The organism is Serratia sp. A07 (genome assembly GCF_058725505.1).
The window spans coordinates 1-42,725 of sequence record NZ_JBZXDO010000033.1 but is presented as its reverse complement, the minus strand read 5'-3'; the positions used below and the strand labels follow the sequence as shown (position 1 = coordinate 42,725).

At 56.3% G+C, this 42,725-nt stretch carries 44 protein-coding genes; 40 read left to right on the top strand and 4 right to left on the bottom strand.

Going from position 1 to position 42,725, the window contains the following annotated elements:
* Window positions 1-799, top strand: a 799-nt coding sequence (locus AC4PR2_RS23075; protein ID WP_492175534.1) for a DUF4942 domain-containing protein, incomplete at its 5' end; no start/stop codon positions are given.
* 334 nt (window positions 800-1,133) lie between these two features.
* On the opposite strand, the gene AC4PR2_RS23070 is transcribed toward AC4PR2_RS23075, so the two are convergent.
* Window positions 1,134-1,553, bottom strand: a complete 420-nt coding sequence (locus tag AC4PR2_RS23070; RefSeq protein WP_492175533.1) for a cell envelope integrity TolA C-terminal domain-containing protein — start codon at window positions 1,551-1,553, stop codon at window positions 1,134-1,136.
* Between the two features lie 3 nt (window positions 1,554-1,556).
* Window positions 1,557-2,024: a transglycosylase SLT domain-containing protein gene (locus tag AC4PR2_RS23065; protein WP_492175532.1), complete on the bottom strand. Its 468-nt coding sequence runs from the start codon at window positions 2,022-2,024 to the stop codon at window positions 1,557-1,559.
* A gap of 419 nt (window positions 2,025-2,443) precedes the next feature.
* Here AC4PR2_RS23065 and traM point away from each other — a divergent pair, with 419 nt between their 5' ends.
* Window positions 2,444-2,842, top strand: a complete 399-nt coding sequence (gene traM / locus AC4PR2_RS23060) for a conjugal transfer relaxosome DNA-binding protein TraM (protein WP_197763282.1) — start codon at window positions 2,444-2,446, stop codon at window positions 2,840-2,842.
* A gap of 66 nt (window positions 2,843-2,908) precedes the next feature.
* Here the strand turns inward: traM and AC4PR2_RS23055 are convergent, their stop codons facing one another.
* Entirely contained in the window at window positions 2,909-3,271 is a 363-nt protein-coding gene (locus tag AC4PR2_RS23055; RefSeq protein WP_197763283.1) for a helix-turn-helix domain-containing protein, read from the bottom strand.
* 171 nt (window positions 3,272-3,442) lie between these two features.
* On the opposite strand from AC4PR2_RS23055, the gene AC4PR2_RS23050 reads away from it, so the two are divergent.
* Together AC4PR2_RS23050 and AC4PR2_RS23045 are read left to right on the top strand one after the other, a co-directional pair.
* Window positions 3,443-4,039: a helix-turn-helix domain-containing protein gene (locus tag AC4PR2_RS23050; protein ID WP_042785942.1), complete on the top strand. Its 597-nt coding sequence runs from the start codon at window positions 3,443-3,445 to the stop codon at window positions 4,037-4,039.
* Window positions 4,017-4,874, top strand: a complete 858-nt coding sequence (locus AC4PR2_RS23045; protein ID WP_126502345.1) for a queuosine precursor transporter — start codon at window positions 4,017-4,019, stop codon at window positions 4,872-4,874. The genes AC4PR2_RS23050 and AC4PR2_RS23045 overlap by 23 nt, the downstream gene beginning before the upstream one ends.
* An 11-nt stretch (window positions 4,875-4,885) precedes the next feature.
* Here the strand turns inward: AC4PR2_RS23045 and queC are convergent, their stop codons facing one another.
* Window positions 4,886-5,587, bottom strand: a complete 702-nt coding sequence (queC, locus tag AC4PR2_RS23040) for a 7-cyano-7-deazaguanine synthase QueC (RefSeq protein ID WP_277497148.1) — start codon at window positions 5,585-5,587, stop codon at window positions 4,886-4,888.
* A gap of 383 nt (window positions 5,588-5,970) precedes the next feature.
* Here queC and traA point away from each other — a divergent pair, with 383 nt between their 5' ends.
* The 36 genes from traA to AC4PR2_RS22860 all read left to right on the top strand — a co-directional run bounded on the left by traA (window position 5,971) and on the right by AC4PR2_RS22860 (window position 42,237).
* Window positions 5,971-6,333, top strand: coding sequence for a type IV conjugative transfer system pilin TraA (gene traA / locus AC4PR2_RS23035; protein WP_042785940.1), 363 nt, complete (start codon window positions 5,971-5,973; stop codon window positions 6,331-6,333).
* Between the two features lie 11 nt (window positions 6,334-6,344).
* Window positions 6,345-6,650, top strand: a complete 306-nt coding sequence (gene traL / locus AC4PR2_RS23030) for a type IV conjugative transfer system protein TraL (RefSeq protein ID WP_042785939.1) — start codon at window positions 6,345-6,347, stop codon at window positions 6,648-6,650.
* 10 nt (window positions 6,651-6,660) lie between these two features.
* A complete protein-coding gene (gene traE / locus AC4PR2_RS23025) occupies window positions 6,661-7,224 on the top strand; it encodes a type IV conjugative transfer system protein TraE (RefSeq protein WP_147882578.1) in 564 nt (187 codons plus the stop codon).
* On the top strand, window positions 7,214-7,942 hold the full coding sequence (gene traK / locus AC4PR2_RS23020; protein ID WP_171455197.1) for a type-F conjugative transfer system secretin TraK: 729 nt from the start codon (window positions 7,214-7,216) through the stop codon (window positions 7,940-7,942). The genes traE and traK overlap by 11 nt, the downstream gene beginning before the upstream one ends.
* Entirely contained in the window at window positions 7,942-9,336 is a 1,395-nt protein-coding gene (gene traB / locus AC4PR2_RS23015; protein WP_368462699.1) for an F-type conjugal transfer pilus assembly protein TraB, read from the top strand. The genes traK and traB overlap by 1 nt, the downstream gene beginning before the upstream one ends.
* The gene (locus tag AC4PR2_RS23010; protein ID WP_492175531.1) at window positions 9,336-9,932 is read left to right on the top strand and encodes a hypothetical protein; all 597 of its coding nucleotides are present in this window, start codon (window positions 9,336-9,338) and stop codon (window positions 9,930-9,932) included. Before traB ends, AC4PR2_RS23010 begins: the two co-directional genes overlap by 1 nt.
* On the top strand, window positions 9,929-10,147 hold the full coding sequence (locus AC4PR2_RS23005; RefSeq protein WP_070914249.1) for a hypothetical protein: 219 nt from the start codon (window positions 9,929-9,931) through the stop codon (window positions 10,145-10,147). The genes AC4PR2_RS23010 and AC4PR2_RS23005 overlap by 4 nt, the downstream gene beginning before the upstream one ends.
* Window positions 10,144-10,530 carry a hypothetical protein gene (locus tag AC4PR2_RS23000; protein ID WP_171455194.1) on the top strand — a complete coding sequence of 129 codons (387 nt, stop codon included), beginning with the start codon at window positions 10,144-10,146 and terminating at the stop codon, window positions 10,528-10,530. Before AC4PR2_RS23005 ends, AC4PR2_RS23000 begins: the two co-directional genes overlap by 4 nt.
* A 9-nt stretch (window positions 10,531-10,539) precedes the next feature.
* On the top strand, window positions 10,540-11,094 hold the full coding sequence (traV, locus tag AC4PR2_RS22995) for a type IV conjugative transfer system lipoprotein TraV (protein ID WP_492175530.1): 555 nt from the start codon (window positions 10,540-10,542) through the stop codon (window positions 11,092-11,094).
* A 13-nt stretch (window positions 11,095-11,107) separates the two neighbouring features.
* Window positions 11,108-13,738 (top strand): type IV secretion system protein TraC, encoded by a 2,631-nt coding sequence (gene traC / locus AC4PR2_RS22990; protein ID WP_492175529.1) that lies wholly within the window; start codon window positions 11,108-11,110, stop codon window positions 13,736-13,738.
* Window positions 13,735-14,154: a type-F conjugative transfer system protein TrbI gene (trbI, locus tag AC4PR2_RS22985; protein ID WP_492175528.1), complete on the top strand. Its 420-nt coding sequence runs from the start codon at window positions 13,735-13,737 to the stop codon at window positions 14,152-14,154. The genes traC and trbI overlap by 4 nt, the downstream gene beginning before the upstream one ends.
* Entirely contained in the window at window positions 14,151-15,143 is a 993-nt protein-coding gene (locus tag AC4PR2_RS22980) for a DsbA family protein (RefSeq protein ID WP_492175527.1), read from the top strand. Before trbI ends, AC4PR2_RS22980 begins: the two co-directional genes overlap by 4 nt.
* Window positions 15,136-15,561, top strand: a complete 426-nt coding sequence (locus AC4PR2_RS22975) for an HNH endonuclease (RefSeq protein WP_125835646.1) — start codon at window positions 15,136-15,138, stop codon at window positions 15,559-15,561. Before AC4PR2_RS22980 ends, AC4PR2_RS22975 begins: the two co-directional genes overlap by 8 nt.
* Window positions 15,554-16,207, top strand: a complete 654-nt coding sequence (gene traW, locus AC4PR2_RS22970) for a type-F conjugative transfer system protein TraW (protein WP_492175526.1) — start codon at window positions 15,554-15,556, stop codon at window positions 16,205-16,207. Before AC4PR2_RS22975 ends, traW begins: the two co-directional genes overlap by 8 nt.
* Before the next feature lie 11 nt (window positions 16,208-16,218).
* Entirely contained in the window at window positions 16,219-16,596 is a 378-nt protein-coding gene (locus tag AC4PR2_RS22965; protein WP_492175525.1) for a hypothetical protein, read from the top strand.
* Window positions 16,593-17,591: a conjugal transfer pilus assembly protein TraU gene (gene traU, locus AC4PR2_RS22960; protein WP_492175524.1), complete on the top strand. Its 999-nt coding sequence runs from the start codon at window positions 16,593-16,595 to the stop codon at window positions 17,589-17,591. Before AC4PR2_RS22965 ends, traU begins: the two co-directional genes overlap by 4 nt.
* Window positions 17,592-17,601: 10 nt before the next feature.
* The gene (trbC, locus tag AC4PR2_RS22955; protein ID WP_492175523.1) at window positions 17,602-18,276 is read left to right on the top strand and encodes a type-F conjugative transfer system pilin assembly protein TrbC; all 675 of its coding nucleotides are present in this window, start codon (window positions 17,602-17,604) and stop codon (window positions 18,274-18,276) included.
* Window positions 18,273-20,177 carry a type-F conjugative transfer system mating-pair stabilization protein TraN gene (gene traN / locus AC4PR2_RS22950; RefSeq protein ID WP_492175522.1) on the top strand — a complete coding sequence of 635 codons (1,905 nt, stop codon included), beginning with the start codon at window positions 18,273-18,275 and terminating at the stop codon, window positions 20,175-20,177. Before trbC ends, traN begins: the two co-directional genes overlap by 4 nt.
* 65 nt (window positions 20,178-20,242) lie before the next feature.
* Window positions 20,243-20,968, top strand: a complete 726-nt coding sequence (gene traF / locus AC4PR2_RS22945) for a type-F conjugative transfer system pilin assembly protein TraF (RefSeq protein ID WP_492175535.1) — start codon at window positions 20,243-20,245, stop codon at window positions 20,966-20,968.
* 10 nt (window positions 20,969-20,978) lie between these two features.
* On the top strand, window positions 20,979-21,293 hold the full coding sequence (locus AC4PR2_RS22940) for a type-F conjugative transfer system pilin chaperone TraQ (RefSeq protein ID WP_171455187.1): 315 nt from the start codon (window positions 20,979-20,981) through the stop codon (window positions 21,291-21,293).
* The gene (gene trbB / locus AC4PR2_RS22935; protein WP_309155844.1) at window positions 21,280-21,819 is read left to right on the top strand and encodes a type-F conjugative transfer system pilin assembly thiol-disulfide isomerase TrbB; all 540 of its coding nucleotides are present in this window, start codon (window positions 21,280-21,282) and stop codon (window positions 21,817-21,819) included. The genes AC4PR2_RS22940 and trbB overlap by 14 nt, the downstream gene beginning before the upstream one ends.
* Complete coding sequence (locus tag AC4PR2_RS22930; protein WP_492175521.1) at window positions 21,812-22,225, top strand: hypothetical protein; 414 nt, start codon at window positions 21,812-21,814, stop codon at window positions 22,223-22,225. Before trbB ends, AC4PR2_RS22930 begins: the two co-directional genes overlap by 8 nt.
* Window positions 22,222-23,589, top strand: a complete 1,368-nt coding sequence (gene traH, locus AC4PR2_RS22925; protein ID WP_079450614.1) for a conjugal transfer pilus assembly protein TraH — start codon at window positions 22,222-22,224, stop codon at window positions 23,587-23,589. The genes AC4PR2_RS22930 and traH overlap by 4 nt, the downstream gene beginning before the upstream one ends.
* A gap of 1 nt (window position 23,590) precedes the next feature.
* The gene (gene traG, locus AC4PR2_RS22920; protein WP_492175520.1) at window positions 23,591-26,422 is read left to right on the top strand and encodes a conjugal transfer mating-pair stabilization protein TraG; all 2,832 of its coding nucleotides are present in this window, start codon (window positions 23,591-23,593) and stop codon (window positions 26,420-26,422) included.
* Complete coding sequence (locus tag AC4PR2_RS22915; RefSeq protein WP_492175519.1) at window positions 26,419-26,952, top strand: hypothetical protein; 534 nt, start codon at window positions 26,419-26,421, stop codon at window positions 26,950-26,952. Before traG ends, AC4PR2_RS22915 begins: the two co-directional genes overlap by 4 nt.
* A gap of 2 nt (window positions 26,953-26,954) precedes the next feature.
* Complete coding sequence (locus AC4PR2_RS22910) at window positions 26,955-27,164, top strand: hypothetical protein (protein WP_033641525.1); 210 nt, start codon at window positions 26,955-26,957, stop codon at window positions 27,162-27,164.
* Complete coding sequence (traD, locus tag AC4PR2_RS22905; protein WP_198637306.1) at window positions 27,154-29,352, top strand: type IV conjugative transfer system coupling protein TraD; 2,199 nt, start codon at window positions 27,154-27,156, stop codon at window positions 29,350-29,352. Before AC4PR2_RS22910 ends, traD begins: the two co-directional genes overlap by 11 nt.
* Entirely contained in the window at window positions 29,352-34,643 is a 5,292-nt protein-coding gene (gene traI / locus AC4PR2_RS22900) for a conjugative transfer relaxase/helicase TraI (protein WP_492175518.1), read from the top strand. The genes traD and traI overlap by 1 nt, the downstream gene beginning before the upstream one ends.
* Window positions 34,644-34,721: 78 nt before the next feature.
* The gene (locus AC4PR2_RS22895; protein ID WP_492175517.1) at window positions 34,722-34,940 is read left to right on the top strand and encodes a hypothetical protein; all 219 of its coding nucleotides are present in this window, start codon (window positions 34,722-34,724) and stop codon (window positions 34,938-34,940) included.
* Window positions 34,933-35,487, top strand: coding sequence for a phospholipase D family nuclease (locus AC4PR2_RS22890; RefSeq protein WP_492175516.1), 555 nt, complete (start codon window positions 34,933-34,935; stop codon window positions 35,485-35,487). Before AC4PR2_RS22895 ends, AC4PR2_RS22890 begins: the two co-directional genes overlap by 8 nt.
* Window positions 35,488-35,500: 13 nt before the next feature.
* Window positions 35,501-36,283 (top strand): type-F conjugative transfer system pilin acetylase TraX, encoded by a 783-nt coding sequence (gene traX, locus AC4PR2_RS22885; RefSeq protein ID WP_492175515.1) that lies wholly within the window; start codon window positions 35,501-35,503, stop codon window positions 36,281-36,283.
* 332 nt (window positions 36,284-36,615) lie between these two features.
* Window positions 36,616-37,704 carry a Replication protein gene (locus AC4PR2_RS22880; RefSeq protein WP_492175514.1) on the top strand — a complete coding sequence of 363 codons (1,089 nt, stop codon included), beginning with the start codon at window positions 36,616-36,618 and terminating at the stop codon, window positions 37,702-37,704.
* A gap of 317 nt (window positions 37,705-38,021) precedes the next feature.
* Window positions 38,022-38,291, top strand: a complete 270-nt coding sequence (locus tag AC4PR2_RS22875) for a hypothetical protein (protein ID WP_492175513.1) — start codon at window positions 38,022-38,024, stop codon at window positions 38,289-38,291.
* A gap of 427 nt (window positions 38,292-38,718) precedes the next feature.
* The gene (locus tag AC4PR2_RS22870) at window positions 38,719-39,858 is read left to right on the top strand and encodes a tail fiber domain-containing protein (protein ID WP_492175512.1); all 1,140 of its coding nucleotides are present in this window, start codon (window positions 38,719-38,721) and stop codon (window positions 39,856-39,858) included.
* Between the two features lie 82 nt (window positions 39,859-39,940).
* Window positions 39,941-41,974, top strand: a complete 2,034-nt coding sequence (locus tag AC4PR2_RS22865; RefSeq protein ID WP_492175511.1) for a pyocin-S2/colicin E7-DNase domain-containing protein — start codon at window positions 39,941-39,943, stop codon at window positions 41,972-41,974.
* The gene (locus tag AC4PR2_RS22860) at window positions 41,974-42,237 is read left to right on the top strand and encodes a bacteriocin immunity protein (RefSeq protein ID WP_277497212.1); all 264 of its coding nucleotides are present in this window, start codon (window positions 41,974-41,976) and stop codon (window positions 42,235-42,237) included. Before AC4PR2_RS22865 ends, AC4PR2_RS22860 begins: the two co-directional genes overlap by 1 nt.
* Window positions 42,238-42,725: the final 488 nt, after the last annotated feature.

The following is a 42,725-nucleotide window of genomic DNA, read 5'->3' as shown; positions in this document are numbered from 1 at the left end:
CGATGTCATTCCTTCGGCTGCGATTGATGTCATTATAGCTCAGCGAAATTTGGGGTTAACTGAACTGAAAGCGGCGGCGGAAAAACTCCACGCAGCACTCTCTATTTTGCGCGAGGCTGGCGGCCATAGCTATCAATTCGATGAATATGCAATTATTGAAAAACTTAAACGCAGCACAAATCTGAGCGATTTTAATCGCACAGCAGAAATCAACGTCGACCGCAGCATCTGGACGCGCCTGATGAATGAAACGGGGATGTTTACGCTGATGAGCCAAAAGCAGCGCGATAATTGGAATGAATCTCTGTATAGCGAGAAATGCCCCGCCGTGACGCTGGACAATGTACTGGCAACATTCGAGGCGTTAAATGCGACGAAAGCGCAAACGTTTGAGCAGGGTTTAATCGATGTGTTCCAACGGCTTTCGTGGGATTACAGGACGAATAACCCTTGCAGGCTTGGCAACAAAATCATAATCGACAGATTGGTTTCACGCTCCTACCGAGAAAGTTTTCGCGTTGAGGATCGAACAATTCAGGCGGTGGACGATCTGGCAAAAATATTTTTCATTCTGGATGGCAAAAGAGTGCCTGATATACGCGTCGGGGAGGGTGATCGATTTACAAACTTCTTTAACAGAGGGGAGGGGATCGGGCTGACATGTGAGTTAACCTATTTCACGATCAGAGCCTATGCCAAAGGAACGGGGCATATTGAGTTTAACCGGTTAGACCTGGTAGAGCGGATAAACGATATAATAGCGAAACGATTCCCGAATACTCTGCCGACCAGAGTATGAAATACAAGGCGGGGTTTCCCCGCCATTCCAAATGATTGCGGGCTGTTCCACTTTTTCCCCATTGAGGGGAAACGCGGAATTTCCCCCGCCCGCCCGTCAAAAACATAAATGTTTTTGACCCGTCCGCCCCCAGGGGCTCCCTTATTACCCTGACGTGTTCCACGTCAGATTGTGATTGATATACCATGCAGCAAACCTTATACACATCCCCACAGGCAATGTTATTTCACCTTGGCCCGGTGAAATAACCGCTCCCGTTCGTAACCGGTCAGGATAAACCGGTTACTCACTGGCTTTATTGCGTGTGGATATGTGCATAAGGAAAGTGTCATTTTTAAGGTTGGCCTTCCATGTTCCAGCGTGCTGAACCCATTACGTCAAAGACATGCTGATTAGCGAATGGCGGAAATTTTGCTCTCTTTGCTGCGGCCACTAACGCAGCACAATACTCAGCATCTCCGTCTTTTACTATTATGTTTTGCAGATCACCGTCAATGGTAAAGTCAATATGCATATTACAATGCTTGCCGTTCCATGAATGCTCGTTGATAAGAGCAGCGTCAATAGCTTTTTTAATACCAGCAGCCTGCTTACCAAAGATATCCTTGTCTGTGACTTTACCAGATTGATTATACGAGCATGAGTCTAATGCAGAGTTTTTGATACAATCAGTAGTTCTCAAAGGCTCACAGCCTGTTAGTATCAATGCTAATGTCATTAAACAAATTGACTCTGAAAGTTCTTTAAACTTCATAAATTAGTGCTTTGAAATGGATTGGTTGTTCTTACTGGCTTTTATCATCCGGTAAGTCTTTTCGATTTTGCTCGCATACGTGTAACGTCGTTGCGCCTGCTTTGGAGAGTCTTTGAACCCTGCATTATAAGCACCCACTGCCTGCCAGGTCGCTCCCCACTTCTTAAAGGCAATCGCAAGATAATAAGCACCAGTGTAGATGTTCATGCACGGGTCTTGCTTCAGGTGCCGTTCTGAAACACCTATCAATGAGAGTGAGTTAAAGTGCTGTGAGTCAATTTGCATTAACCCCACGCCGTAGCCTGTTGTAGGGTTTGGGCCGATAGCCACGGGATTAAAACGTGACTCGTTCCATGAGATGGCACGTAGAAGATCGGGATCGATGCGATAATCCCGACCTGCCATGTCAAAACAGTCAGCGATAGCGGCTGTTGAACTGAAGAGCATTAATGCTGCGATGAGGTTCTTCATGTTTTCCTTAAAATCCCTAGCCCTGGTGAAAATCTAGCCTTTTCGGGATCTCGAGTCAACAAATTCGCGCTCTTTTGGATAACATCATCACACCCCACGCAAAATTGTATTTTGCAGAATTATTATTTTAAAACAGTTGATTACGCGTTTTAAGTTATTGTTGTATTTTTACATGGCAAGAGATTAGAGTTGTAAAGGACTCTAACTAGAGTCGTTATTCGAGTTTATACACAACTCTATATAGAGTTATCACTAAATTTCATATAGATAAACAGACTCGACCCTAGAGGCGAGTTGTATGTTTTTGCTTTTATAGCTATCATTAGACTCGCAATTAGAGTCTGATTTGATTCGTGCATGCCAACTCAAAATACATACAGATTATCTGTCAGCTAATAATGTCATGGAGTAAAAATTATATGGCAAGAATTCAAGCATATGTCAGCAAGGAGGCGGTTGAAAAGATTCATGCAATTGTTGAACAGCGCCGTCAAGAAGGGGCTGCTGAAACTGAAGTAAGTACATCTAGTGTTATTTCTATGCTTCTTGAACTCGGTCTCAGAGTCTATGAGGCACAGATGGAAAGAAAAGATGACCCTTTTAATCAGACGGAGTTTAACAAAACTCTTTTGGAAAACGTATTGAAAACTCAACTTGCAATGGCAAAGGTTCTTGGTGCAAGTACTCTAGCTCCACATGTTGCAGATAAACCAAAACTTAATAACTATCAGCAGATCATTTCAGAAATAAACGAATCTGTTAATGATAAGTTAGAGAGATTTTTTATTGGTGTTGATTCAGATAGTACTAACGAATGAACTATCATCAATAACTTAATTACCTCATACCTCCTTTGGGAGTGAGGTAATTATGCTTGCTGATTTCTATTTGTTTAGACAGTCAATTATTTCAATTGCTAGTCGTTTGGCATCTTCAACTTTTTTAGCTAATTTCTTCTCTTCTATTACTGAACTGTAGAATTTATTTTTGGAGGGATTTGTTCTGTTTCTATGCATTTCAAGAAGATCTGTCGCTAAATCATCATCTATCGTATAGAAGTAATACTCTGGGTAATCCAATAAGTTGGCTATTTTTACTACTAAGCTGAAAGGTGGTTCTGTTCTGCCGACTTCGTAACTTGACAGTCTTGAGCTTGAATTGGCCCCTTGTATACCTACAAGTTCAGCTAACTGCTCCTGTGTATAACCACTTGATATTCTGGCATCTTTTAGTCTTTTTGGTATCATGGTCCCCTCCTTTATTATGATTTTACATAGTGTTAGGAGGTGAAAAATCCACATAATCAAGAACTGTTGATAATGTGTAGTTCATGCTGTGCTATGTTTATTTCATCATCTGATGTCTTTCATGTATCATCTTTTGACTAACCATCACTATTATTTGATCATGAGTATGCCATGAATAATACCGAGATAATAAAAAAGAATATAAATTACCTTCTTTCTTCGAGAAAGGAAACACAAGTTTCTTTGAGTGATGGTGCCGGTGTTAATCGAACTACTATATATAAGATCCTTGAAGGTAGGGTAGAGCGCGTTCAAGAAAATACTCTTCGAAAAGTAGCCGGATTCTTTGGTGTTTCATTTAAAGAAATTCAATCTGTTGATTTACAAGAAAAGGAGTTATCTAATAAGTTAGTAACCATCGATGGTAACATGAACCCGTTGGCGGTTCCGATTATTAAAGATACAACTATACTCTCAGCAGTAAATGCAAAAATTGGACGGTTAGTTATGTCGTCACCTATAACTTATTTCTTCGGTGAAGGTCCTAATGTAGTTGGAATACTTCTAACAAAAGAGATAAAAGGATACTATAATAAAGGTGATGTGATCATCGTTCGCCGTGAGGCTATCATTCATGAGGCAAATGTTCTTGTGGTTACTTCAAGCAAAAGTTTAAAGGTGATTGATGGTAGTTCGGCTCATTTAGTTGCTGAGGATGTTGTTGGTACAATAATCGAGGAAAGGTATGGAAGCGAATATAAAATATAAGCTAATTGGATTTGATATCCTCAATGGAAAAGCTAACGTTATGGTGTTGAACACTGGGCGGGTTATGTCAATGCCATACGAAAGACTACTATCTTCAGAGGTGATTGATGATTTTAACGCTAGAGAAGTGTCGGCGGTTTGTCGAAAAATATATAGCTCTGGTGAAAGTGTTAAAACTGAATATGAGTTTAAAGATAGAAATGAAAAGCAGTGGTTAACTTATGTTGCTTTTTGTTTGGTTATTAGTGTTTGTTATATATTTAGTAATATAGCTGCAGTCAAACCAGTTCACATACAATACTTTGATCTTATCATTACGCCTGGTACTTTTGTTTACCCGTTTACATTCTTAGTAGTAGATCTTCTGAATGAATTTTATGGATTTAGGCTGGCAAGAAAAGCCATCTATATGTGTGTTGTTGCTAATGCGGCAATATTAGGGTTGCTTTATGTTTCTCTGAAGTTACCTGTTATACCTGAATGGATATTCAATGGTCCATATAATAGCCTTATTAATCAAATACAATCAACATTTCTTGCATCAACTATAGCATTTCTTACCTCCGAGCTGGCTAATTCATATGTGCTTTGTAAAATCAAAGAACTGACTAATTCTCGCTACTTATATATAAGGATTCTGTCCAGTATATTCGTGGCCTCTGTTATAGATAGTGTTGTCTTTTGTTTCATAGCTTTCAGTGGTTTGATGACAAACGAACAAATAATAGGAATTATCGCCGTTCAAGTAATAATTAAGTTAGCGTATGCAATTGTTAATGTTTTTCCTGCGTATGGAGCAAGGTATCTATTTAATAAATACCTCACTCAAGAATAATATTTAATTAGTCATAAGGCCTGTTTTTTTTGCAGGCTTTTTTTTATTTCTTCTTTGTTTTGTACGTATTCATTAAACCCTCTCAATCGTAGAAAACATGCGTCGCATTTCCCACACCCAAAACTTTTAACTCCATTGTAACAAGTTAAAGTTTCATCTCTGATGAGTTCCAAACATCCCATATTGTCTGCTAATGCCCATGTTTCAGCTTTGTTTAATGACATTAGTGGCGTTACAAACTTGATATCTCTTCCTATTCCTAAACTTACTGCGTGGTTTAACGCTTTCACAAAAACATCACGGCAGTCCGGGTATCCTGAAAAATCAGTCTCACAAACACCTGTTATTACGTCTTTCGCATTTACTTGAAATGCATAGATGGCGGCAAGGGTAAGGAATACGATGTTTCTGCCAGGAACAAACGTTGATGGTATTCCATCCGAATCAGCATTTTTGTGCTCGGGCACTTCAATCTCATTTCTAGTCAAACTACTTATTGCTAACTCATTGATTACATTAACATCTAGAATTTTATGTGAGCTTACGTTTAGCTTCTTTGCAAGTTGCTCCGCTATTTTAATTTCTTCACTGTGGCGCTGGCCGTAGTCGAAGGTTAAACAGTGCACGGAGTCATACTCAGCGAGAGCCTTCACTAAGCATGTAGTCGAATCTTGACCTCCACTGAATACAACTACTGCTGTTTTTCCTGACATATAAACTCCTTATTATTCAATTCGATGAAATTAAAAAGCATCATATGGTGCGTTTTGTGTTGCTTTGTTGTTGGATGTATTCTACAGTTTCATTGTTTTAGTTCAATCAGTCAAACCATTGGTAGCTGTAGAAGGTCATCTCGTAGAGCAAATACATCACACTCACACCGCGAGATTAAGTTTTAATTTAATGATTTTTATTGTTTTTTTTGTGATTTGACTTCAAGTGGTTACATCAAAAACAGCTTATTTTTTATCAAAATATCTTTAATTTTCATAATGTAAGGGGGTGCTTCTAACTGTTCAAATAATCTCATTTCATACTAAGCCAAGGATGTTTCTCTATTGCATCCAAATATTTACCTCATTCAAGGATAATTTAAATGAATGCTTCATTAAGCGCTCAGGGCTCTTCTGTTGCCCAACGTCAGGGATTTTCACTTCGTAAGCTGTTTTCTCGGCAACGCGTCGTGAATTTCCTCAAGGTGATCCTGCCGTTTGCCGTACTGGCTTCGTTCTTCCCGGAAGTGGCTCTCGCCGCCGGCGGTAAGGACATGCTGCAATCCGGCGATGCCGATGTTAAGGCAACGGCAGGCTCCGGCTCCACCATGGTCAAATGGATCGTCCTGGTCGAAGTGCTGGTTGGTGCCGTGATGTATATGGCCACCAAGAACCTTAAATACCTCTCCGGCTTCATCGTGGTCTCTGTTCTGATCGCGGTGGGGATGAAAGTCGCCGGGTATTAATCGGGGGCGGTATGTCGGGAAACGATCTGAATAAATACCGTTTCCCGAAAACACTGAGAACACAAGACCGCTGGTTTGGGTTTTGTCTTGATGAATTAATCCCCGTGGCTATTACTGGCGGCTGGTTTATCTGGCAGCAGAAATATATCACGGGGATTATTTTGGCGGCGCTGGTGTTCTGGGCCATTCACAAAGCCAAAAAGGGGAAGGGCAGTAGCTGGCTGCGTGACCTTGCATATTGGTATTTACCGACCTCGCTCGGCAAAGGCGTCTACAAGGTGGTCCCTGAATCGTGTTTTCGGAAATGGATAAAATAGGCAGGCGATAATGGAACACTCAGCACGTCTCAACTCAAACCGTATTATTGCCATTGGCTTTATTGTCATGGCGCTGTTGATTGCTGCGCTGACGGTGGCCGTCATTATCATGGCTATCAACAACTATCGCCTGCAGAACGAAAAACAGGTGGTGGCAGTCCCCATGTTGTTCAAGGCGCCGTTCGGCGTCTCACAAAACAGCGCTGATGCATCGTATCTCGAGCAAATGGCGCTCTCCTTTGTCGCGTTACGTCTCAATGTGACCCCTGAGACGGTCAACGCCTCACATTCCACCCTGCTCATGATGGTCAAGCCGGCGGCGCAAAACGCTCTCAAAATCGTCCTGGCCGAAGAAGCCAACCGTATCCGAGCCAGCAACGTCAATGCGGCTTTCTTCCAGACCAGCGTGAAAGTCTACCCCGCCCAGGGGCGTGTTGATATTCGCGGTGAGCTGCGTACCTGGATCGGTGACAGCGCCCCGGAAAAAGCCCTCAAGCATTACTCCCTTTATATCGATCGCAGCGAGGGTGTGACCTGGCTGGCCAAGTTCGTCGAGGTAAACGATGAAAACTAAACGTCGCTATGCGCTGATGGCTGTCGCTCTGACGGCCTGCTTCGGTGCCCAGGCCGGCACGGTGGATGCGCCGGTCACTATCCCGCTGCAGAACGGCAGTCAGGCACATGTTTCACTCAGCAACAGCGAACCCAACCTGTTCAACGTCCCCGGCGATCGCGTGACGTTCGTCAGCGGCGTGGATGAAAGCCTGGTGAATTATGAGCCGGCGGCCAACGGGGGGCTGGTGCTGAGTACGCTCAATAAAAAACCGTTCAGTTTTGTTATCGAAACCGAGCGGGGTATGAACTATTCCATTCGCGCCGTACCGCGTGCCGGTGTCGGCCGCACGTTCTCACTGGTGGGGGAGAGCCAGGGCGTTTCTGTTGCCGCCAAAGGCTGGGAAGAGGGGCAGCCCTACGAGTCCATGCTGGTCTCGCTCAACAAGTCATTGATGGAGGGCCGGTTGCCGTCCGGCTATGGGCAGATGCCGGTCACGCGGGAAGCGCTGTCCGCGCCTTACGGTTTGCGTGCGCAGGCGCAGCAGGTCTGGACAGGGCATCACCTGAAGGTGGTTCGCTTTGAGGTCAGCAATCCGGGCAGCGCCAGCCAGTGGGTCAACGAACACGACTTCTGGCAACGGGGTGTGCGGGCGGTGATGTTCGCTACGCCTACCCGGCAGATTATCGGCGGCGGTCGCATGAGCGTGTGGATCACCTTGTCCGAGGGAGGCCGCTGATGGCGAACATCAATGTGCTGGTCAAGCGCAAGCAATATCTCTGGCTGGGCGCGGTCGCGCTGGCGGTCGCCGCGGCCATCGGCGGCGGTTACTACTTCTCGCAGGATGCGGAGCTGGAGACACAGCAACTTGCCGAACCGGCTCCCGACCTGACCGGGGTGGTCGACAATACCTTTGACGATCGCGTGCAGCAGCATGCCATCACCCAGACGCAGGCCGCGCAGGCCGAGATCAACAAGCAGTTTACCGCCCTGCGTCAGGAAATCGACCTGCTGAACAAATCGCGTCTGGAAGATCAGAAACGCATGCAGGTGCTGGAAGACGAAAACAACAAGCTTAAACAGTTTGGCGGACCAGGGGCGCAAACAACACCAGGGAACCCGGCCCCCGGTTCCGCCGCCTCCTTACCGCCGCTGGTTAACGGCGTGACGCCCGAGGGCGAGCCGATGCCGACACAGTTCCCGCCGGCAGCGGGCGGCGCGGTTCCGCCGCCGACGGCGTTCTATCCGGGCAAGGGCGTCACACCGCCACCGAGCGTTGACTACAAGCCTATCCCGGTGCCCGGCCGTCTCTATCGCAAGTCACTGGTGCCGCCGGAGACCGGCCCCCGGAAAAAGAAGTACCCCTACATTCCGACCGGCAGCTTCGCCAAATCCATCCTGATTGAGGGAGCGGATGCCAACGCCTCGGTGACCGGGAACACGGCCACGGTGCCGATGCAGGTACGGGTGACCGGCCGGATCGAGATGCCGAACAGCAAGACCTATGACGCCACCGGCTGTTTTATCAGCATGGAGGCCTATGGCGACGTCTCCAGCGAACGCGCCATCGTGCGCACCCGCAAAATCAGCTGCATTCGCGGTGACGACATTATCGATCAGGACATCGACGGCCACGTTTCCTTTATGGGCAAGAACGGTGTCAAGGGCGAGGTGGTGATGCGCAACGGCAAGATCCTCGGCTTTGCCTGGGGCGCCGGGTTCCTTGACGGGTTGGGCGAGGGTGCCGGCCGGGCGGCGCAGCCGACCGTTGGTCTTGGGGCAACGGCCAGCATGGGCGCCGGCGATATTGCCAAATCGGCCATCGGCGGGGGGGCCAGCAAAGCCGCCTCGACGCTCAGCGACTACTACATCAAGCGGGCTGAGCAGTATCACCCGGTGATTCCGATCGGCGCCGGTAACGAAGTTACGGTGGTGTTCCAGGAAGGCTTCCAGATGAAAACCATCGAGGAAGTGGCGGCGGAAAAAGAGAGCCGTCAGCAGGGGCAGACCGAAGGGAGCGACCAGCCCAAATCCGGGCAGAGCCTGAACGGGTTCAACACCGATCAGATGCTGAACCACCTCGGCAAGCTTGATCCGGCTCAGTTCGGAATCGGTAAAGGGAGTGGCCAGTGATGGACATTAAAGAGCAGAAGTCCACGTTGAAGGCGTTATTGCATCTGTCAGAAGTTTATTCGCGGTTTGGAAACATTCCACATTTCAGCGTCGTGGGCTGGTTGGTGATGGGGGCTGTCATCGCGGTGGTGGAGTGGTTTTGGTTTTCATTGGGCGGTGGGTTGCTCTCTGGGATGCTGATATTTGCTCTGATTTTAATTGTGCATTGGGAGCTTACCCGGCTCACCCGCTCCTCTGTCTTGCAGGAAATATCGCGGTTGTTGGCGCGTTATCCAGCCCGGCTGCAATACGAATACCAGTCGTTACTCCGGGATATTGGCGCAGGGACGCCAGTACTTCCAGCGGCGATAAGCGGCTTTCACGACAGAGTCCTTATCCAAATATGGGGTTGTAAGTTGAGAGACTGGGCTTATGAGGAATATGCCCTTCTGGGACATGGATGCACGCAGAACTCACATGACGCTGTGGGGCAGTCAAATGAGGCTCATGCCGATGCCGCAAACCCGCTTCTTGAGAATACCCACCACAAGGTGGTGGCGTTCCGCAAACCCGGCTCCGTTCAACAGGAAGATGAAGATAAGGAGACAGACCAATGAATAACAACGACAAACCCACTATCTGGTATTTCGATGACTTTCCCTTCATGGGTGTCGCTTCTGCAGAAATCGGGAACCGTGTCGTCTGCGGCCGAACCGGTGCGGGGAAAACGACGCTGATGCAGTCCATCGTGGATAAATACAGCGCGGATGCCGTGCGGCAGGGCATTTCTATTGCACCGACACCGCCTTCTGAGGATGAGGCCAAATCATGACCGAACGAAAAATGACGGGGCTATATGTCTTTTTATTGCTGGCCTGGTGGGGCGGCTGGCTTGCGCTCGATATGTGGCGCATTGAGCACCTGCTGACAGATGCCGACAAGTGGGCCGGCTTTCGGCGTGACATTCTCTGGTGTGCGGGGTCGGCGGCGCTCTCTTTATTTTTCTTAATGACGGGTACCAACAAAAAATCATCTGCTTACGCACTGTCGGTATGCCTGGCACTGATAGTGCCCATCTCAGTCGCAATCGTTGCCGGGAGCTCTTTCATTCACTGGGGATTTGATGTCCCGATGTTCTTGATGATGCATACGTGCGCCGGATGGGTAATGACCCTCGTTGTACCGTTAATGACTTTTTTCTCGGCCAGGTTTTAAGGAGACTTTATGAAAACGCACATCATGAAATCACTGCTTTTACTCCCCGCCCTGGGTGGCGTGCTGCTGCTGGCCGGTTGTGCCGGCGTCAGCAGCGAGTTCGGCTGTAACGCCACCACCTCTGACAGCTGCATGACCATGGAGCAGGCCAACGAGAAAGCCAAGTCGCTGGAAGAGGGCAGCGAAGCAAAGCCGGCTGCGGCCGCATTGCCTCGCCTGGCTGACGGCGACTTTGCGGCTGTGGGGCGAGATACCGGCCCCGTTCCTGTATCAGTCGGCAGCACTTCCCGTTTGTTGCCTCGTCAGAGGGCCGCATCCCCGGCGCCGGTGGTTCCGGCGTATCCGGCGATTGCGGCGCCGTCCGCCATCGTGACGACCGTCAGTACCTGCACGTTGCCGCGCTGTGCCGGTGTCGGCAGCACCCGACCGGCACGTCAGGCTGAACAGACCGCACAGTTGTGGATTGCACCCTGGATTGACAGTCAGGACGTCTATCACCAACCGGGCAAGGTGCTGTTCGTGGTTAAACCCGCCGTCTGGGGGCAGCCCCAGTCCGTGTACTGACAGGGAGCCGTAAATGAATTTGCTCGACAAGGTCACCCATACCGCCAACAGCCTGCTGTCGGCGCTGAAGATGCCGGATGAAGCTTCTGCCGCCAACAAGGTGTTGGGTGACATGAACTTTCCCCAGCTGAGCAGCGTGCTGCCCTATCGCGACTACGACGAAGAGAGCGGGCTGTTCATCAATGCCGGCTCCATCGGCTTTGTGCTGGAAGCGCTGCCGCTGGCCGGCGCCAACGAGCAGGTGGTTCTGACGCTCGAAAGTCTGCTGCGCACCAAGTTGCCGCGTGGGATCGCGCTGTCTGTTCACCTGATGGCCAGCAAGCGCGTCGGCGATTTGGTGGAGTCCGGCCTGCGTGACTTCTCCTGGTCGGGCAAGGACGCGGATAAATTCAACGCCATCACACGTGCCTACTACCTGATGGCGGCGGCAGACCGGTTTTCTCTGCCACCGGGCGTCGATATGCCGCTGACGCTGCGCAACTACCGAGTGTTCATCTCCTACTGCGTCAAGAGCAAGCGCCACAACAAGGCGCTCATCACCGAGCTGGAGAACCTGGTCAAGGTGCTGCGTGCGTCGCTGATGGGGGCAAAAATCCCGACCCAGTCGCTGAACGCCGCGGACTTTATCAACGTCGTGGGTGAAATCATCAACCACGATCCGAACCAGCTGTACAACAAGCCGCGCAAACTCGACCCGCTGAAAGACCTGAACTTCCAGTGCATCGACAACGGATTTGGCATGGACGTGTATCCTGACTGCGTCAAAATCAACCTGCGTGATGCCGGCAGCAAGAAAGGCAGCGTGGCGCGGGTGATGAATTTCCAGCTCGAGCAGAACCCGGAGATGGCCTTCCTGTGGAACACCGCCGACAACTACGGCAACCTGCTGTATCCCGAACTGTCGATCGCCACGCCGTTCATTATTACGCTGACGCTGGTCGTTGAAGAGCAGACCAAAACCTCTTTCGAGGCGAACCGCAAGTACATCGATCTGGAGAAAAAATCCCGCACTTCCTACGCCAAGTTCTTCCCCGGCACGCTGGAGGAGATGAAGGAGTGGGGCGATCTGCGCCAGAGTCTGGCGTCCAACCAGACGGCGATCGTTTCCTTCTTCTATAACGTGACGGTGTTTTGCGAAGACAACGACAGCGTGGCGCTGCGCTGTGAACAGGACGTCATCAACAGCTACCGCAAGAACGGTTTCGACCTGATATCGCCGCGCTTCAAGCAGCACTGGAATTTCCTGGCCTGCCTGCCGTTTATGGCCGAACACGGCGTCTTCCAGGATTTGGCGATGCACGGTGCGGTGCATCGCGCCAAGACCCTGAACGTGGTCAACCTGATGCCGATCGTCGCCGACAACCGTCTGGCGCCGTCCGGCCTGCTGGCGCCCACCTACCGCAACCAGCTGGCGTTTATCGACATCTACTCCGAGGTGATGCGCAACACCAACTACAACATGGCGGTGGCCGGGACGTCAGGCGCGGGTAAAACCGGCCTGATCCAGCCGATGCTGCGCAGCGTGCTGGATACCGGTGGTGCCGCCTGGGTGTTCGACATGGGCGATGGTTACAAGAGCCTGTGCGAAAACATGGGCGGGGTTTACATCGACGCACAGACGCTGAAGTTCAACCCGTTCGCCAACGTGAAGGACATCAACCTGTCGGCGACGCAGATCGCCAACCTGATTTCGGTGATGGCCAGCCCCGACGGCAACCTGGACGAAGTTCATGAGAGCTTGCTGGAGATGGCGGTGAAGGCAGCCTGGCTGAGCAAGCAAAAGAATGCCCGTATCGATGATGTGCGTGACTTTCTGCGCGACGCGATGGATGAGGAGGTCTATCGCGATTCGCCGACCATCCGCAACCGCCTGCATGAAATGACCATCCTGCTGGATAAATACTGCTCCGACGGCACCTATGGTGAGTTCTTCAACTCCGACGAACCGTCGCTGCGCGATGACGTCAACATGGTGGTGCTGGAGATGGGCGGCCTGAAAAACCGCCCTGATCTGCTGGTTGCGGTGATGTTCTCGCTGATGATCTACATCGAGGGGCGGATGTACCAGACATCGCGTCAGAGCAAGAAGCTGTGCGTTATCGACGAGGGCTGGAAGCTGCTCAACTTCAAGAACGCCAAAGCGGGCGAGTTTATCGAAGAGGGTTACCGTACCGCGCGCCGTCACCGCGGGGCGTACATCACCATTACCCAGAATATCAAGGACTTTGACTCGGACACCGCCAGCTCGGCCGCGAAAGCCGCCTGGGGCAACTCCTCCTACAAGATCATCCTGATGCAGGACGCCTCCGAGTTCAAAACCTATCTGCAGAAAAACCCGGACAATTTCACTCAGCTGCAGCAGGACATGATCGGGAAGTTCGAGTCGGCCAAAGACCAGTGGTTCAGCTCCTTCATGCTGATGGTCTCCGGCAAGGTCAGCTGGCACCGCCTGTTTGTCGATCCGCTGAGCCGCGCAATGTACTCCTCCCAGGGCCAGGACTTCGAGTTCATGCAGGCCCGGCGCGAACAGGGGGTATCGGTGCATGACGCCGTGTATGAGCTGGCGCACCGCAACTTTGGCGAGGAGATGGCGCGCATCGAGCGCTGGGTGGAAGAAAACTACACAGGGAGGGCGGCCGCATGACACTGCCTGCCATTATCACGCCGCCAAACAGCCCGGCACAGAAACGCGCCATTGCGCTGTGGGGTACGGTCTGCGTACTGATTGCCGTTCTGCTCAGCGTGGGGGCCACGCTGTGGCTGCTGCAGCGTCAGCCGGCGATCGTCACCTTCGACATGAAACAGACTATGGAGGCGTTCTACGAGAGCGCCGCCAAGCAATCCCTGCCGCCGGAGCGCAGCAAGCTGCTGGCCGAACGGTTTACCGGCGCGCTGCAAACCAGCATCACGCAATACCAGCAGCGCAACAACGTGATCATCCTGGTCTCGCCGGCGGTAGTGGGCGGTGCCAGGGACGTGACGCGCGAGCTGCAGCGGGATATTGCTGCCCGAATGCAGCGAGGCAATACCGTCAGTGTTGATAAGGATAATCAGCCATGAATCGAAATACCCGAGATATTATGAAAAAGCGTCGAAATCGCATAAATACGGTGTTTTTTCTGGCTGCTATTGCTCTCTTCCCTGTGACTGCCGCCATTGTTGCCCTTCAATTCTTACCGGCGAAGAACAAGCAGCCAGCGGCCGCGACGTCGACGCCCCCCCAAGTTCACTGGGAGACACCTCGACTGCGTGGCATCGATTATCCGCCGACGTTACCGTCCGTTAACGCCTTACCCGAGCCGAGTCCAGCGTTTACTCCGGCGCAGCAGGAGGCCATCGGCCCGCTTGCCCGCGACTATCTGCTGGCGCACCCGGACATCCTGCTGCAGATGAGCGAGAAGCTGGAGGCGCAGCAACAGACCGCGGCCAATCGCACGGTGCAAACCGCGTTGACCACGCAGCCGGAACTGCAGGCGACGTTATTGCGCGATCCGGCGACGCCGGTTGTGCATCCTGACGGCGGCGTGACTGTGGTGCAGTTCTTCGATTATCAGTGCATCTGGTGCGCGCGTATGGCGCCGGTGGTGGCTGACTTTGTGCGTGACAATCCCGATGTACGCTTTGTTTTCAAGGAGTTCCCCATTTTTGGCAGCCGCTGGCCGATGTCGGTGCAGGCAGCACGTACCGGCCTGACGCTGTGGCAACTCAAGGGCGGTGAGGCCTATCTGGCCTACCACAATGCGGTCTTTGCCTCCGGTGAGAACGAAGGGCGGTTGTCGCAACCCACGCTTAATGCGGCACTCCTGGCGGCCGGCGCCGCGCCGATGACCGTACTGCCCGAGACGGAGAAAACGCTGCTGGCCACGCGTGAACTGGCCCAGCAGCTGAACATCAGCGGCACCCCCGCCTTTATCGTTATGCCGACCCGTGATGCGCGGGCGGATCAGGTGACGCCGCTGTACGGCGCCGTCGATGTGAAGGCGCTGCAGGCCGCTGTTGCGCAGGCAAAACAAGTGGATATTCCCTCACAGGCGGTGCCGCATGGCTAAATTGACCAAAGCACAACGCGCGGTATTGCGTGAGAAGTTTGGCGGCCGATGCGCCTACTGCGGTTGTGAACTGCCGGAGAAAGGCTGGCATGCCGATCACCTCGAGCCGGTGATGCGAGAATCCGAGCAGGACATGGCTGCCGCCGAAAAGGGTCTGTTCAAACTGAAAGCGACCGGCAAGGTTTTGCATGAAAGCCGCGATGCAATCGAGAACCTCAACCCGGCGTGCGCCCCGTGCAACCTGTTCAAAACGACTTTCAGCCTCGAGACGTTCCGCGAGCAGATAGCGGCGCAAGCTGAACGCGCGCGGGCTTACAGCGTCAATTTCCGCACTGCCGAGCGCTTCGGGTTGATTGAAGTCAAACCCGCGCCCGTCGTGTTTTGGTTCGAACGGTATCAGGAGGCAGAGCGTGGCTAAGCCTTTACGTAAAAGCCTGCTGATAGCGGTGCTCGGACTTTCTCAGCTTACGAGCATGGCGGTGGCCAAAGACTTCGGCACCTGGGGCGACCTGTACCCGGTGGCCGAGCCGGACATGCTGCAGACCATTCACGAACGGCTGACCGAATTGCAGCGCAGCGGCCGTTGGGATGAGGAAATGACGGCGTTCAAAGAGCGCACCGTGAAGCACAGCCAGCGGCCTGAGCCGGTCGCCGGCATCGGAAAAACCGAGCGCTATGCCGAACGCTTCTTCGACCCGAGCGTGCAGCTCTCTTCTGACCTGAAAGACGACAAGGGGCGAGTCTTTGCCCGCAAGGGCGACGTTATCAACCCGCTGACCACCGTGCCGTTCGCGCAGACGCTGTATTTCATCGACGGTGACGATCCGCAGCAGGTTGCCTGGATGAAGGCGCAGCAGCCGGAGACCCTGATGGTGAAGGTTATTCTGGTCAACGGCGACATTCCCAAGACATCTGCCGCGCTCGACAGCCGTATCTACTTCGACCAGGGCGGGGCGCTGTCGCGCCGGTTCGGGCTGACGACGGTGCCGGCGCGCATCACGGCGGCGCCGAGCGGCCTGCGGCTGCGTATCGAATCCATTCCTGCCGCCGGCAGCGCGAACTGAAGGGGACCAGTATGTTTGTGACACGTAAACGTTTTATTGCGACCGAGAATCAGCTGCAGAGCTGTCGCCAATTGCTGGCCGCGCGCCACGGCGAGTTGATGGCCATCCGCCAGGCGGCGTCGGCAAAGGGTGGGATCTACAAATGCATTCTCGAGTGCCGTGAGGTAGCCCACGAGCTGCGTGAACAGCTGCCTGCCGATCGGGAAGGTCGCACCCCTTATTTGTTCGACAAGCTGGCGCTTATCGACAGTCTGCTGAGCACCCTGGCGGCGTTATTACCGCCGCAGGATGAGGCACGTCCCACCGCCCGGTTGGTTGCCGCCGGTGATGTGCAAGAGATTTACCGGGGAACGCAGTGGGCGGCGCATTGCCAGGAGCGTCGCGCATGACCCGGTGCTGGCTCTCGGCATTGCTGGTCGTGGCAGGCCTGTTTTCGGCACCGTCACAGGCGGCGGATGCGGCCTGTCAGGGGCGCTTTGTTAACCCGATCACCGATATCTGCTGGCGCTGCATCTTCCCGCTCTCGATTGGGAGCATTCCGGTCGGGAAAGGGGATTTGCCGGATACCAGCAATCCGGGCAGCCCTATCCAGTTCTGCCCCATGCCGCCGCCGATTTTTCAGCGTATCGGGATGGCGATGGGGTACTGGGAGCCGATGGCCATGACTGACGTGACCCGTTCGCCGGGCTGCATGGTCAACCTGGGCGGTTTCAGCATCAACCTCGGCAAGATTGGCACCGGCACCGGCGGCAGCAGTGGCAAGGGGGACGTGACCACCGCGTTCTATCACGTCCACTGGTACAAGTATCCGCTGACCTACTGGCTGAACATCATCACCTCCGCGGGCTGCCTGCAGGGTGGGGACATGGATATCGCCTACCTGTCGGAAATCGATCCGACCTGGGTCGACAGCAGCCTGACCACCATTCTCAACCCGGAGGCGGTGGTCTTTGCCAATCCGCTGGCGCAGGGCGCCTGCGCGGCCGACGCCATTGCCAGCGGCTTCCATCTGCCGCTCGACGCATTGTTCTGGTGCGCCGGCAGTCAGGGGTCGATGTATCCGTTCAACGGTTGGGTGGCCAAGGAAATCAGTCCGCTGCAGTCGTCGGTGCTGGTCTCGGAAAAGATGGCGTTCAAGCTGCACCGCCAGGGGCAAATCATGGAGTCCATCGGCAAAGACCGGGCGGTCTGCTTCGAGTACCCATCGCCGATCATGCCGAAGGAGCGCTGGCGTTATCAGATGGTGAACATGTACCCGGACAGCGCCCGCTGTCACCCGATGGGGCGCAGCGTGATGCGCTGGGAGGTGGGCCACAACTCGCCGGCCAGCAAGAAGAACTTCGGCTACGTCATGTGGCGCAAGCGCAACTGCGTCTTTTTATAAGGAGAAGGTCATGACGACATACAGCAAGGCGACAGGGCTGCTGACAGTGCTCCTGACCGGGGCAACCGTACCGATGATCGCTGTCGGGCAAACGGCGGCAGATCCTGTTGCTACCGCACAGCAGCAGGCGACCGTCCAGGTGGACAGCAACCGGGCATGGCTGCGCGAGCAGGAAAAGCGCTCGGCTGACTTGCACCAAAACACCCCGGTGCCGGAGTTCCTGCGTAATCAACCGCCGCGTTCGCTGGCCCAGGACGACCAGTCCTTTATTGACCAGCTGGCAGCGAAACAGCGTCAGGACGCCGCCGAGCAACCGGCCGAAGGGGCGCTGTACTTCGTGTCCTTCGCTATTCCCGAGGAGGGAATGCGCCGCATGCTGCAAGAGGCGCGTCGCTTCGGCATTCCAGCTACGTTGCGCGGCATGGTGAATGGCGACATGCGCGAAACGGTGCAGCGGGTGCAAAAACTGGTGGAAGCGGGCGGCATCGACGGCGTGCAAATCGACCCGCAGCCCTACAGCCAGTTCGGCATCACCGCCGTGCCAGCGTTGGTCGTGCGCTGCGCGGCCGGCTTCGATGTGGTGCGCGGCAACCTGCTGATGGCGCAGGCGCTGAAGAAGGTCGCCAAGGACGGCGACTGCGCCGCCACGGCTCAGGCGCTGCTGGACAAGGAGAGCGGAAAATGACCCACCTGGTGAAATCTCTGCCCGGTCTGCTGGCGACACATGCCCTGGTGCTGGGGACGTTTATCTTCGCCACCGGCGATTGCCGGGCGGAAGGTGATGACGTGTTCCAGACCGGCAGCGAGTTTGCCAAACAGGTCGCCGGTCAGGGCACAGGGACGCTGCAGAACACCAACCCGGCCAACGTGCTGCCGAACTACACCGATAACCCGAAAGAAAAAGGCTATTACGGTGGCGTCACAGCCGGGGATGCCAACAATCTCAAGACCGACGGCGGCACGGCCTGGGGCCAGACCGAGGTCGGGCAGGCGGTGACCGATTCGGTGCTCAAGAACCCCAAGGAGCCGATTTCACACGATGCGCCCTTTATCCAGGCCGGCAAGGAGATTGAAGGCAAGGCCGAGAGCATCGTCGGCAAGACCGGCCCGGACTGCAAGGCCGAGCAGGTAACCCGCAGTGAGTTCACCCGGCACGTGTGCGAGCGTGATACGGCGGTGATGCGTACCTGCGAGCGCGCCACCGACATCGGTGGCCACTATGAGACCCGCTATGAAGACCGTAACGCACACATCGATAAATCGATGATCCGTTGGTGGAAAGAAGGCAACCGCATTCACGGCACCTTTACCGCACCGTTTACCGGCAAGCTCACTACGGGGTCGATATACCTCGAGCTGCAGGACGATCTGCACAGCTATGGCGTGCCGCTGGCCTTTTCACTGCTGGGGAATGAGGTGCGCTATGGCCGTCAGGACTGGGGCAGCCGGCCGCTGAACGTCGGTAACGTCACGCTCACGCAGGGGCAGCAGGTCGATATATTCCTCACCATGGACCCTGGTGGCCACCTGGATACCTTTCTGGATGCGATGGTCAGGCAGCTGAGCGGCGGCGGGGGCGGCTCGCCGATGGTGTTCTACGTGAAGTTCGACGGCAGTTCGTCGGTGCAGGTCTGGGTGCCGACCACGTCGACGCCGGCCGACTGTCCACTGGCGCAGGAGGCCGGGGCGGTGAAGGTCAATACCGTTTGCAGTGAGCCGGGCGGCGAGAGAACCGTTACGGTCAACGGCCAGACCTACCCGGTGTGGGCCAGCTGCTGGCGCTTTACCGACACCTATCGGCTGCAGGAGGCCGGCCAGGGCAGCTGCGAAGCCTATGCCAACAATCCGGCCTGCACTATCGCCACGCACGGCTGTGCCTTCTCCGATGAGTATGGCCAGTGCCTGCACGAGAACGTGACCTACTCCTGCGAAACCCGCACCACCGGGAATGTGATGTTGTGCGGCGGCCAAATGTACTGCCTGGACGGGGAGTGCGACAAGGCGCAAAAGGGCACCCAGGGTAACGATTTTGCGCACGCCGTTTCCGAACTGGCCGCGGTGGCGGCCGCCGGCAAGGACGTGGCGGCGCTGAACGGTATCGATGTGCGCGCCTTCACCGGCAAGGGGCAGTCCTGCCGCAAGGCGTTTGCCGGCTTTAGCGACTGCTGCAAGGACTCCGGGTGGGGTAACAGCGTCGGGCTGGCGCACTGCGACAGCGAAGAGAAGGCGCTGGGCAAGGCGAAAGAGAACAAATTGACCGTCAGCGTCGGCGAATACTGCAGCAAGAAAGTGCTGGGTGTCTGCCTGCAGAAGAAGCGCAGCTACTGCCAGTTCGACAGCAAGCTGGCGCAGATTGTTCAGCAGCAGGGGCGCGCGTGGCAGCTGGGTATCGGCTTTGGCGACGCAAAATCACCGGACTGCCGGGGTATTACCGTAGATGAGTTGCAGCGCATCAACTTCGACCAGCTGGACTTCGCCAATTTCTATGAAGACCTGATGAAGAACCAGAAGGTGCCAGAAGACGCGGCCCTGCTGGAAAAGGTGAAGAAGCAAATTGCAGATCGCATGACGGAGGCAGCCAAGTGAAAACGCGCGGGACTTCAAATTTCAATTTGGCGGCACGCGGGTTGGCCAACCGCAGGGCGGCAGCGTTGTTGGGTCTGAGCCTGCTGGGCGCGGCGTTGAGCGCGCAGGCCGGCGGCTGGCAGTGGTATGAGCGGGAGGCCAAACCCGCTGACGAGGATATGCCACCGCAGGCTGCAGCCCCGGCCGCTCCGGCCGGCGCACTGCAAAAACTGCAGCTGCTGCAGCAGTCGCTCAAGGAGCGGCTGGCAGACGCCATCCTGTACCCCAGCACCGAGAACTTCGTGAAGTTCTTCCAGATGCAAAACTACTTCACCCAGCAGGCGGGGCTGTTTGAGCGCTCTGCGCAGCGCGCGTTTTTAGCGCACCCTGAGCTGGATTACAACCTGAAGCACAGCCACTACAACGGCACGGTGAAAAGCCAGCTGGCCGCCGATTTTGCCGCGCAGCGCGAGGCCATCGGCAAAATGGCGCAGCAGTACGGGCTGATGCTGTTCTATCGCGGCGCCGAGCCGATCGACGGTCAGCTGGTGAGCGTGGTGAAGGGCTTTCGGGACAGCTACGGGCTGTCGGTGGTGCCGGTGACTATCGACGGGGTGGTCAACCCTGCGATGCCGGAGAGCCGGCGCGATGCGGGACAGTCACAACGGCTGGGCATCCGCCACTTCCCGGCACTGGTGCTGGTTGACCCGCGCAGCGGCGCGGTCAAGCCGCTGGCCTATGGCTTTATCAGCCAGGACGATTTGGCCAAACAGTTCCTGAACGTCTTTACCGACTTCAAACCCAATTATTAAGGAGCGTTGAATGCGTAAATTTAAATTCCCTGACATCGACGCGACCGGCGGTTGGGTCGCGGCCTTCGGGATCTGGTTCCATATCGTCGCCGGCCTGGTGCACCGGGCGCCGGACATGGCGGTGACGCTGGCCGAGTTTATCGCGCTCACCCTGACGGTGTGCGGCGGCTACAAAATTCTCGATGAGCTGGCGCGCGTCCCCAAACGCCAGCGCGAGGAGGCGGAAAAACAGGCCTATATCGCGGCACATCGTGAACAGTCGCCGTCGCCGGCGACCACAGACGAACAGCACGGGGCCGGGGAGGTGCAGAATGCGGATCGTTAACATCGCCTGGCTGGCGCTGCTGTTAACCGGGCTGGCACATGGCTCCACGATTGATGAGATAGCGGCGCTGCAGAAAAACGCCGGCGTCAATCTGGCGCAATCAGCGACGTCCGTCCCCGCTCCGCGGCCGGCTGCAGCGCCACGCTGGTTTACGCTCAGCAACGGCGCGCGCGTCAACCTCAATGACTGGAAGGTGGTGCTGTTTATGCAGGGGCATTGCCCGTACTGCCACCAGTTTGATCCGCTGCTGAAATCGCTGTCGGAGCGGGTCGGCTTTTCCGTGTTCGCCTACACCTTCGACGGCCAGGGCGATGCCACGTTTCCGGAGGCCATCCCGGCGCCGCCGGAGGTGATGCGCACCTTCTTCCCCGGCCTGCCGGTGGCCTCGCCGACAACGTTTTTGGTGAACGTCAATACGCTGGCGACCTACCCGATGATCCAGGGGGCCAGCGACGAGCGCGGCTTTATGGCGCGTCTGGATACCGTGTTACAGGAAGCGACATTAAGAGGAGACCATCGTGAATAAATCAGAGCGTCACATCATTACTGTTGAGCAGGGCGCAGTGTCTCCCGAACAGCGTATTGCCAGCGCGCGTGCGGAATACAAGCGCGAGAGCGCGCGGCTTATGATTTTTCTTCATCTGACGGTGCTGTTTTTTGTGGCGGCCGTCGCGCTCTGGATGGTCAGCCACTGGTGGTTTGGGCATGCATTTGTCAAAGAGTACGCTGCGGACACTCGTGAGTTTCATATGATGACTATGTGGAACGTACTGATGTACTTCATGCCTGGCATGTTTGCCGCGCTGTCCGCCGGGTGCCTCGCGGTCGCACTGGTCTTTGAGAGTCTGGGGCTGTTTAGCCTTTATACCACCCTGCTGTGGCAAAAGTGCTGCATGTACCGCCAGTCTCGCCTGCGCCGGGAGGGTGTATGAAGTTACGTGCTCTCTTTATCGGCCTTACACTGGGGCTGGTGACCGTTGCACCGGCCGTGGCCGACATGAACAGTGACATGAACCAGTTTTTTGACAAGCTGGGGTTTGCGTCCAACACCACGGCACCGGCGGTCTGGCAGGGGCAGGCGGCCGGGTATATCTCGGGCGGGTCGATTTACGCCCGCACCGGCGTGAAGCAAATACAGCTGATCTCGATGTCGTTGCCGGATATCAATGCCGGCTGCGGCGGCATCGATGCGTACCTGGGCGCGTTCAGCTTTATCAACGGCGAGCAGCTGCAGCGCTTCACCAAACAGATCATGTCCAACGCCGCCGGCTACTTCTTCGATCTGGCCTTGCAGACCACCGTGCCGGAGCTGAAAGACGCCAAAGACTTCATCCAGAAAATGGCCAGCGACATCAACAGCATGAACATGAGCAGCTGCCAGGCGGCGCAGGGCATTGTCGGCGGGCTGTTCCCGCGCACGCAGGTCTCTCAGCAGAAGGTCTGCCAGGACATTGCCGGCGAATCCAACATTTTCGCCGACTGGGCTGCCTCGCGGCAGGGCTGCACGGTGGGGGGCAAAGGTGACTCGGTGCGTGACCGGGCAGGAGAGAAGGATAAGGAGCGTATCTCCAAGAACATCAACATCATGTGGGATGCGTTATCCAAAAACAGGATGTTCGACGGCAACAAGGAGCTGAAGGAGTTCGTGATGACGCTGACCGGCTCGCTGGTGTTCGGCCCCAACGGGGAAATCACGCCGCTGCCGCCACGCACTACCGATCAGAGCATTATCAAGGCGCTGATGGAAGGCGGCGCGGCCCGCGTTTATCACTGCAACGACAGCGACAAGTGCCTGAAGGTGGTGGCCGACAGCACCACGACGATAAGTCCGGACAATGCCCTGAAAGGGCAAATCAAAAAAATGCTGTTCAGCATCGAGAGCAAGGCGCGCAACGACGAGCGGCTGACGGATGCGGAGAAAGGCCTGATTTCCAGCACGCATGTGCCGTTGCTGACTTACCTGACCGACCCGCAAATGCTCGGCGTGTCCAGCGCGATGGTGCACCAACTGGCCGACTACGTGGGGTACGACATCCTGATGCAGTACCTGCAGGAGCTGATGGGCGGCGCGCGCGCCATGCTGGCGACCGGGAACTACCCGGAGGCCACCGTTGAGCAAATCAACAACAACTTCACGCAGGCCGGGCAGCTTATCGCCTCCCTGCAATCGCGCGTTCAGGTGCAGACTGATGCCCTGCTGGTCGTCGAGCAGCAGATGCGTTACATGCGCCAGCAGGTGTCGGCACGCCTGCTGACGCGTTACCAGAACAACTACCAGTTCGGGGAGGCGCAGTAACATGACGGAAATCTATGTCATCGGCGGATCGGAGTGGCTGGCGCAGAACCTTAACGCGGTCGCGGCCTTTATGCAGACGGATACCTGGGACTGGATACGGAATTTTGCGGTGGCTGTCAGCGTGCTGGTGCTGGCCGCGCGGTATACCGCCCGTCGCGACCTGATGGATATCCTGGGCTGGGTGTTTGTGCTGGTGTTCTCCTCGGCGTTGCTGACCAAGGCGCAGCCGGTGCAAATCATCGATCTGTCCAATCAGCGTTCGATTCAGCGGGTGGCCAATGTGCCGTTGGGGATTGTGCTGCCGGCAACCATCATCACCCGCATCGGTTACGCCATGGTACTGGGTTACGAAATGGTGTTCAGCCAGCCGGATGCTGTGACCTACAGCAAAACCGGCATGCTGTTCGGCTCCTCACTGGTGTCCCGAAGCACCGACTTCACCGCCCAGAACCCGGAGCTGGCCAACCTGTTTGCCGACTATGTACAGAACTGTGTGGTGGGCGACATGCTGCTCAATCACAAGTACAGCTTTGAGGAGCTGATGCATTCCGAAGATCCGTATGCGCTGATCTTCCGCCAGCCGAGTCCGCTTCGCGGTGTGTTCAACAAGGACGGCCGTTTCCAGACCTGTGAAGAAGCCGCGATGCCGCTGAAGAACATGCTGGGTCTGGAAGCGAAAACCGGCAGTCCGACCTACAACTATTATGCGCGGCGCATTCTTGGGGGGCGTCCCGATCGCGATCTGCTGTTCGGGCAACTGCTGGGGAACAGCTACCAGTATTTTTACCAGAACCAGAAGACGGCCAGCGATATCATCAAGCAGAACATCGTCATGAACGGCCTGCGCAGCGGCATCATGAGCTACTCGGCGCGCAGCGGTGACACGGCGGGCATGCTTAACATCGCCAGCACGTCGGCCATCGAGAAGCAGCGTCTGTCCCAGGCGACGCTCGGGCAGGTGATGATGCGCTCCTTGCCGCTGCTGCAGGTCATCCTGATCGGCATGATGATGGGGATGTTCCCCATTCTGGTGGTGATCGGCATGGTTAACCAGGGCAAGGAAGTGGCCAAAGCCTATGTGTTCGGCTGGCTGTGGGTGATGAGCTGGCCGCTGTTGTACGCCATTCTCAACAGCGCGATGGCCTTTTATGCCCAGAAGGCCGGCTCGCCCGTGGTGCTGAGCAACCTGTCCACGGTGAAGCTGAACTACTCGGATCTGGCCAATACCGCCGGCTATATCTCCGGCATGATCCCGTTTATCTCCTGGTATATCGCCAAAGGGCTGGGGCAGGGGCTGATGAGCGTCAGCCACAGCATGACCGGCGCCTACCAGAGTTCGGCGGCGTCGGCGGCGATGAGCGTGTCGGATGCCAACTACAGCTTCAACAACATGCAAACCGACAACGTGCAGGGTAACACCTGGGATACCAACAGCAGCGTGCGTACCGGCCAGATGACCGCGCAACTGCCGACCGGCGGCACGCAGACCCGCACGGGCGATGGCAGCAGCGTCTGGGATGCGAGCGGCGCGATGTCCAAACTGCCGGTAGATATCGGCGTAACTAAGCAGATTGCGACCGCGCAGCAGGAAATGGCGCGGGAAGCCGAGACCCAGGCGCAGACATCCATGCAGGGCTTCAACAGCAATATCAGCAGCGCCTGGACGCAGCTGTCGCAGTTTACCGGCCAACGTGGCAGCAGCGACAGCATGACCCACGGTGCCGACACGGCGCAAAACAGCCAGTCCAGCATCGCGGCGCACAAAATGGCGAGCGCGGTAGAAAGCTATGCCAAGGCCAACAATGTCAGCAAAGAGCAGGCAACGCAGGAGTTGGCCGCTAAGTCTGTCGATGCAACCGCAGGTTTTGAATCAAGGATTGGCGCTCGAGGTTCTGCCGGTGTGAGAGTATTTGGTAATGGGGCAACGATAGAGGGTTATGCTGGATTTAACGCAGGCATCAAGGGCTCTGACACCGATTCGCACTCAGCCAGCAGTAGCACGCGCGGCAGCCAGGATGCGCGTCACGACCAGAGTTCTCAGGCTGTTTCCGACTTTAAGGAAGGGATGGACTACCTGACCAGCCAGCGTACCAGTCAGTCCGGCAGTCATACGGATAACAATGCGGACTCGCGCATTGATCAGCTTTCTTCGTCCTTGTCGGGTGCCAAGAGCAGCTACGAACAATACAGCAGTGCACATACCCGCAGCCAGGAACTGTCGCAGCAGGCTTCTCGTACCGAGAGTCTCAGCGGTGATATGCGCGAGAACCTGAGCCAGCAGTTTGCGCAGTACGTGATGGACAAGGCGCCAAACGATGCCGGCAACATTTTGACCGGCCAATCGCAGGACGCCGTTGCCGCGCGTCAGTCGCTTGCACGTGATTTTGTGCGTGAACAGGTGGCGCCGCAGGTGGATGCGCAATATCAGTCCAGCAGCAGTTCGCTTGGCGCAGGGATGGGGTCTGTTGGTGGCGGAGGCGCCGGCCAGGATATTCAGGCTGATTATAACAATCACCAGAGTGCGGTTGAAAACAGAACCTCGCAAGCCGGAATACGTAATGATGTCGGATCTCAGGTTAATGGCATGATTGAAAACAATCATGCTCAACAGCAAGAAACGCAAGGCCAGATCTCGGCTAATCAACAACAGGTCAGTATCCAAAGGGATGCGCTTCAGGAAAATCACTCCACTGCGCAGGCCAAACAGTACAAGGCTTATGCGGATGAGAAGCAACGCCAAGATGCGGCGCCGGGTGCTGAATCGCAAGATGAATTAACGAAACGCGCAATCAACATGCAAGAAAAATTCAATAAAGAACGGGGTGGGAAATGACAATTACGCACAATACAGTGAAAGAAGAAGCTGAAATGTTGAAGTCAATTGTAGATAGCGGTGATATAAAAATCCCGGATTTTTGGGCTTGTGCTTGGCCAGGATTCACTTTTGTCCTGTGGTTAGCTGTTTGGCCTGCATTTACTTTTGGTTTATTCACTACGCCAAGTGAAGGTACTTTGCTTGCAATGGGTTTTGGTGCGTTTTTTGGGTTTATTATCAGTATCGGTATTTTTAATACTCGCAGCCTTTATTTATCGTTACCAGAGCCATTTCGAAAAAAGTCGAAAGTAATTGCGATGATTAATAATAAGGTGATGGCTTACCTTTCTGTTTTTATTGTAATAAATGTGATGGCGGGTTTGATGTCAGAAAACAGCAAAGCAGGGGCTTTGCAATACCTTTTCCCAACAGTTGTTTCATTTTGCATTTTGGCGTTTATTTTTTCTGCTGATATAGGTCGCTATCGTCTTTCAGCATTTACCGCCGCTCTGGAGCTTATTAAATCCCGCAAACAGGGAGGTGAGTAACGGTGGCTAAGATCTCTGCCAAAACGCATACCACCACCCTGCGACTCGATGACGGTACGTTTGGGCGCCTGCAGCGTATGGTGGCTGAGAACCCCCTCTACAGCCCCTCACATGTGATGCGCGGTGCCCTGCTGGCCCTCAGTCGATTAACCGACAGTGAACGTGAAGCCTGCATTCTGGCCGTAGCAAAGGGAGGTGTTGATGAGCTTTAACGCCAAGGACATGACGCAGGGCGGGCAGATCGCCTTTATGCGCCTGCGCATGTTCACGCAGATCGGCAACCTGATTTTCTACTGCCTGTTTATCGCCTTCTTCCTGGTGGCGATTTGCACGCTGTTGTGGCGCGTGTCCATCCAGAACCTCACGAACGGCCTGATTTATTGGTGGGTCTGGATGGTGGAAGGCTGGCCGAGCATATCGCCGTCAGAGACCCTCTACCACCTGGACTATTACGGCAAGACGCTGACCTACACCGCCAAACAGGTGTTGCTCGACAGTTACGTCTCCTACTGCGGTCAGCTGATTTGGCGTGAAGGGATCTTTGCCTGCATCGTGGCGGCCGTTGCGTGTGTGACGGGATTCGTGGCCACCGTGTGGATACTTGGCCGTCAGGGCAAGCAACAGAGCGAGGATGAAATAACCGGCGGGCGAACACTCACCGATAACCCTGCGGTGGTGGCCAACATGCTCAAACGCGATGGTATGGCGTCCGATATCATTATTGATGGGCTGCCGCTGCTAAAAAACAGCGAGGTCAAAAACTTCTGCGCCATGGGCAGCGTCGGCACGGGGAAGTCACGGCTGTATCGCAAGCTGATGGACTATGCACGCAAACGCGGTGACATGGTTATTGTCTACGACAAGTCCTGTGATTTTGTCAAAGACTACTACGATCCGCAGCACGATAAAATCCTCAACCCGCAGGATGCACGCTGTGTCGCCTGGGATTTATGGTCGGAATGTCTGACACTGCCGGACTTTGAGAACGTCGCCGATATCCTTATCCCCATGGGCAGCAACGAAGATCCGTTCTGGCAGGGGTCGGCCCGAACCATCTTTGTGGAAGCGGCCTACCGCATGCGCAATGACGAAGACCGCAGCTACGCCAAGTTGCTCAATACGCTGCTGTCCATCGATCTGCCGCGTCTGCGCGCTTATCTCGAGGGCACACCGGCGGCCAACCTGGTGGATGGCAAAATCGAGAAGACCGCCATCTCCATTCGCAGCGTGCTGACCAACTATGCCAAGGCACTGCGTTACATGCAGGGTGTGGAGAAACTGGGGGCACCGTTCACCATCCGTGACTGGATGCGCGGCGTGAAGGACAACGGCAAAAACGGCTGGTTGTTCCTGACCTCCGATTCAGCCAGCCACAAGGCGCTCAAACCGCTGATCTCCATGTGGCTCTCTATCGCCTCACACAGCTTGTTGTCGATGGGCGAGAACCCGGACCGTCGCGTCTGGATTTTTGCCGATGAATTACCCACCCTGCACAAACTGCCAGATCTGGTGTCAATCGTGCCGGAAGCGCGCAAGTTCGGCGGATGCTTTGTATTGGGATTCCAGACCTATTCTCAGCTTGAAGATATTTATGGCGTCAAGGCTGCGGCCACCCTGTTTGGGGTGCTGCGTACCCGTTTCCTCTTCAGCGTACCGGATCGCGTGGGTGCCGAGTTCGCCGCCGGCGAAGTCGGTGAAAAAGAGTATCGCAAGGCCTCCGAGCAGTTTTCCTACGGGGCCGACCCCGTCAGGGACGGGGTGTCCGTCGGCAAGGATTTGGAGCGCATGCAGCTGGTGAGCTACAGCGACATCCAGACGCTGCCTGATTTGTGCTGCTATGTGACGCTGCCGGGGCCGTATCCGGCCGTCAGGCTGCAGATGGTATACAAAAAAGTCAGGCAGGTCGCGCACCCCTATGAGCCTCGCAAGTTGGATGCCGCTGCCGATGGGCGGCTTGTATCGGCGATCGAAATGCGGGAAGCCGAAACCGGCAATATGGATGCCTTGTTCGCTGCTACCCCTATCCTGCCGGCGGCCAGTGCGGACAAGCCCGCTGATGCCCCTGTCTCTGCCGTGAGCACAGTGCCGACAGAGAACCCCGTCAGTGATGTGCCTGTCGTGTCAGCAGCTGCCACCGCGACAGGGGGGCAGGAGGCGGAACTGAAACAGAAACCGGCGCCCGGTGATGATGATGCAGAACGGGGGGAGCTGCCCCCCGGTATCAGTGGCGACGGCGAAGTGGTGGACATCGCACAGTATGAGGCCTGGCAGGCGCAGCAGCAGGCCATGGGGCAGCAAGCCATGCAGCGCCGGGAAGAGACCAACATCACTATCGACAGGCATCGGCGCGAACTGGCCGAAGTTCATCATGGGGACAGCGAACCGGGAGATGAATTCTGATGATGAGCATTGGCCAGGTCGGCCCCGCCGGTAAAGCCGGCGACTACTACACCCATCAGGACAACTACTACGTGCTGGGGAGTATGGACGAACGCTGGGTGGGCCAGGGGGCGGAGGCCCTGGGCCTGACGGGCAAGGTGGACGTCAAAGATTTCGTGGCCGTGCTGGAAGGCAAGTTACCGGACGGCAGCGACCTGACCCGCATGGTTGGTGGTGAGAATAAACACCGCCCCGGCTATGACCTGACGTTCTCGGCGCCCAAGGGCATCTCTGTTCTGGCAATGTTGGGGGGCGACAAACGTCTTATCGCCGCGCATAACCACGCGGTGGAAATCGCTGTGGGGGAGGTGGAGAAGCTGGCCTCGACGCGGGTGATGGAGGGCGGCGTCTCCGAGACCAAACTGACCGGTAACCTGGTGGTGGCGCTGTTTAACCACGATACGTCACGTGACCTGGACCCGCAGTTGCACACCCATGCGGTGGTAGCCAACGTCACGCAGCACGACGGCAAGTGGCAGACGCTGTCCTCCGATACGGTCGGCAAGACCGGGTTTATCGAGAGCGTGTATGCCAATCAGGTGGCCTTCGGCCAGATATATCGCCATGTGTTCCGTCAGGATGTCGAAGCCATGGGGTACAAGACCAAGACGGTCGGGCCGCACGGTATGTGGGAACCCGACAATATGGACTCAGTGATTGATGTGTTCTCCAAGCGCAGTCATGCCATCGACGCTGCCGCCGGCCCAGATGCCTCACTCAAGTCACGGGATATGGCGACGCTCGACACCCGCAAGGCCAAGGTCGCCAGCGATCCGGCCGAATTAGCGGTTGTCTTGATGCAGGAAATGAAGGCCACCGGTTTTGATATTCAGGCTTACATGGCCGAGGCGCAGTCTCGCACGATGGTGACGCCGTCCCCGACGCCGCTGGAAGCGGGGGGCGACGCGCTTGTCGACCAGGCGGTGGGACAAGCCATTTCGGCGCTCTCTGACCGGCAGGTCAACTTTACGCACAACCAGGTGGCCAACAAGGCCATCAGCTACCTCTCCGGGGAGCCGGGCATGCTGGACGCGGTGCGTGACGGTATCGACCGCGCCATCGAGCGCGAGCAGCTTATCCCGCTCGACAAGGAGAAGGGCGTCTTTACCTCCGATATTCATCTGCTCGATGAGCTGAGCGTGGCGCAGCTCAGCCGCACGCACCTTGACGAGAGTGCGGTGGTGATAGGCGCGCCAAAGTCTGACCCGCGCACCGGCAGCATACCAACCTACAGCGATGCTGTGCAGCAGCTTGCGCAGCTTGCGCAGCATGCGCCGGCGATGGCGGTGTTGTCGGGCATTGGGGGGGCATCGGTGAACCGTTCCCGCGTGGCGGAAGTGGTGGAGCTGGCACGCGAGCAGGGCCGCGACGCCACCGTGCTGACCGTTGACCGGCAGTCACAGCAGTATCTGCAGCAAAGCGTCCATCTCGATGAAGACCGTGTGGTGACGCGCGCTGCGCTCGGCAGCGAGGCGCTGTTTGCGCCGAACAGCACGCTGGTCGTTGATCAGGCAGAGAAACTGACGCTCAAGGAGACCGTGGCGCTGCTGGATGGCGCGGTACGTAACAACGTGCAGCTGGTGTTGATGGATACCGAAAAGCGCAAGGGGACGGGCAATGCCCTCGCCGTCATGAAAGAGGCCGGTGTACCCCGCTATCAGTTCAGTGGCCGTCAGGCTGTGCCGGCGGAGGTGGTAAGCGAGCCGGACAAGGCCCAGCGCTTCGGTCAGTTGGCCAAAGGCGTGGTGCAGGCATTTGTCGAAGACCGGCCGGCGGTGGCACAGGTGAACGGCCCGGCCGACCAGCGGATGTTGACGGCCATGATCCGTGACGAGCTGAAAGATGCCGGGCTGCTGGGACGCGAAGAGACCCCTGTGGCGACGCTGACGCCGGTATGGCTGGACAGCAAAAACCGCGGCGCCATCGATACCTACCGGGAAGGCATGGTGATGGAGCGCTGGGATGCGGAGAGCCGGCAGCGTGAGCGGTTCGTTATCGACCGGGTCGGTGCGCAAACGCGCAACCTGGTGTTGCGTAACGCCGAGGGTGAAAAACAGCGGCTTGCCGTCAAAGAAGTGGACAAGGACTGGTCGTTGTTCCGGGCCGGTACGATGGGTGTGGCTGACGGCGAACGCCTGCGGGTGCTGGGTCAGGAAGGACGGGGCAAGGATGCGCTGAAGGCCGGTACGGCGCTGACGGTTGTTCGTTCCGGCGCCGGCGAGCTGCAGGTGCGCGTGGCCGGCGAGCCGGATGCGACGCAGAAGCCGGCGGACCGAGCGCTTGCGGTCGGCAGCGACGTCTTCAGCGCCGTCAAGGTGGCGCCGGCGTATGTGGAAAGCCTCGGCACCTCGGTGAGCAGTACGGCGGCGGTCTATGCCGCGGTGAAGAAAAACGAGCTTAACAGCGCCACGCTGAGTGGCATCGCCCGCAGTGGCGGGCATATCACTCTCTATTCAGCGCTTGATGCGCGCAAAACGCAGGAGAAAGTCGCCCAGCACCCGGCGTACCGTCTGGCAGGCGAGCAGGTCAAACAACTGGCCGGTGAGGAGGGGCTTGATGCCGCGATCGCCGGGCAAAAATCATCACTGTTTACTCCGGCACAGCAGGCCATTCATCTGGCCATTCCGACGCTGGAAGGGGATAGCGTCGCGTTTGGCCAGGCCAAACTGCTCGCCGGCAGTCTCGGTTTTGCGGCCAAAGGCGTGTCGATGGAGGCCATCCAGACGGAAATCGAGGCGCAGGTCAAACGCGGGGAGCTGCTGAAAGTGGATGTCGCGCCCGGCGTCGGGGCGGATTTGCTGGTCTCGCGCGCCAGCTTCGAGGCGGAGAAAAGCATTATTCGTCTGATCGCCGACGGCAAAGACAGTATGCCGGCGCTGATGAGTGAGTCGGCGAGAAGTCAACTGGCATCAAGTCAAAGCTCGCTTACACAGGGGCAGAAAGAGAGTGTTGACCTCATTCTCGGTACGACCGACCGGTTTGTGGCCATCCAGGGCTATGCCGGTGTGGGGAAAACCACCCAGTTCAAGGCGTTACTGGACGGGATAGCGCAGTTACCAGAAAGCGAGCGGCCCCGCGTGGTCGGGCTGGCGCCGACGCACCGCGCGGTGGGGGAAATGCAGGCGGCCGGCGTCGATGCGCAAACGCTGGCGTCGTTCCTGCACGATGAGGGGCTGAAGGTCGCCGGCGGCGAGAAACCGGACTACCGCAACACGCTGTTTGTGGTGGATGAGAGTTCTATGGTGGGCAACAGCGACATGGCGCGCACCTACGCGCTGATTGCCGAGGGCAACGGCCGCGCGGTGATGAGCGGTGACGAAGCCCAGCTGGAAGCGATCTCGCCGGGCGCGCCGTTCCGGCTGGCGCAGGGGCGCAGCGCCATCGATATGGCGGTCATGAAAGAGATTGTGCGCCAGACCCCCGAGCTGAAGCCGGCGGTGTACAAGATGATTGATAACGATGTGCCCGGCGCGCTGGGCGTGGTGCGCGCGGTGGCGCCGGCCAACGTCCCCCGGCAAGCCAATGCCTGGGTGCCGGCGCAGTCGGTGGTTGAATATCCCGCCAAGGGGCCGGATGACATTCATGCCGCGATTGTCAGCGATTACCTGGGACGCACCGAGGCGGCCCGGCGCGATACGCTGATCATCACCCACCTTAATGCCGACCGGCACATCATCAATGCCGGCATTCACCAGGAACGTAAAGCAGCGGGCGAGCTGAAGGGGGAAGCCGTCAGTCTGCCCATCCTTGAGACCGCCAATATCCGTGACGGCGAGCTGCGCAAGCTGGACACCTGGGCGCGTCACCGGGACGCCGTTGTCCTGCTGGATAACACCTACTACCGGATGGCCGACATCGACAGTCAGTCCCGTACCGTCAGCCTGCAGGACAACGAGGGCAATACTAGACAGTTTTCCCCGGCCAGTGCGGTGCGCGAAGGCGTCACGTTGTACAACCCGCGCACCATCGAGGTAAGCGTGGGCGACCGCATGCGCTTCTCCAAATCGGACGTCGAGCGCGGGCATGTGGCCAACAGCACCTGGACGGTCGAGGCGATAAAAGGTGACATGGTCACGCTCTCCGATGGACAACAGACCCGTACCGTCAATCCCCGCGAGCAGCAACAAGACCGGCACGTCGATTTGGCCTATGCCATCACCGCCCACGGTGCCCAGGGGGCCAGCGAACGCTTTGCCATCACGCTCGAGGGGGTGGAAGGCGGGCGTGAGCCGCTGGTCAACCGGGCGTCGGCCTATGTGGCGCTGTCGCGCGCCAAGGAGCACGTGCAGGTGTACACCGACAACGAAGCCGGGTGGCTGAACGCCATCGGCAAGGCGAAGGCGCGCACCACGGCCCATGATGCGGTGCTGGGGATGGCGCCAGGCAGCCAGAAAGCGGCCGCCGACCTCTACGGCAAAGCGGTCTCGTTATCCGACAACGCGCTGGGACGCGCGGTGCTGCGCGGGAGCCAACTTACCGGCGACACGCTGGCGCACTATGTGTCGCCGGGCAAGAAATACCCCCAACCGCACGCCATGCTGCCGATGTATGACGCCAACGGCAAACCGGCCGGCGCTTGGCTGGCGCCTCTAGCGGACACTCAGGGGAAAAGCGTCGGGGGACTGCCGACGCAGGGGCGAGTGTTCGGCAGTGACAGTGCGCAGTTCGTGGCGCTGCAGGGGAGCCGCAACAACGAGACCAGGCTGGCCGGGACGATGCAGGACGGTATCCGGCTGGCGGCACGCTATCCCGACAGTGGCGTGGTGGTACGCCTGCAGGGTGACGACGTGCCGTTTAACCCCCAGGCGATGACTGGCGGCAGGGTGTGGGTGAACGACGAGACGCTCAAGGCCACTGCACGGGAGAGCGGCGCGTCCGACAGTGCCATTAAATTGCCGGAGAGCCCGGAAGCACGCCTGCAGCGTGAACTGCAGACGCAGGCCGAAAAACTGGGCCGTGAACCGAACGCCCCTGACCCGCAGCGACTGGCCGGGCTTAACGACGAGCAGCTGCGGGCGTTGTTCGCGCGCGGCGAACTGCGCGCCGAGGACGTGAAAGCGCGTCTGCCGGCGGCGGTCATGCGGGAGGTGATGGGTCAGGATGCAGCACTGCGGGTCGATGCCGCTGTCCGCCAGGTGGCGCGCGAGCCGGTATCGACACGCAGCCGGCTGCAGCAGGACGAACAGAATCTGGTGCGCGATACCCATCCTGAGCGGGAACTGAACAAAGAGAAAACCCTGGGCGGCGACTGACGCGCTGCGCTTGTCCAACGCCGTGCGAGACAGGTGACGAGCCCCTGTCCCGCACGGCATTACCTAAAGGAAGAACGGATGAACACAACTCAAAACGTATCAACGACGCAGGGCGTCTTGTTAACCACTGCGGTCTTGCTGTCCGGGGCCGTGATGCTCTGGGGATATGTGCAGTGGGACACTCTGAGCGACCTGCCGCTGTATTGGCGCAATGCGCTTGTCCCGTTGCCGCTGCTGGTCTTCATGAGCTTGAAGCACCTGCAGGCGCGGCTGAACAGGGCGGACAAGCATGAGTAAGGCACCGCGACTCCCCGCCCGCGTGTTTGGTGTTGCCGCCCTGGTGCTCAGCGGCTGGCTGCCGGCATCGCCCCTGTTGGCGGCGCCGGCGGTGCAGGTAGGGTTTTCGCCGGAAGGATCGGCGCAGCAGCTGGTACTGAGCGTTATCGGTGAGGCGCAGCGCGATATTCGCCTGATGGGGTACGCCTTTACTTCGCCGGAGGTGGCGCGGGCGCTGATTGCGGCGCATCGGCGTGGGGTGGCCGTCGGGGTGGTGGTCGATGCGAAGGCCAACCAGAACGGCGCCGGCCGGGCGGCGCTGAACCTGCTGGCTAACGCCGGCGTGAACGTCAGGACGGTGAACAGCTATAAAATTTTGCACGACAAGGTGATCGTCGTGGATGGCGTGACGACCGAGACGGGCAGCTTCAATTTCAGCCGATCGGCACACCGCGCCAACTCGGAAAATGTGGTGGTGCTGCGCGACATGCCGGAGGTGGCCAAACAGTACCTGGCGCACTGGCAATCCCGCTGGGCGCAGGGCCAGGACTGGCAGTCGACTTACTAAGAAAGGAAATCGGATGGCGATGTTTGATCCGCACAGCGGAAAACTGCAGCAGGTACGCGAAGTGGTGCACTTCACCCCGTTGCAGCAGGACGTACTGAAATTTTTGGCGCTGGTGCTGATGGTGTTCGACCACGCCAACCGGGCGCTGGGGCTGCATGAGCCGGTGCTGTTGCTGCTGGGGCGCGGGGCGTTTCCGCTGTTCGCCCTGCTGTGGGGGTACAACCTGGCCTCGCGGCCTGTCCGGCAGGCGCAGGCGACCCGGCTGTGGGTATGGGCCGTGGTTGCGCAGCCGGGCTATTGGCTGGTGATGCGTCATGACGGGCTGGCATTTACCGATCCGAATATTTTGTTCCTGTTCGCTGCCGTGACACAGGCGCTGGCGGTGGCGTCGTTGCCGATGCGCAAGGGCGCACCTAACCCGGTATTGGCCGGCGGCGTTTTGCTGGCGCTGTGGTGGGCGTATGGCGCCACAGACGGCAGTTACGGTACTGCCGGCGTTCTGTTGCTGTTGGCCAGTTATGGGCTGTGCGTTTCCCTGCCGGGGTACGTGACGGCCGTCTGGCCGGTGCGCGGGCTAGCGATCGTGGCCTGGCCGCTCTTGGTACTGATGCTCAATGCCGAGCTGGGCGGCACGATGATGCTGGCCGGGTTGCTGCTGCCGGCACTGCTCATCCTGGGGACGCTGCCGCTGGCGACGGCGTTCAATCAACGGCGCCTGTTGCCGCGGGGTTTTTTCCTGCAGACCTACGTGGCGCACCTGCTGGCGCTGGGGCTGGCCGGCGTGTTTTTACACTGAGTCGCCGCTGATGTTACCGACCGCTTCGCACTCTGCACAGGCCTCGTTACTTGACCAGGTGACGATCGCCACGGCCGCGGGGCGCGTTGTCCGCTTTACCGATATGATGGCTTTTGGTAGAGTGGGAAAAATTTTGCATTCGATGGTTGTCCACGCCAGAAGGTGGACGGGATGGAGCGGAGCTCCAGACGCAAAAACCCCCGAATTACGTTCTGCTTTGGTCGGCTGGGACGTAAATTCGGGGGTCAAAAGCAGGCTGCGCGCCTGTAAGGAAGTATACTGTATGCGTATTCTACGTCAATCCCCCCTGCCGACCCTAAGTGCAGGGGAACGTGCATAGTCAACATGCCGCGCAGGTAAATCCTGTAAAATCAATCATTTCACGCCGTGGTGCCAATAATGCGCTGCGGCGCGGGCAACAAAAAATTCATCGTCGTTACACCCCAAACCTGTGCTGCCGGGTGCCGAAAGGCATGGCGAGCAAGGTGGTGGCGCGCATGAGCAGCCACGACTGGCGACGTAATGATGATCTGATCACGCTGCGCCGGCAGGGTTATATCCCTTATACCCAACGCAACAACCCGGACTACCGTCCCAAACCGATGCGCATTGCTGCGCGTTCGGAAAGCCGCGAGGCGCTGACGGTGCTCTCGATGGTGCTGGGCGCCAACTGCGACTACAACCCGGACAGCGACTACCCGTTCGAGATCATGCTGCCGTTCGAGGACGTGGCCAAAGCGATGGGGGTGCTGCACGTCTACGAAAGCGGCCGCAAGGCGTATGACGTGGCGTTGCATGCGCTGTCGGTGCTCGAGCAGCTGGACTACCTCATCGTGTCGCGCGGGCAGGATACTGACACCGGTCAGAACAAGCCACTGCGCATCTGGTTGACGGAGAACTTCTTCACCAGTCGCGGCATCCAGGTGGACGAAATTCGCCAGTGGCTGAATCAGTACCGGCTGTGGGCGATTAAAAACGGCCTGACCGAAACGCTCAGGCAAAAATACGAGCGCCACCTGGTGCGCATCGCGCATCTGGGGATCGACATCGAGCGCAAGCACTCGCTGAAAAACCGGCTGAAAAAGATCCGGCGCTGGGTAGTGAGCCCCGATCTGCAAAACCTCAAGCGCAACGCGGAGCAGGTGATTGGCAACGAACTGGCCAGGCGGCAGCAGGATGCGCAGCGTCTGGATACGTTGCTGGATGACACCGCTGCCGGCATCAAAAAACTGGCCACCGCCCGGCGCCAGAAGCAGAACGGCTTTTATCAGGCCTGGGTGCAGTGGACGATGGGCCGCTCGCCGCTGAAGGCGATGCAACTGGAGAATACGCTCAAGCATGAACAGCCCGGACTGCTGAACAGCGATCCGGAGGCGTTCTATCGCTTGCTGCTGGAGCGCGCCGGCGCTATCCCCGCCTAACTTCCTCCCACATACAGAATTTTTACCCTGTCTGATCCGCGGGGGTTTTGTGCTGCTTGTTTCTCGCCGCTGATGCCAGGTTGGCCATTCGGCCGACTTGTTTCGGCTGATGCCGGCGTGATTTTTACGGCCGCCGACGTCGATCCGGGTCATTGCTGACATCGATCGGCAACGAATAAACCCTTAACTTCGACATTAACTTCGTAGGCAGAATTAACTTCGAAATACCACTCGGAGAGATGCTTAATTTCGAAGGTTGTTTCTGAACAAACTAAGCCCTTTAAAAAGGGAGTAACTCAGCGCATCGGCTTACGCCGTTGCTGTTGAGTACCTCCCTCACTACGCTCGGGCAAAAAACAACATCGCCCTTAACATCCCAACCTTACTCGGCAAAACCTGAAGTAGCACCTGCAGTCACGACTGCAGGCAAAAGGACCTTCACCCACGCCGGAACCGCCGAAATTTCCCAACCAATCAAATTAGCCAACTTTAGCCCCACAAACCCCCTCACCACCGCTGAAAAGCGGCCCCGCTCCGGCCCAAAGGGCCGGAACAGTGTCGCTTTTAATGATGAATGTTGTAACTAGCAGTTGAGTCGCTTTCAGATGTGTTGCTGAACGTTCTGCATACACGCCCGTAAGCGGCCCTACGGCCCGCCAACGCGGAGATACGCCCCGACTGCGGCGATGCCTTGTCGTGACCACTCCGACGGCGCACCCAAAGATACACATCGCATTAAGCAGGTTTGGTCTTGCAGGGCAAGGGGTGGGATAGGCAATACCTATCAGGTCAGGGCGGCTGTGCCGCGTTACCGGCGACCCTCACCTAATGGCGTTCTCTTGCGGCTCAGCTGTCGCCTCCATGCGCTGACGCGCATACGTGCTGCTGTTGTGAGAGCAATGACACAACAGAGCCACCTTGTGAAAGTGTTATCAGTGAAGTAATTTACTGTATGTATGAACAGTAATTTACTTTTTATACTCTCAGACAACAGATTGAAATGAGGATATCAACATGACGGAACAAAAGAAAAATGCCCTGGTACAAGATGGTGTCAACGACGACATCACTGAGCTCAAATCTCTCACGACGCTGCGCAAACGTCTCGTCAGCGAGGGTGAAATCGTCTCCACATCGGCTAACGGCTTTCGCCTGGCCACCGGCAAAACCGGTGTGATACTGCGTAATGACGGCCAGAATTTTTATATGATGACCACACCGGAAGGCCAGGCTCAGGACGGTTCGTGGAACACGTTACGGCCTTTCGGCTTTAACCTCACCTCGGGCCGGGCAGCATTACTCAATGGTGTTGATATCTCTGGCGGTGCAATGGTGTCGCATAATGCTGGCATCACCACGACGACAACCGGTCCATCCCCGCTCATCAAAGGACAGACCTATCATTCCTCCGCCATTGAAAGCAAATTCACCAGCGGTGATAAAACTTCAATCATGCTGATGCAATCGCGGATGACCGGCGACGGTGTGAACTACGGCCTGCTCTCTTACCGCGACATGTCCGGTAACTGGAATGAAATTCAGGTTAAAGCCAACGCCGAGCTTTCTGCAGGGCAATTGACCAAACGCAACGCTCAAGGCTGGTTCACTGCAAGTCCACCTACGAATGTCGATACATCGCAGGGATCCATTACCAATGGGCTTTATTTACCTAATCCAGGTAACAAACACGTAAAAATTTATCATCACGACCATGTGAAGACCAACGAGCTGGTGATAAACGTGAGTGACGGCAACACAAATAGCTGGTTCGTTTTCAAAGAAAACGGCTACGCCATTACCGGCGGCGGCTGGAATATCAGTTCCGATGCCCGCATGAAAACCGACGTCACCACCATTGACAGCGCACTGGACAAACTCGGCAAGATTGGCGGCTACACCTACCTCAAGCAGGGTATGCCGGAAGCCGGGGTGATTGCCCAGGAAGTGGAGGCGGTCCTGCCGCAGTCGGTGACCCAGACAGAACTGAAACTCAATGACGGCAGCGTGCTGAATGATGCCCGCAGCATCAATATCAACGGCGTGGTGGCGCTGCTGGTCGAGGCGCTCAAAGAAGAACGTACACGCCGGGAGGCCGAGCGAGATGCCTTTGAAGTGCGGCTGGCGGCGCTGGAAAACGCCATTTCAAATACCTGAGTGTCACTGGTTTATCGTGGGCTCATTTTTTCGCGTGCCCATATAACAGGTTATTGATAATGCGTTAATAAAGAGGCACTTTATGTTTTTTAATGTGAATAAAAAATTCTTCCTGTGTGTCCCTGACACTGAAGGTGGTCTGACGGTTTCGGGGGATCGGGACCGCCCCGGGCCAACGGAGTCAACGGGGAATAATGGTGGTAGCCACGATAGTAGTGGGAACACCCAGGCGGCAGCCATGCAGCGGCAGATAAATGCCATTTTAAGTGACGCCAACTTTAACAATGTGCTGAAAGAGTTACAGAAAAAAGTGCGTGCGGTAGCCCCTTACGCAAAAATAACCCTGTATACGGTGGAGGATACCGGCCGAGTTCAGCTTCAGATTGGCGAGATCAACCTTGCTGATGAAGCCGCTGTGAGCCAGGCCATAAAATCTGTCTCTCAGGTTAAAAATGTCCTTGGCCTTGGAATACGCGGTGAGCCCACTACCGGGTTTGGTGCGGTTGTTGATACGCCTCACCGGCTCGGTAATTATCAAGGTGTTCCCAATGGAAACAATAATGACAGTCATTCAGCTGCTGAAGACAAGTCATCACTGGCAACGTACTCCGCGGTATTGAACGGAACAATCCCGCCCGGATTCTGGCTTGATAATGACCGGGTCATGACCGAGGTGACGATAAAATATGAAATCAGCGGAGGTGGAAAGGGAAGTGACCGTACAGGGTACAGGAAAAGTAACGCCGAGGTGCCTTCGCTGACAGCAGCCTACAAACAATTTAAGCAGGTGGAGCGGGAAGTGGCCGAGGAAGCCCGTAAAGCCGAGGAAGCCCGCAAGGCCGAGGAAGCCCGCAAGGCCGAGGAAGCCCGTAAGGCCGAGGAAGCCCGTAAGGCCGAGTTGGCAAGAAAAGCGCTGTTCGGTAAAGCTGGGATACTGGATGCGCCTGCATACACACCTGAAAAAGCCGGGGCAGCCACGGCAGCGCTGGCGTCCGCCGGTGCCATGGTACTTAACCGTGCGCCCGCAATGTTGCAAATGTCGACGGTCGGGCAAGGCGTGATGACGACCTCCAGCGAACTGGCCGGGTGGGTCTCAGGCGCATTGTGGCGCGGCGCCGTCGAAGTTTCACGGATTGCCACGGCCAGTGTGGTAGGGCCGGCCGTCGGCGCCTTCGTTGTCGGATTCTGGCCGGGAAAAGTGGGTGAGGGAAGCGACCGGGTTCCAGGGCGCGACATTGCGATGTTTGCTGCGCAGGCTCAATTATTTACCGCAGGAAAAGTCAACATTACCCCAGAGATGACCACGGTCAATTTACCGGTTCGCGGGTTTATCACCACTGACGAAAATGGCGTTCAGCGTGTAAACTTTGTCAGAACCGGGGTGGGTGGCGTGTCGCCGAACGTACCGGTATTACGGTCGGTGCGTGATGAAGAGGCCGGGCTGGATAAAATCACACTGCCGGCGATGGAAGGCGTGCCGGCCAGGACGATTTTGATCAACCCGGTGTCGACCGGGGACGGCGTCCCGGCACATACCGGCAACGACTCGCCGGCGCCCCGCAGTCCGGTGCATACCGGTACTGACGTCAGGCAGGCGGCCAGTATCGTGTCGACCACCTTCCCGGCCGATGTGGTGCAGGATTTGCAGGATTTTATCCTGTGGCAGCCGGATGCAACGGAGGTGGGCGTTGAAGCCATCTATGTGATGGTGAGTAGCCCAAGATACACGCCAGGTAAAGTCAGTGGTAAGGGGCAAAAAGTGGGGGATGGCTGGTTGAATAAGGCGGGGCAGGAACTTGGCTCTCCGGTTCCCAGCCAGCTTGCAGACAAGCTGCGTGGACGAGAGTTTGCGAACTTTGATGCGTTCCGCAAGGCATTTTGGCAGGAAGTGAGTAAAGATCCCGCATTAAGCAAGCAATTTATTGTATCTAATCGTAGCCGTATGGCTGTAGGTAAGGCACCGAAAGCACGTAAATTGGATGCCGCCGGTAAGCGAACTTCTTTTGAAATTCATCATATAAATGAGATATCCAAAGGCGGTGATGTTTACAATATAGATAATTTGCGAGTTATGACACCGAAACGGCATGTTGATATTCATAAAGGAGGTAAGTGATGGATCTTAAAAATAATATTACTGAATACAGCGAGGCTGAGTTTATTTCATTATTGAAAGAAATCTTCAAAGAGAATGTTGCTGAAACAGATGATCGCCTAGATATTCTTCTGGAACACTTCGAGAAGATTACAGAACATCCAGAAGGGACGGATCTTATCTATTACGCACCATCGGATGCCGAAGCAACCCCTGAAGCAATAGCTAAAAGAGTCAAAGAGTGGCGTGCCAAAAACGGCAAACCAGGTTTCAGGGAAGTTTGATCACCAAAACTTCTCACTTTTTCAGTCCGGCTTAACGCCGGGCTTCTTTTTTGGAAGACGGTAGTTCGCTAAGTACAATTAAAAAACGTTATCGAATAGGAGGATTTATGATCACTCTCTACTTAGTAATTTATCTTGATGGTTAGGAAACTCAATCGACCCTTATTGGGTTTCCTAACCATGAAAAGTAGCAAGGAATAGCCCCATATGGTGCGGGCTGTCGCAGAGTAATGCGGAAAAATGCCAGTTTTTCTGTGTTTTTAAGCTAAAACCCATTTTTCAGGCGCACTTATCCAGGGGCGGTGCCTGAAGCTATCGTTTTTTCGCCATCCGCTGCAGCCTGTCAGAGAGCATTTTTGTGGCGTGCTCGCCCACCATGGCGCCGGCAAAACGTAGCCGACCTTTGCACAGGATAACGGCCAAGGTATTTCACGCTGCGCCAGGCGCCGCGGGTCTTTTTGGCGAAGTGCACTTTCCAGCAACGCCGG

What these genes read in the sequence shown, in the direction of transcription:
- AC4PR2_RS23010 (WP_492175531.1), top strand. Translation starts at nt 9,336, where the DNA reads ATGGACATTAAAGAGCAGAAGTCCACGTTGAAGGCGTTATTGCATCTG.
- traX (WP_492175515.1), top strand. Translation starts at nt 35,501, where the DNA reads ATGGCGATGTTTGATCCGCACAGCGGAAAACTGCAGCAGGTACGCGAA.
- AC4PR2_RS22915 (WP_492175519.1), top strand. Translation starts at nt 26,419, where the DNA reads ATGACAATTACGCACAATACAGTGAAAGAAGAAGCTGAAATGTTGAAG.
- AC4PR2_RS23070 (WP_492175533.1), bottom strand. Translation starts at nt 1,553, where the DNA reads ATGAAGTTTAAAGAACTTTCAGAGTCAATTTGTTTAATGACATTAGCA.
- traL (WP_042785939.1), top strand. Translation starts at nt 6,345, where the DNA reads ATGTCGGGAAACGATCTGAATAAATACCGTTTCCCGAAAACACTGAGA.
- AC4PR2_RS22895 (WP_492175517.1), top strand. Translation starts at nt 34,722, where the DNA reads ATGAACACAACTCAAAACGTATCAACGACGCAGGGCGTCTTGTTAACC.
- AC4PR2_RS22980 (WP_492175527.1), top strand. Translation starts at nt 14,151, where the DNA reads ATGAATCGAAATACCCGAGATATTATGAAAAAGCGTCGAAATCGCATA.
- AC4PR2_RS22860 (WP_277497212.1), top strand. Translation starts at nt 41,974, where the DNA reads ATGGATCTTAAAAATAATATTACTGAATACAGCGAGGCTGAGTTTATT.
- AC4PR2_RS22890 (WP_492175516.1), top strand. Translation starts at nt 34,933, where the DNA reads ATGAGTAAGGCACCGCGACTCCCCGCCCGCGTGTTTGGTGTTGCCGCC.
- queC (WP_277497148.1), bottom strand. Translation starts at nt 5,587, where the DNA reads ATGTCAGGAAAAACAGCAGTAGTTGTATTCAGTGGAGGTCAAGATTCG.
- traG (WP_492175520.1), top strand. Translation starts at nt 23,591, where the DNA reads ATGACGGAAATCTATGTCATCGGCGGATCGGAGTGGCTGGCGCAGAAC.
- traH (WP_079450614.1), top strand. Translation starts at nt 22,222, where the DNA reads ATGAAGTTACGTGCTCTCTTTATCGGCCTTACACTGGGGCTGGTGACC.
- AC4PR2_RS23065 (WP_492175532.1), bottom strand. Translation starts at nt 2,024, where the DNA reads ATGAAGAACCTCATCGCAGCATTAATGCTCTTCAGTTCAACAGCCGCT.
- trbI (WP_492175528.1), top strand. Translation starts at nt 13,735, where the DNA reads ATGACACTGCCTGCCATTATCACGCCGCCAAACAGCCCGGCACAGAAA.
- traV (WP_492175530.1), top strand. Translation starts at nt 10,540, where the DNA reads ATGAAAACGCACATCATGAAATCACTGCTTTTACTCCCCGCCCTGGGT.
- traC (WP_492175529.1), top strand. Translation starts at nt 11,108, where the DNA reads ATGAATTTGCTCGACAAGGTCACCCATACCGCCAACAGCCTGCTGTCG.
- traB (WP_368462699.1), top strand. Translation starts at nt 7,942, where the DNA reads ATGGCGAACATCAATGTGCTGGTCAAGCGCAAGCAATATCTCTGGCTG.
- AC4PR2_RS23000 (WP_171455194.1), top strand. Translation starts at nt 10,144, where the DNA reads ATGACCGAACGAAAAATGACGGGGCTATATGTCTTTTTATTGCTGGCC.
- traI (WP_492175518.1), top strand. Translation starts at nt 29,352, where the DNA reads ATGATGAGCATTGGCCAGGTCGGCCCCGCCGGTAAAGCCGGCGACTAC.
- traU (WP_492175524.1), top strand. Translation starts at nt 16,593, where the DNA reads ATGACCCGGTGCTGGCTCTCGGCATTGCTGGTCGTGGCAGGCCTGTTT.
- AC4PR2_RS22940 (WP_171455187.1), top strand. Translation starts at nt 20,979, where the DNA reads ATGCGTAAATTTAAATTCCCTGACATCGACGCGACCGGCGGTTGGGTC.
- trbC (WP_492175523.1), top strand. Translation starts at nt 17,602, where the DNA reads ATGACGACATACAGCAAGGCGACAGGGCTGCTGACAGTGCTCCTGACC.
- AC4PR2_RS22865 (WP_492175511.1), top strand. Translation starts at nt 39,941, where the DNA reads ATGTTTTTTAATGTGAATAAAAAATTCTTCCTGTGTGTCCCTGACACT.
- trbB (WP_309155844.1), top strand. Translation starts at nt 21,280, where the DNA reads ATGCGGATCGTTAACATCGCCTGGCTGGCGCTGCTGTTAACCGGGCTG.
- AC4PR2_RS22975 (WP_125835646.1), top strand. Translation starts at nt 15,136, where the DNA reads ATGGCTAAATTGACCAAAGCACAACGCGCGGTATTGCGTGAGAAGTTT.
- AC4PR2_RS23045 (WP_126502345.1), top strand. Translation starts at nt 4,017, where the DNA reads ATGGAAGCGAATATAAAATATAAGCTAATTGGATTTGATATCCTCAAT.
- traN (WP_492175522.1), top strand. Translation starts at nt 18,273, where the DNA reads ATGACCCACCTGGTGAAATCTCTGCCCGGTCTGCTGGCGACACATGCC.
- traK (WP_171455197.1), top strand. Translation starts at nt 7,214, where the DNA reads ATGAAAACTAAACGTCGCTATGCGCTGATGGCTGTCGCTCTGACGGCC.
- traE (WP_147882578.1), top strand. Translation starts at nt 6,661, where the DNA reads ATGGAACACTCAGCACGTCTCAACTCAAACCGTATTATTGCCATTGGC.
- AC4PR2_RS23005 (WP_070914249.1), top strand. Translation starts at nt 9,929, where the DNA reads ATGAATAACAACGACAAACCCACTATCTGGTATTTCGATGACTTTCCC.
- AC4PR2_RS23055 (WP_197763283.1), bottom strand. Translation starts at nt 3,271, where the DNA reads ATGATACCAAAAAGACTAAAAGATGCCAGAATATCAAGTGGTTATACA.
- AC4PR2_RS22965 (WP_492175525.1), top strand. Translation starts at nt 16,219, where the DNA reads ATGTTTGTGACACGTAAACGTTTTATTGCGACCGAGAATCAGCTGCAG.
- AC4PR2_RS23050 (WP_042785942.1), top strand. Translation starts at nt 3,443, where the DNA reads ATGAATAATACCGAGATAATAAAAAAGAATATAAATTACCTTCTTTCT.
- traD (WP_198637306.1), top strand. Translation starts at nt 27,154, where the DNA reads ATGAGCTTTAACGCCAAGGACATGACGCAGGGCGGGCAGATCGCCTTT.
- AC4PR2_RS22870 (WP_492175512.1), top strand. Translation starts at nt 38,719, where the DNA reads ATGACGGAACAAAAGAAAAATGCCCTGGTACAAGATGGTGTCAACGAC.
- traM (WP_197763282.1), top strand. Translation starts at nt 2,444, where the DNA reads ATGGCAAGAATTCAAGCATATGTCAGCAAGGAGGCGGTTGAAAAGATT.
- traA (WP_042785940.1), top strand. Translation starts at nt 5,971, where the DNA reads ATGAATGCTTCATTAAGCGCTCAGGGCTCTTCTGTTGCCCAACGTCAG.